Origin of the sequence: Bradyrhizobium sp. WD16 (genome assembly GCF_024181725.1) — a bacterium.
Classification (GTDB): domain Bacteria; phylum Pseudomonadota; class Alphaproteobacteria; order Rhizobiales; family Xanthobacteraceae; genus Bradyrhizobium_A.
On record NZ_CP028908.1, the window covers coordinates 230,037 to 284,181 of the forward strand.

Annotated in this window: 63 protein-coding genes and 1 pseudogene (2 of these 64 only partly in view); 25 read left to right on the top strand and 39 right to left on the bottom strand. The window is 64.9% G+C overall.

The genetic code is table 11. The features are described from left to right. On the bottom strand, positions 1 to 290 hold the beginning of the coding sequence (locus tag DB459_RS01045; RefSeq protein WP_253710997.1) for a fumarylacetoacetate hydrolase family protein. It extends 538 nt beyond the left edge of the window; the window shows 290 of its 828 coding nt (coding positions 1-290); its start codon is at positions 288 to 290; its stop codon lies beyond the left edge, outside the window. Between the two features lie 96 nt (positions 291 to 386). On the opposite strand from DB459_RS01045, the gene DB459_RS01050 reads away from it, so the two are divergent. The 6 genes and pseudogenes from DB459_RS01050 to DB459_RS01075 all read left to right on the top strand — a co-directional run bounded on the left by DB459_RS01050 (position 387) and on the right by DB459_RS01075 (position 5,036). Continuing rightward, positions 387 to 1,070 (top strand): GntR family transcriptional regulator, encoded by a 684-nt coding sequence (locus tag DB459_RS01050; protein ID WP_253710999.1) that lies wholly within the window; start codon positions 387 to 389, stop codon positions 1,068 to 1,070. Positions 1,071 to 1,163: 93 nt separating this feature from the next. After that, on the top strand, positions 1,164 to 2,132 hold the full coding sequence (locus DB459_RS01055) for a tripartite tricarboxylate transporter substrate binding protein (protein ID WP_253711002.1): 969 nt from the start codon (positions 1,164 to 1,166) through the stop codon (positions 2,130 to 2,132). A 136-nt stretch (positions 2,133 to 2,268) separates the two neighbouring features. Further along, entirely contained in the window at positions 2,269 to 2,517 is a 249-nt protein-coding gene (locus DB459_RS01060) for a hypothetical protein (protein ID WP_253711004.1), read from the top strand. A 365-nt stretch (positions 2,518 to 2,882) separates the two neighbouring features. Then, positions 2,883 to 3,152, top strand: a complete 270-nt coding sequence (locus DB459_RS01065; RefSeq protein ID WP_253711006.1) for a hypothetical protein — start codon at positions 2,883 to 2,885, stop codon at positions 3,150 to 3,152. 300 nt (positions 3,153 to 3,452) lie between these two features. Then, positions 3,453 to 3,707: pseudogene (locus DB459_RS01070) on the top strand (substrate-binding domain-containing protein); the annotation flags it as partial. 151 nt (positions 3,708 to 3,858) lie between these two features. Further along, positions 3,859 to 5,036, top strand: a protein-coding gene (locus DB459_RS01075; RefSeq protein WP_253706227.1) for an IS3 family transposase whose coding sequence is annotated in 2 segments (ribosomal slippage) — positions 3,859 to 4,173 and positions 4,176 to 5,036 — 1,176 coding nt in all. Because the reading frame shifts where the segments join, the coding sequence is not laid out codon by codon here. 111 nt (positions 5,037 to 5,147) lie between these two features. Here the strand turns inward: DB459_RS01075 and DB459_RS01080 are convergent. Then, positions 5,148 to 5,905, bottom strand: a protein-coding gene (locus DB459_RS01080; protein ID WP_253711008.1) for an IS5 family transposase whose coding sequence is annotated in 2 segments (ribosomal slippage) — positions 5,148 to 5,575 and positions 5,575 to 5,905 — 759 coding nt in all. Because the reading frame shifts where the segments join, the coding sequence is not laid out codon by codon here. 296 nt (positions 5,906 to 6,201) lie between these two features. Here DB459_RS01080 and DB459_RS01085 point away from each other — a divergent pair. The 3 genes from DB459_RS01085 to DB459_RS01095 all read left to right on the top strand — a co-directional run bounded on the left by DB459_RS01085 (position 6,202) and on the right by DB459_RS01095 (position 8,231). Then, on the top strand, positions 6,202 to 7,065 hold the full coding sequence (locus DB459_RS01085) for a xanthine dehydrogenase (protein WP_253711010.1): 864 nt from the start codon (positions 6,202 to 6,204) through the stop codon (positions 7,063 to 7,065). A gap of 135 nt (positions 7,066 to 7,200) precedes the next feature. Then, the gene (locus DB459_RS01090) at positions 7,201 to 7,806 is read left to right on the top strand and encodes a DUF2478 domain-containing protein (RefSeq protein WP_253711012.1); all 606 of its coding nucleotides are present in this window, start codon (positions 7,201 to 7,203) and stop codon (positions 7,804 to 7,806) included. Continuing rightward, positions 7,806 to 8,231, top strand: a complete 426-nt coding sequence (locus DB459_RS01095) for a winged helix-turn-helix domain-containing protein (RefSeq protein ID WP_253711014.1) — start codon at positions 7,806 to 7,808, stop codon at positions 8,229 to 8,231. Before DB459_RS01090 ends, DB459_RS01095 begins: the two co-directional genes overlap by 1 nt. Here DB459_RS01095 and DB459_RS01100 read toward each other — a convergent pair. Beyond that, positions 8,140 to 8,616, bottom strand: coding sequence for a TOBE domain-containing protein (locus DB459_RS01100; RefSeq protein ID WP_253711016.1), 477 nt, complete (start codon positions 8,614 to 8,616; stop codon positions 8,140 to 8,142). The two genes, DB459_RS01095 and DB459_RS01100, sit on opposite strands and share 92 nt — an antisense overlap. A 370-nt stretch (positions 8,617 to 8,986) precedes the next feature. Here DB459_RS01100 and DB459_RS01105 point away from each other — a divergent pair, with 370 nt between their 5' ends. Further along, positions 8,987 to 9,811, top strand: a complete 825-nt coding sequence (locus DB459_RS01105) for a group III truncated hemoglobin (RefSeq protein WP_253711018.1) — start codon at positions 8,987 to 8,989, stop codon at positions 9,809 to 9,811. A gap of 67 nt (positions 9,812 to 9,878) precedes the next feature. Here DB459_RS01105 and DB459_RS01110 read toward each other — a convergent pair whose 3' ends face one another. The 10 genes from DB459_RS01110 to gtdA all read right to left on the bottom strand — a co-directional run bounded on the left by DB459_RS01110 (position 9,879) and on the right by gtdA (position 19,515). Further along, entirely contained in the window at positions 9,879 to 10,811 is a 933-nt protein-coding gene (locus DB459_RS01110; RefSeq protein WP_253711019.1) for a hypothetical protein, read from the bottom strand. 475 nt (positions 10,812 to 11,286) lie between these two features. Continuing rightward, the gene (locus DB459_RS01115; protein WP_253711021.1) at positions 11,287 to 11,877 is read right to left on the bottom strand and encodes an NADPH-dependent FMN reductase; all 591 of its coding nucleotides are present in this window, start codon (positions 11,875 to 11,877) and stop codon (positions 11,287 to 11,289) included. Positions 11,878 to 11,982: 105 nt separating this feature from the next. After that, positions 11,983 to 13,050 carry a cupin domain-containing protein gene (locus DB459_RS01120; protein ID WP_253711023.1) on the bottom strand — a complete coding sequence of 356 codons (1,068 nt, stop codon included), beginning with the start codon at positions 13,048 to 13,050 and terminating at the stop codon, positions 11,983 to 11,985. Between the two features lie 47 nt (positions 13,051 to 13,097). Beyond that, on the bottom strand, positions 13,098 to 13,802 hold the full coding sequence (locus tag DB459_RS01125) for an ABC transporter ATP-binding protein (protein WP_253711024.1): 705 nt from the start codon (positions 13,800 to 13,802) through the stop codon (positions 13,098 to 13,100). Positions 13,803 to 13,807: 5 nt separating this feature from the next. Then, positions 13,808 to 14,551 carry an ABC transporter ATP-binding protein gene (locus DB459_RS01130; protein ID WP_253711026.1) on the bottom strand — a complete coding sequence of 248 codons (744 nt, stop codon included), beginning with the start codon at positions 14,549 to 14,551 and terminating at the stop codon, positions 13,808 to 13,810. Beyond that, a complete protein-coding gene (locus DB459_RS01135) occupies positions 14,548 to 15,573 on the bottom strand; it encodes a branched-chain amino acid ABC transporter permease (RefSeq protein WP_253711028.1) in 1,026 nt (341 codons plus the stop codon). The genes DB459_RS01130 and DB459_RS01135 overlap by 4 nt, the downstream gene beginning before the upstream one ends. Positions 15,574 to 15,592: 19 nt before the next feature. Next, on the bottom strand, positions 15,593 to 16,462 hold the full coding sequence (locus DB459_RS01140; protein WP_253711030.1) for a branched-chain amino acid ABC transporter permease: 870 nt from the start codon (positions 16,460 to 16,462) through the stop codon (positions 15,593 to 15,595). A gap of 36 nt (positions 16,463 to 16,498) precedes the next feature. Next, positions 16,499 to 17,677: an ABC transporter substrate-binding protein gene (locus tag DB459_RS01145; protein ID WP_253711032.1), complete on the bottom strand. Its 1,179-nt coding sequence runs from the start codon at positions 17,675 to 17,677 to the stop codon at positions 16,499 to 16,501. Between the two features lie 78 nt (positions 17,678 to 17,755). Then, positions 17,756 to 18,451, bottom strand: a complete 696-nt coding sequence (locus DB459_RS01150; protein ID WP_253711034.1) for a fumarylacetoacetate hydrolase family protein — start codon at positions 18,449 to 18,451, stop codon at positions 17,756 to 17,758. Positions 18,452 to 18,474: 23 nt separating this feature from the next. After that, positions 18,475 to 19,515: a gentisate 1,2-dioxygenase gene (gtdA, locus tag DB459_RS01155; RefSeq protein ID WP_253711036.1), complete on the bottom strand. Its 1,041-nt coding sequence runs from the start codon at positions 19,513 to 19,515 to the stop codon at positions 18,475 to 18,477. Between the two features lie 130 nt (positions 19,516 to 19,645). Here gtdA and maiA point away from each other — a divergent pair, with 130 nt between their 5' ends. Together maiA and DB459_RS01165 are read left to right on the top strand one after the other, a co-directional pair. Next, positions 19,646 to 20,278: a maleylacetoacetate isomerase gene (maiA, locus tag DB459_RS01160; RefSeq protein WP_253711038.1), complete on the top strand. Its 633-nt coding sequence runs from the start codon at positions 19,646 to 19,648 to the stop codon at positions 20,276 to 20,278. Then, positions 20,268 to 20,777, top strand: coding sequence for a MarR family winged helix-turn-helix transcriptional regulator (locus DB459_RS01165; RefSeq protein ID WP_253711040.1), 510 nt, complete (start codon positions 20,268 to 20,270; stop codon positions 20,775 to 20,777). Before maiA ends, DB459_RS01165 begins: the two co-directional genes overlap by 11 nt. A 303-nt stretch (positions 20,778 to 21,080) precedes the next feature. Here DB459_RS01165 and DB459_RS01170 read toward each other — a convergent pair whose 3' ends face one another. After that, complete coding sequence (locus tag DB459_RS01170) at positions 21,081 to 22,733, bottom strand: benzoate-CoA ligase family protein (RefSeq protein WP_253711041.1); 1,653 nt, start codon at positions 22,731 to 22,733, stop codon at positions 21,081 to 21,083. Then, positions 22,730 to 23,896: an FAD-dependent monooxygenase gene (locus DB459_RS01175; protein WP_253711043.1), complete on the bottom strand. Its 1,167-nt coding sequence runs from the start codon at positions 23,894 to 23,896 to the stop codon at positions 22,730 to 22,732. The genes DB459_RS01170 and DB459_RS01175 overlap by 4 nt, the downstream gene beginning before the upstream one ends. A gap of 71 nt (positions 23,897 to 23,967) precedes the next feature. Between DB459_RS01175 and DB459_RS01180 the strand changes: the two genes are divergently transcribed. Next, complete coding sequence (locus DB459_RS01180) at positions 23,968 to 24,372, top strand: thioesterase family protein (RefSeq protein ID WP_253711045.1); 405 nt, start codon at positions 23,968 to 23,970, stop codon at positions 24,370 to 24,372. Between the two features lie 75 nt (positions 24,373 to 24,447). Next, complete coding sequence (locus DB459_RS01185; protein ID WP_253711046.1) at positions 24,448 to 25,248, top strand: IclR family transcriptional regulator; 801 nt, start codon at positions 24,448 to 24,450, stop codon at positions 25,246 to 25,248. A gap of 395 nt (positions 25,249 to 25,643) precedes the next feature. On the opposite strand, the gene DB459_RS01190 is transcribed toward DB459_RS01185, so the two are convergent. After that, positions 25,644 to 26,954 (bottom strand): threonine ammonia-lyase, encoded by a 1,311-nt coding sequence (locus DB459_RS01190; protein WP_253713722.1) that lies wholly within the window; start codon positions 26,952 to 26,954, stop codon positions 25,644 to 25,646. Between the two features lie 1,096 nt (positions 26,955 to 28,050). Further along, positions 28,051 to 28,305: a hypothetical protein gene (locus DB459_RS01195; RefSeq protein ID WP_253711048.1), complete on the bottom strand. Its 255-nt coding sequence runs from the start codon at positions 28,303 to 28,305 to the stop codon at positions 28,051 to 28,053. Between the two features lie 224 nt (positions 28,306 to 28,529). On the opposite strand from DB459_RS01195, the gene DB459_RS01200 reads away from it, so the two are divergent. Next, positions 28,530 to 29,672 carry a site-2 protease family protein gene (locus DB459_RS01200; protein ID WP_253711050.1) on the top strand — a complete coding sequence of 381 codons (1,143 nt, stop codon included), beginning with the start codon at positions 28,530 to 28,532 and terminating at the stop codon, positions 29,670 to 29,672. A gap of 475 nt (positions 29,673 to 30,147) precedes the next feature. Here the strand turns inward: DB459_RS01200 and nadC are convergent, their stop codons facing one another. The 16 genes from nadC to DB459_RS01280 all read right to left on the bottom strand — a co-directional run bounded on the left by nadC (position 30,148) and on the right by DB459_RS01280 (position 43,641). Beyond that, entirely contained in the window at positions 30,148 to 30,999 is an 852-nt protein-coding gene (gene nadC / locus DB459_RS01205) for a carboxylating nicotinate-nucleotide diphosphorylase (RefSeq protein ID WP_253711052.1), read from the bottom strand. Continuing rightward, positions 30,990 to 32,576, bottom strand: a complete 1,587-nt coding sequence (locus DB459_RS01210; protein ID WP_253711054.1) for an L-aspartate oxidase — start codon at positions 32,574 to 32,576, stop codon at positions 30,990 to 30,992. The genes nadC and DB459_RS01210 overlap by 10 nt, the downstream gene beginning before the upstream one ends. Next, a complete protein-coding gene (gene nadA / locus DB459_RS01215) occupies positions 32,573 to 33,556 on the bottom strand; it encodes a quinolinate synthase NadA (RefSeq protein ID WP_253711055.1) in 984 nt (327 codons plus the stop codon). Before nadA ends, DB459_RS01210 begins: the two co-directional genes overlap by 4 nt. A 124-nt stretch (positions 33,557 to 33,680) precedes the next feature. Further along, positions 33,681 to 34,604, bottom strand: a complete 924-nt coding sequence (locus DB459_RS01220; RefSeq protein ID WP_253711057.1) for a hypothetical protein — start codon at positions 34,602 to 34,604, stop codon at positions 33,681 to 33,683. A 478-nt stretch (positions 34,605 to 35,082) separates the two neighbouring features. Next, positions 35,083 to 35,760 carry an NrsF family protein gene (locus tag DB459_RS01225; protein ID WP_253711059.1) on the bottom strand — a complete coding sequence of 226 codons (678 nt, stop codon included), beginning with the start codon at positions 35,758 to 35,760 and terminating at the stop codon, positions 35,083 to 35,085. Next, entirely contained in the window at positions 35,757 to 36,392 is a 636-nt protein-coding gene (locus DB459_RS01230) for a sigma-70 family RNA polymerase sigma factor (protein WP_253711061.1), read from the bottom strand. The genes DB459_RS01225 and DB459_RS01230 overlap by 4 nt, the downstream gene beginning before the upstream one ends. A 76-nt stretch (positions 36,393 to 36,468) precedes the next feature. Beyond that, entirely contained in the window at positions 36,469 to 36,960 is a 492-nt protein-coding gene (locus tag DB459_RS01235; RefSeq protein ID WP_371927018.1) for a DoxX family protein, read from the bottom strand. A 17-nt stretch (positions 36,961 to 36,977) separates the two neighbouring features. Beyond that, positions 36,978 to 37,784, bottom strand: coding sequence for a DUF2063 domain-containing protein (locus tag DB459_RS01240; RefSeq protein WP_253711063.1), 807 nt, complete (start codon positions 37,782 to 37,784; stop codon positions 36,978 to 36,980). Beyond that, positions 37,768 to 38,682: a DUF692 domain-containing protein gene (locus DB459_RS01245; protein ID WP_253711065.1), complete on the bottom strand. Its 915-nt coding sequence runs from the start codon at positions 38,680 to 38,682 to the stop codon at positions 37,768 to 37,770. The genes DB459_RS01240 and DB459_RS01245 overlap by 17 nt, the downstream gene beginning before the upstream one ends. A 59-nt stretch (positions 38,683 to 38,741) precedes the next feature. Next, positions 38,742 to 39,086: a DUF2282 domain-containing protein gene (locus DB459_RS01250; protein ID WP_253711067.1), complete on the bottom strand. Its 345-nt coding sequence runs from the start codon at positions 39,084 to 39,086 to the stop codon at positions 38,742 to 38,744. A gap of 128 nt (positions 39,087 to 39,214) precedes the next feature. Continuing rightward, positions 39,215 to 39,970, bottom strand: a complete 756-nt coding sequence (locus tag DB459_RS01255; RefSeq protein WP_253711069.1) for a hypothetical protein — start codon at positions 39,968 to 39,970, stop codon at positions 39,215 to 39,217. A gap of 15 nt (positions 39,971 to 39,985) precedes the next feature. Continuing rightward, a complete protein-coding gene (locus DB459_RS01260; RefSeq protein WP_253711071.1) occupies positions 39,986 to 40,480 on the bottom strand; it encodes a hypothetical protein in 495 nt (164 codons plus the stop codon). Positions 40,481 to 40,620: 140 nt separating this feature from the next. After that, positions 40,621 to 40,833, bottom strand: a complete 213-nt coding sequence (locus DB459_RS01265) for a hypothetical protein (RefSeq protein ID WP_253711073.1) — start codon at positions 40,831 to 40,833, stop codon at positions 40,621 to 40,623. Positions 40,834 to 41,389: 556 nt separating this feature from the next. Then, positions 41,390 to 42,472 carry an IS630 family transposase gene (locus tag DB459_RS01270; RefSeq protein ID WP_253706553.1) on the bottom strand — a complete coding sequence of 361 codons (1,083 nt, stop codon included), beginning with the start codon at positions 42,470 to 42,472 and terminating at the stop codon, positions 41,390 to 41,392. Between the two features lie 34 nt (positions 42,473 to 42,506). Beyond that, positions 42,507 to 42,917: a TlpA disulfide reductase family protein gene (locus DB459_RS01275; protein ID WP_253711075.1), complete on the bottom strand. Its 411-nt coding sequence runs from the start codon at positions 42,915 to 42,917 to the stop codon at positions 42,507 to 42,509. Between the two features lie 217 nt (positions 42,918 to 43,134). Then, a complete protein-coding gene (locus tag DB459_RS01280) occupies positions 43,135 to 43,641 on the bottom strand; it encodes a hypothetical protein (RefSeq protein ID WP_253711077.1) in 507 nt (168 codons plus the stop codon). Between the two features lie 106 nt (positions 43,642 to 43,747). Between DB459_RS01280 and DB459_RS01285 the strand changes: the two genes are divergently transcribed. Both DB459_RS01285 and nrtS read left to right on the top strand, forming a co-directional pair. After that, a complete protein-coding gene (locus DB459_RS01285) occupies positions 43,748 to 44,452 on the top strand; it encodes a haloacid dehalogenase type II (protein WP_253711079.1) in 705 nt (234 codons plus the stop codon). 13 nt (positions 44,453 to 44,465) lie between these two features. Then, positions 44,466 to 44,702, top strand: a complete 237-nt coding sequence (gene nrtS, locus DB459_RS01290) for a nitrate/nitrite transporter NrtS (RefSeq protein WP_253711081.1) — start codon at positions 44,466 to 44,468, stop codon at positions 44,700 to 44,702. Positions 44,703 to 44,875: 173 nt separating this feature from the next. Here the strand turns inward: nrtS and DB459_RS01295 are convergent, their stop codons facing one another. Continuing rightward, positions 44,876 to 45,133 carry a hypothetical protein gene (locus DB459_RS01295; RefSeq protein WP_253711083.1) on the bottom strand — a complete coding sequence of 86 codons (258 nt, stop codon included), beginning with the start codon at positions 45,131 to 45,133 and terminating at the stop codon, positions 44,876 to 44,878. A gap of 296 nt (positions 45,134 to 45,429) precedes the next feature. Here DB459_RS01295 and DB459_RS01300 point away from each other — a divergent pair, with 296 nt between their 5' ends. The 3 genes from DB459_RS01300 (at position 45,430) to DB459_RS01310 (ending at position 47,749) form a co-directional block, all read left to right on the top strand. Continuing rightward, positions 45,430 to 45,639, top strand: a complete 210-nt coding sequence (locus DB459_RS01300) for a hypothetical protein (RefSeq protein WP_253711085.1) — start codon at positions 45,430 to 45,432, stop codon at positions 45,637 to 45,639. A gap of 429 nt (positions 45,640 to 46,068) precedes the next feature. Beyond that, on the top strand, positions 46,069 to 46,515 hold the full coding sequence (locus DB459_RS01305) for a PAS domain-containing protein (protein ID WP_253711087.1): 447 nt from the start codon (positions 46,069 to 46,071) through the stop codon (positions 46,513 to 46,515). Between the two features lie 151 nt (positions 46,516 to 46,666). After that, complete coding sequence (locus DB459_RS01310; protein ID WP_253706553.1) at positions 46,667 to 47,749, top strand: IS630 family transposase; 1,083 nt, start codon at positions 46,667 to 46,669, stop codon at positions 47,747 to 47,749. Between the two features lie 46 nt (positions 47,750 to 47,795). Here the strand turns inward: DB459_RS01310 and DB459_RS01315 are convergent. Then, positions 47,796 to 48,742 (bottom strand): IS630 family transposase gene (locus DB459_RS01315; protein ID WP_253706644.1). Its coding sequence is split into 2 segments (ribosomal slippage): positions 47,796 to 48,403 and positions 48,403 to 48,742, totalling 948 coding nucleotides; the frame shifts between segments, so codons are not numbered across the junction. A gap of 435 nt (positions 48,743 to 49,177) precedes the next feature. Between DB459_RS01315 and DB459_RS01320 the strand changes: the two genes are divergently transcribed. Both DB459_RS01320 and DB459_RS01325 read left to right on the top strand, forming a co-directional pair. Then, a complete protein-coding gene (locus DB459_RS01320; RefSeq protein WP_253711089.1) occupies positions 49,178 to 49,411 on the top strand; it encodes a hypothetical protein in 234 nt (77 codons plus the stop codon). Positions 49,412 to 49,721: 310 nt separating this feature from the next. After that, entirely contained in the window at positions 49,722 to 50,210 is a 489-nt protein-coding gene (locus DB459_RS01325; RefSeq protein WP_253711091.1) for a DUF3775 domain-containing protein, read from the top strand. Between the two features lie 87 nt (positions 50,211 to 50,297). Here DB459_RS01325 and DB459_RS01330 read toward each other — a convergent pair whose 3' ends face one another. From DB459_RS01330 to DB459_RS01340, 3 genes are all read right to left on the bottom strand, one after another. Next, entirely contained in the window at positions 50,298 to 50,951 is a 654-nt protein-coding gene (locus tag DB459_RS01330; protein ID WP_253711092.1) for a BON domain-containing protein, read from the bottom strand. Between the two features lie 552 nt (positions 50,952 to 51,503). Next, on the bottom strand, positions 51,504 to 51,713 hold the full coding sequence (locus DB459_RS01335; protein WP_253711094.1) for a cold-shock protein: 210 nt from the start codon (positions 51,711 to 51,713) through the stop codon (positions 51,504 to 51,506). A 64-nt stretch (positions 51,714 to 51,777) separates the two neighbouring features. Beyond that, the gene (locus DB459_RS01340; protein WP_253711096.1) at positions 51,778 to 52,029 is read right to left on the bottom strand and encodes a hypothetical protein; all 252 of its coding nucleotides are present in this window, start codon (positions 52,027 to 52,029) and stop codon (positions 51,778 to 51,780) included. 42 nt (positions 52,030 to 52,071) lie between these two features. Here DB459_RS01340 and DB459_RS01345 point away from each other — a divergent pair, with 42 nt between their 5' ends. After that, the gene (locus DB459_RS01345) at positions 52,072 to 52,215 is read left to right on the top strand and encodes a hypothetical protein (RefSeq protein ID WP_253711098.1); all 144 of its coding nucleotides are present in this window, start codon (positions 52,072 to 52,074) and stop codon (positions 52,213 to 52,215) included. Between the two features lie 44 nt (positions 52,216 to 52,259). Next, positions 52,260 to 52,526, top strand: coding sequence for a hypothetical protein (locus DB459_RS01350; RefSeq protein ID WP_253711100.1), 267 nt, complete (start codon positions 52,260 to 52,262; stop codon positions 52,524 to 52,526). 236 nt (positions 52,527 to 52,762) lie between these two features. On the opposite strand, the gene DB459_RS01355 is transcribed toward DB459_RS01350, so the two are convergent. Further along, positions 52,763 to 53,158: a helix-turn-helix domain-containing protein gene (locus tag DB459_RS01355; protein ID WP_253711102.1), complete on the bottom strand. Its 396-nt coding sequence runs from the start codon at positions 53,156 to 53,158 to the stop codon at positions 52,763 to 52,765. 137 nt (positions 53,159 to 53,295) lie between these two features. Between DB459_RS01355 and DB459_RS01360 the strand changes: the two genes are divergently transcribed. Then, positions 53,296 to 54,145, top strand: the 5' portion of a protein-coding gene (locus DB459_RS01360; protein WP_253711104.1) for an SDR family oxidoreductase. 8 nt of this gene lie beyond the right edge of the window; 850 of the gene's 858 nt are visible here — the first part of the coding sequence; its start codon is at positions 53,296 to 53,298; its stop codon lies beyond the right edge, outside the window.

Consider the following 54,145-nt stretch of genomic DNA (forward strand, 5'->3'; position numbering starts at 1 on the left):
AGGGCGCGCAGGAAGATCGCCGGATAATCCGGGATCGGATTGCCGCCCTCCCTGGCGTGCTCGCGATAATTGAGCCCGATGCAGATGATCTTGCCCGGGTTCGGCACCGGCAGCCCCAGGGTCAGGCTTGCCGCCGGACGGGGCCGGCCTTCGGCGAGGCGGCCGTCGCGCATGAAGGCGGCGATCGCCTCGGCCGTCGTCCGGTGTGGCGTGTCGATGGCGACGACGCTGTCGTCCCGCAGCACCCCGGGGCGCCACTCGCCCTCCTCGAGAAACGAAACGAGCTTCACTTGGCGCCTCCACTGTCGAACCTTCTTGATTTCAGTATGAATATCGATAATTCTGCAGACATCAACAATTTTATCGACAAAAAATTTGGAGCGTCCATGGAGCTGGTGGGGTCCTCCGCCAAGACGTTGGCCACGAAGGCCGCGGATGTCCTGCGCGCCAGCATCCTGGGCGGCGCGGATGCGCCGGGTACGCGGCTCGGCATCGACGAGCTGAAGCGACGCCTCGGCATGGGAGCCTCGCCGCTCCGCGAGGCACTGAACCTGCTGGTCGCCGAAGGCCTCGTGCAGCGCATCGACCAGCGCGGCTTCCGCGTCGCCCGGGCCGATCGCGCCGAGCTCGCCGACCTGATCAGGACGCGCTGCCTGATCGAGGGCGCGGCGCTGCGGGCCGCCATCGCCGGTGGCGACCTCGCCTGGGAGGAGCGCATCGTCGTCGCGCTCCATCGCGTCAGCCGCCTGCCGCGCTCGCTCTCCAGCGCGCATTACGCGCCGAACCCCGACTGGGACGAGGCGCACCAGGCCTTCCATCTCGCGCTGATCTCGGCCTGCGGCGCCGCAACCCTGCTCGACATCTGCAAGACGCTGCACCAGCGAGCGACGCGGTTTCGCAACTTGTCGAACGCGGTCGGCTGGCGCGAGCGCGATGTCGCCAGCGAGCACGCGGCGCTGGCAAAGGCCGCGCTCGAACGCCGGCCGGACGAGGCCGTCCACCTGCTCGAGGCCCATTACCAGCGAACCGGCACCGTTCTCGACGGCGGCATCGAGGCCGGAGCCGGTTGAACGATGGACGCTGCAAAGACGTCGCGGTGAGCGAAATGCTCGCCTCATAGAACAGAGCCCGATCAGCCAAACGACGGGCCAGGGAGGACGATGATGACGAATCTCACACGTGCATTCTGCGCAGGCGTCGCGACGACCGTGCTGATGGCGGCGAGCCCCCTCGCCGCCCAGGATTTCCCCAGGCAGGCCGTCCACCTCCAGGTCGCCTTCGCGCCCGGCGGGCCGGCCGACATCATCGCGCGGATCGTCGGCCAGAAGCTCAACGAACGCTGGCGTGAACCCGTCGTGGTCGAAAATCGCGGCGGTGCAGGCGGCAACATCGCCGCGGCGGCGGTCGCCAAGGCCGAACCCAACGGATACACCATGCTGGTGAGCACCTCGGCCTATGCGGTCAACGAGACCCTGTCGAAGACGCCGGGCTATGCACCGAACGACCTGCGCGCCGCCGTCATCGTCGCCACCACCCCGAACCTCATCATCGGCGCGCCGACGCTCAAGGCGAAGACGCTCAAGGAGGTCATCGCGGCGGCGAGGAAGGAGCCGATGATCTACGGCACCGCGGGTGTCGGCACGACGCCGCATCTGTCCGCGGAACGGATCTTCCGCCTGGAAGCCAAGGTCGACATTCCCCATGCGCCCTTCACCGGCGCCGGTCCCGCGATGCAGGCGGTTGCCGGCTCGCATATCGCACTCGCCAGCATCGCCATGTCGGCCGGCGTCGGCAATGTCAAAGCCGGCCAGGTCAAGGGCCTCGCCGTCACCAGCCGAGAACGCGTGCCGGCCCTGCCGGACGTGCCGACCACGCGCGAACTCGGCCTCGGCGATACCGAGGATTCGACCTGGGTCGCCTTCTTCGTCCCGGCGAAAACGCCCGAGGCAGTGATCGACAGGATCAATGCCGACGTCAACGCCGTGCTGACCGACAAGGCCACGGTCGACCAGCTCGACAAGATCGGGTTCATGCCCGTCGGAGGCTCGAGGACGGAGGCCGAGAGCTATGTCGCCTCCGAGGTCGAGAAATGGGGCACCATCATCAAGACGATCGGGCTGGAGCCGAACTGAGGTAGGCGGAGGTGCAAACCAGGATCAATATTTTCCGGCCTCATTGATTCAACCGCTGCGAAATATTGCAGATCTTCCTTGCCGGCCGTTTCGTATCCTTGCCGTCCGTTTTTCTCAGACGGCTGGGCCGCGACCGATGACAGCGACCGATCCGAAGCGCCTCGACTTCCTCGACGCGCTGCGCGGAGTTGCGATCCTGCTGGTGATCGCCGTTCGCGCCTCTCAGAGTATCGACAACCTTCCCCGGCAGATAAACGCCATGGCCGAACAGGGCAGCCGCGGCGTCCAGCTGTTCATAGCGCCTATTTCATTGCGCATGAGGGGCCCGACGCAAGCCAGCCATGCGTATTATGCCGAGCATTGCCGGCGACGCCGCAGAGGTTAACGGTGCGTTGATTCTGACGGCGCCGTGAACGTCAGGGCTGGCCTGCGCCTGGCGCATCGTGCATGCGTTCGCGCAACAAAGCACAACGCAGCGCGCTTCTCCAGCAACAAAACGCATTCGATCACGCGTTCGACAGACGCTCCGTTACTTCGCCCCGCAAGTCTTAACGCCTCCAGCAATCTGCGCGGAATGATTCAGCGAGCAGGTCTGCGTGCGATCAACGCGACGAGCGACTCGCGTTGTTAAACGATGAGCATTCGAAGCGCGCATTATGTGCAGAACCTGATCTCGCACTTGCGAGACAAATGACTACATCACGCGTACACACATCACGTCTTCGAAGAACCACTCAGGAGAAAAAAAACATGACGATTCGTTTGTCGGTCGCAGTCACCGCAATACTGATCGCCGGCAGCGTGGGCGCATTTGCCGCCGAGCTGCCTACCTACGAAGCGACCGGCTTTCCGGTGTCGCAGGTCCAGGTCCAGGTGCTCAGCCCTGCCCAGGCTCAGGAAGCGCCGCCGGTCGCAACGCTCACGCGCGACGGCATGCCGGCCTCGCCCCATCAGGTGAGCGTGCTGGCGCAGCATAAGGTGAAGGTCGGCGCCCTCGCACCGAACTACGCTTCGCGCTGAAGCGCTGATCAACGCCTTCGCGATCCGGATTCGAGATCAGGCGATCGAAATACCCGATCCCGGACTGCGATGCAGTCCGGGAATAGGCCGCAAGACCCGCAGGCGTCAGCCGCAGCTTCGGCACCAGCAGCCCCCCCCTGAAATCTCAACCGCAGGCCACGCTGCCGATCGCAGCCGACCGCCGCCAACACAGCGATCGTCGCCGCTTGCTCAGAAGTGCCTTCGGACCGATCGGCTGATCTGCGTCCACACCGCCTTGGGCTCGGTAAAATTCTCGATCGCCTCGGTACCATGCCCGCGGCGAGCGGCATGGCCGATGCCGCTTTCGGGGTCGAGGCCGCGGCCCGCCAGTTCGGGCTCGATTTCATCCGGCTGCTGACCGAGGACCATGTCTTCGTCTGCCGCAAGAGCGTCCTCGACGGCGCGCCGATGCAGCGCCTCCTCGCCATCATCCGCAGCGCCGAATTCCGCGACGCCATCGACGCCCTGCCGGGCTACGCCGCCAGCGACAGCGGCACCGTCAGCAGCGTCAAGGCATTTTTCGACCGCGCCTAGTGTGGCGTCTCGCAATTGCCTACCACCTTCGCGGCAACCCTCTCGTAGGCAATTGCGAGACATAAGCCACACTAGCACTTTGATTTTGCTAGTGAACCTCCTCCGAATTGATGGACACCTGTAGTAGGCTCAGAGAGCCAGGAGGTGTCGGATGGAAACACGTCAACGTCGGTCGTTTACGGACGACTACAAGCGGCAAGCGGTCGATCTGGTTGCTTCGAGCGGCCGCTCGATCGGGTCGGTGGCCAAGGAACTTGGCCTGCGCGATTCCGTGTTGCGGCGCTGGGTTGAACTTCGTGGGGCTGGGCGAGAACCGACGGCGGCGGCGCGGCGCCCCACAACGCAGGCGACGCTGCCGTCGGCGGATCACGCGGCAGAGATCGCCCGTTTGCAGCGAGAGAACGAGCGGCTGCGCATGGAGCGTGACATTTTAAAAAAGTCGATCGCGATCTTTGCTGGAGTTCCGAAATGAGATTTCGCTTCATCGAAGATCGCCGCGCCGACTATCCGGTAAGACTCATGTGCGACGTGCTCGAGGTATCGCCGGCCGGCTATTATGCTTGGCGCTCGCGCCCGCCGAGCCGGCGGACCGCTGCCAATCGTGAGCTCCTGGACGACATCCAACAGGTCCATCGCGACAACCACGGACGCTACGGCAGCCCGCGCATCCATGAAGAACTGAAGGCTCAGGGCCATGGGGCGAGCCGTGGCCGTATCGAGCGATTGATGCGCCATCACGGGATCAGGGCCATTATGGCGCGGCCGCGCCGGGTGCGGACCACCGACAGCCGGCACGATCTCCCGATCGCTCCAAATCTGCTCGACCGCAACTTCATCGCCGCCGCGCCGAACCGGATTTGGCTGGCCGACATCACCTATGTAGAGACCGATCAGGGCTGGCTCTATCTGGCCACCGTTATGGATCTCTACAGCCGCAAAATCGTCGGCTGGGCGATGGAGGATCATCTACGCACCGACCTGCCGTTGGCCGCATTGAAGATGGCCATCGCGGTGCAGCGGCCTGGTCCAGGCCTGATCCACCATTCCGATCGCGGCGTTCAATATGCCTCGGCCGATTACCGAAAGATGATCCAGTCCGCCGGACTCAGAGCCTCGATGAGCCGCAAGGGCAACTGCTACGACAACGCTCCGATGGAGAGCTTCTTCCACACGCTCAAAACCGAGCTCGTCCATCACCGCCACTATGCGACACGCGAGGAAGCCAGACGGGATATCTTTGCCTATATCGAGGGCTTCTATAATCGTATCCGTCGCCATTCGGCCATCGGCTACATCAGCCCGATCGCGATGGAACTAAAAGCTGCTTAACCCTGTCCATTTTTTCGGGGGAAGATCATAGTGTCCCTATGTCTCCGAATGACCGTGCGAGCGCGAGGCAAACGTAGCGGTAATTCGGAGACGGGACACTAAGGCCTGTCCTCAATTGAGCCAGATGATAACCGCCGCGAGGTGGATTGCGGCGAGGAAATTTCTGGCGGTTTTGTCGTAGCGGGTAGCGATGGCGCGGTATTGCTTGAGCTTGCAGAAGAAATTCTCGATGAGATGGCGTGCCTTATAGGCGTGCTTGTCGAAATCGCGCTGGAGCTGCCGGTGGCGCCTGGGCGGGATCACGACCGACTTTCCCCGTGCCAGCAACGGGGCAATCACCCGTTCGTCGGCGTCGAAGGCCTTGTCTGCCAATAAGGCGTCGGCCGCCATGTCGGGCAGCAGTGCATCGGCGCCCTCCAGATCATGGGCTTGGCCGGGCGTCAGGATGAAGTCCAGCGGATTGCCCAGGGCATCGACAAGCGCATGGATCTTGGTGCTCAGCCCGCCTTTGCTGCGCCCGATAGCTTGGTTTTCGCCGTCTTTTTTTGTGCGCCGGCACTGTGCTGATGCGCCCGCACGATCGTGCTGTCGATCATCGCGTACTCATTGTCGGCATCGCTCGCCAGCATCTTAAACAGCTTCTTCCACACCCCGCTCTTCGTCCAGCGCGAAAAACGCGTATGTATCTTGATCGGATCGCCGAAGCGTTCGGGCAAATCTCGCCAAGGGATCCCGGCTCGATAGCGGTAGATCACCGCTTCTACAAACAGCCGATTGTCTTTGGCCGTGACCCCTACATGCCCTTCACGTCCGGGCAAAATATCCTTGATCCTATCCCATTGATCGTCCCGAAGGGCGTAGCGGCGCATTTGGTCAGCTCCGAATCAGCTGACCGCCTATGAATCATGCGATAATCTGCTTGGGAATCCTCTAATTGAGGACAGGCTCTAGTCCGGCGCGGCGTGAGGCGGCGTCGGACCGGCGGCTTGTTATATCCGCGACAATACAGCATGTCGGGATCTGTTATATCCGTGACAATACAGCTACCCAGACCTTACGTCCCGCCGCAGAAACTTTAATTCAACCGATAAATCAGCGCTTTATACTCAAGCGCCGGATCTGGCACGGCACCTGCTAGGGAGACCTCGTCCCAAGAGGAGCCTTCATGAGATCCGCTTCCGTCCGCTGGCCGATCCGCCCGCCTCGGCCATTCGCCCTGGTGCTCGGCACCAGCGAGATCGCCTCGGCGGTCGCCGTCACCCTCACCGGCGCCGGCTGCGCCGTGGTCATGAGCCATGATCCTTATCCGCCGGTGATCCGCCGCGGCATGGCCTTCCACGACGTCCTGTTCGGCGAGGCCCGCGAGGTGGAAGGCGTCGGGGGCGAACGCGCCGACACCATGGCCGAGATCGCGCGCATCCATGCCGATGCCGGCAAGGTGGTGGTGACCGAGCTGCACCTGACCGACGTCATCGCACTGCGCACGCCGGCGGTGATCGTCGACGCGCGGATGCAGAAACATCGCGTGACGCCGGACCTGCGCGGCATCGCCCGCGTCACCGTCGGCCTCGGCCCGCATTTCGACGTCGGCGTCAATTGCGACATCGCCATCGAGACCCATCCCTGCGAGACCGGCGCCCTCGTCACCGCCGGCGCCACGCGGCCGGCGGACGGCGAGGCACGCGACCTCGGCGGCGCCGGGCGCGAGCGCTTCGTCTATGCCGGGCACGACGCGGTCTGGCACACGCCGGTCGACATCGGCGCCCGCATCTACAAGGGCTTCCAGCTCGGCTCGCTCGGTGGCCAGCCGGTGCTGGCGCCGCTCGACGGCACGCTGCGCGGCATCGTCCGCGACGGTGCGCGGGTGCCCGCCGGGGTCAAGCTGCTGGAGATCGATCCACGCGGTCGCGGCGCCAGCTGGACCGGCATGGATGCGCGCGGCCGCGCCATCGCCGCGGGCGTCGCCGTCGCGGTGGCCCGCATGCTGAACGAAAAACGCACATTGTCGCTGGTGCCGGCGACGACCTGACGCAGCTGTTGCCGCCCCGCAATTTCGCATAACCTGATCGAAGTGGTCCAGTTCCGGCATCCGCATCCCGCTCCGGCACAGGAGCCGCCTTCAGGCAGGCAGCGAATGTCAAGTTCACTCCACCAGGAGACCGCCATGAGGATCGCAGAGAAGGACATGCGCCCGGTCATCGCCCTGCAGGGCTCCGGCGCGACGTCGATGCAGCCGCTGCTGGCGGCCATCGCCGAGCGGCTTTCGCGGCGCGGCCTGCGCGTCGTCGGCGTGGTCGAGAACCCGCCCGTCGGGGAGATCCCGTGCAAGTCGATGGAATTGCGCAGTCTCGAGAACGGGCAGCGCTTTTCCATCTCCCAGGATCTCGGTCCGGGTTCGACGGCCTGCAACCTGTCGCCGGAAGGCCTCGCCCTCGCCTGCGCGGCGGTGCAGAGCGCGATCGCGCAGGGCGCCGACATCGTCGTGCTCAGCAAGTTCGGCAAGCTGGAAGCGGCAGGCGAAGGTCTCGTCGACGCCTTCGGCACGGCCATCGAACGCGGCCTTGTCGTGTTCACCTCGGTGTCGCCGACGATCATGGCCGAGTGGCAGGCTTTCGCCGGCGATCTCGCCGCGTGCGTGACGGTCGATCCGGCGCAGGCGAGCGATCAGGCCTGGCTCGAGCGCAGTCTCGACGGCTGGCTCGACGCCTGGGGACTAGAAGCCGCGGCGCGAGCGGCGAAGCGCGAACCGAAAGCGCGGATCACCGCCTGATGACCGAGCCCGCCGCGCGCATCGAACTCACGGTGTGTTTTGCCAACGGCGGCCGGCTGTCGCCGGAAGACCTGATGCTGATCGAGGCGATCCGCAAGGAGCGCTCCATCCTCGGCGCCGGCCGGGTCACCGGCATCTCCTATCGCAAATGCTGGCTGATGGTGGACGCGCTCAACCGCACCTTCGAAGTGCCGGTCTTCGAGACCCATCCGGGACGGCGCGGCGGCGGCGCCGAGATCACGGCATTCGGCGAACGGCTGGTCGCGCTGTACCGATCGATGGAGCGGCGCATGCGTGGCGCCGCGGCCGCGGCGCTCGACGAGCTCCAACAGGCTACCGATCCGGACTTCCAGCGGCGGGCCAGCGCCGCGGCCGAGGCAACTCCGAAGCCCGAACCGCGCCGGGCCCGATCGCGACGGTCTTGATCATCGCCCAGGCGTTCAGCCCGGTCTCCAGCGCCAGCCGCTCCACCGACTCGGTGGTGACCAGCGCATGCAGCGCGACCTTGCCGAGATCGAGGGTCACGCGCACATAGGGCGCCGCGAGCGGCAGGATCTCGACGATGCGCCCGGGCAGGCGGTTGGTGATCGAGACATCCATCGGCCGCGACAGCGCGATCGAGACGTCGCGCGCCTCGATCGTCACCGCGACGCCGCCATCGACCGGCGCATCGACCATCGGAACGCGCAATTCGCCGTCGGCGAAGAACAGCGTGGACAGGCCGTAATGCGGATCGTGACGCAGCACGCGCGCCGGCAGCGATGTCGTGAGCGAGACCGCGCCGGATTGCGGCCGCGAAAGGCTCGTCACGATGCATCTCCGGCGCGGATGAGGGTCATGGCGGGATTGTGCCGCATGGCGGGCGCGTAGGCAATTCAACGCGGCTGTCGAGAATCCGACAGGCCCGCCGCACCGTCATGCTATTCCCGCGGAAATATAGCTGGCACGCCGCTTGCTCGTCACCTCCCCGCAGGTGGCCACGGCGCGGGGCCGCCGCCCGGCGGGCCTGCAACATCGTGCAGGCTCTCCGAAGCTCCCGTGCGGTGGATCTGACGCTCGTATCAGCATTGCAGCGAATTCGCCGTACGCGCGTCAGATCCACCGCACTGGCAGGCCTGCTCATCCGGCCCCGAAGAGCTCCTCCGGACTCGAGGGCTCGTTCAGACTCGAAAGGACGCTCATGACGATCGAGACCAGCCCCGCAGCCAAAGGGCCGTTGCTGCCGCGCGCCGCGGATCCGCAACCCGGGCTGGGCGGCTTCCGCTTCACGCCCGGAGAGCCGCCGCACGCCGCCGGCCTTTATGTGTTGACGCGCCGCATCGGCGATTTCCTCCACCCCGTCGTCATCGCCTCGGCACAGGATATGGCCGAGGATGCAGCGGGCTTTGCGCGGCGCGAGGGCGCTGCTGCGAAGCTCATCGATGGCGCGTTGTGGATGGAGCGGCCGCAGGCACGGCAGCGCATCGAAATTCTTCGAGACCTCGTGCGCAGCTACAATCCGCCTCTCAACATCGAGCATCGCACCCGCCGTGCCGCCCCGGAGATCGCGGCGCTGGTGCCCGATCGCGCCGACGATGACCCCGCCCTGGCGCAGCCGACCGACCTTCTGGCGGCGCTCACCGACACCGAGGCCGATCTCGACCGCCTGGTCAGGCGCTTCTATGCAACCGCCATGGAGGACGAGCTGATCGGACCGGTATTCCGCCGCGCCATCGGCGACTGGGAGCATCATTTCCGCATCGTCCGCGACTTCTGGTCCAAGAGCTTGCTCGGCACCACGCGCTACAATGGCATGCCGTTCGCGGCGCATCTCGGCCTCGATCTGAAGCCCGCCTTCTTCGATCGCTGGCTGGAGATCTTCCGCGCCACGGCCCGCCGGGAATTGTCCGGCCCGGCGGCGGATCGCGCCATCGCCAAGGTCGAACACATGAGCGCCTGCTTCCAGGCCGGGCTGTTTCCTTCCGCAGCGGGGCGTCAGCCCCCTTCCCTCGCCGCACATCGCTGACGCCAGCGCGGACGCGCGAGAACGCGCCTCTCGCGCCTCGCCTCGCTCAGCGCGGCACCCGGCCTTGTCACCCTGCCGTCGCCTCGCGGTCGATCTGCCGCAGCTCGACGAACAGCGCCCACGCCCTGGGAAAGTCCGGCCCGTTCGGATCGGTCGCGAGCAGAGCGCGCAGCGCCTCCTCGATCTCCGCCGCCGTGGGCCGCGCGCCAGCTTCTCCGGTTCTGCCCTGTCCCGCCTTGGCCTTCGTCCAGCGCGCCTCGACATCGGCCGCGAAGGCAATCGCATCGGCGGCGCTCCGCTTGGCCGCCGGCTTCGCCAGGGGATGGTCCAGCGGAAAGCGCGGCCAGGCCGCGGGCGGCTGATCGCTGCGCCAGGCCTGCTCGTCGTCCCCGGTCTCGACGCCCGATCCGGCGCGCGGCGCGGCGGCTGCTTCCGACGGCGGGGTCGGCCGCCCGCCCGATGACGGCGCCGGCGAGGCAGCGCCCGGTCCGCCGGGCAGCAGCGTCTGCTGCAAGGTCGTGAGATCCTGCGGGTCGGCCTTCGGCAGGCTCGCGACGACACCCTTCGCCAGCGCGATCGTCTGCGGCGAGACCGCCGGCTTGGGCGCCGGGCTGCCGTCCTGCGGCACCGGACAGGGCTGGTAGGCGACGTGGGGCATGGCGATCCGGCCATCGTCATCGATCCGCGCGAAGTCGTTCGCGACCGTGTAGACGAAGGCGCGATCGCCGGCATAGGCACCCTGCCGGTCGCGGCCCTTGACCCTGCCGCAGACATAGCCCTCGACACCGATATCGACCGAGCGCAGTTCGCTGAACTCCGCCGAGGCGGGATTGAACATCAGCCTCATCACCGCCTCCCTAGCCTTGGCTTGACGCGGCGCCAGCAACGATGTCAGCGCGAGGTCGGCGAACGGCAGCGCAGGCCTGTAGGGAATGGCGAGCTCGACAGCGAAGAAGGCTCCGCCCGCTCCAAGCGCAATCAGCGCGGCAATCTTGTTCATCGGCTGGACTCGCTGCGACGCGCCAAACGCGGCGGCGCGGCACACCCTGATTTCCATTTTTGATTGTTCGTTTCCGGATGCGCATTTGATCGGCGAGTCCGAAACAAACGATTAAAACGGGTGGCTTTGATCGTTTACATCCCCTGGTTATGTTTTCCTTGAGATCAAGGGATGAACAGGCAGGAATTTTCCCGCGACAATTCGCCTCTTTACAACCAAATGAAGCGGCAGAGCGAAACCGCCGTCAGACGGACCTCAGCGCGGCGGCGGCGGCGCGGCCGGCAGGATCAGGACCAGACCGGCATTGACGACACGTGAGCTCAGGGGATCGCTCGAGGGATCGCGCAGGATCCGGGGCCACTGCGGCGCCGACCGCCGGTTCCGGCAACGACGGTGGCGATGGCGAGATCGGCCATGGGACCGGCGAGCGCCAGCAGGAACGTCGCGTCAGCGGACGTCAGCCGGATCAACGGCCTCAATAGGGCGGATTCTTCTTCGCGCGCTGCGTCTTCGCCGCTTCGACCCACCACATCAAGTCGTCGGCGAACCGCGGAAACGCCCGCTCCAGCGCCGCGCCTCCATCGCCGATCGGCCTGCCTTCCGCCGACAGGGTTTGCGCGATCGGCCCGACCGCGATGGTGCTCGAAACCACGACCATGCCCATTTCGGAGAGCGTGCCGTGCCAGGCGGTCGCGGCGCGCGCTCCGGCGAAACGGCCACCTGAATAACTCGCGATCGCAGCAGGGCGCCAGAACCATTCCTCGAGGAAATGGTCGGTGAGATTCTTCAGTCCCGGCTGAATTCCCCAATTGTATTCGCCGGCGATGAAGACGAAGCCGTCGGCGTCACGGATCTGGCCGGCGAGCTTTTCCATCGCCGCCGGCGCCGAGCCCTTCGGATATTCCTTGTACATGCGGTCCAGCATCGGCAGACCGACCGCCTTGGCGTCAATCAACTCGACATCCTCGCCGCGGCCGCGCAGACCATCGACGACGAATTGTGCGAGCCGGATGCCCATGCGGTCGGCGCGATAGGAGCCGTAGAACACCAGGATGCGATCGCTCATGGCATGCCGATGCTATCACCCCGCGGCCGATCAAGGTACCCCCGCGAAGCATGCGCGATCGCGGCGGCGTTTCGCACGCCCGGATTGCGTCCGATCAGCAACCGGTCAACGCATCGACCCCGATCGCCGATCGGCGAACTCCTCGTAGAAGCCGAGCTTGCGCTGCATCGGCGCGTCGTCGACCTGGAACAGATAGGCCGTCTTCGTCGCCGATCGATTGACGATCTCGACGCTCGCGTGGGTCGGGATCGCCAGCGTGTCCTGATCGCTCCAGTCGAGCTTTGCGCCGTCGATTGCAGCCTGGCCGTCGCCCTCGACGACATGGAGGACCGCCGAAGCCGACCGGCGCGGCGGCCGGATGGTTTCACCGGGGCGCAGCATGATGGCGGAGAAGCCGAGGATCGGCAGACATTCGTGGCCGGTTTCCGGATTGACATAGGCCAGTTGCACGATCTCGTTGGCGTCGGTGACACCGGCGAGATCATGGAGCGCGGCCTGGGTCTCGCGCCACGGAAACCGCCGCAGCGGATAGTCGGCGCGCGGCCGGTTCAGGGCGCTGTAAGGCAACAACCCGGCCCGGCGGTAGCGGGTCTGGGAAGCGTCGGGCTGATTGCGGACCGCCTGGGGGTCGCCCTCCAGGCAATACGACGCTTCGAGCGAATAGACGACCGGCAGATCGAGGGCGTCGAGCCAGACCACCGGCCCCTCGCCTTCGTGGCCGTGCTCGTGCCACAGGCCCGACGGCGTCAGGATCAGGTCGCCCCTCTCCATCGGCAGCTTCTCGCCGTCGACCACGGTGAAGCCGCCCTCGCCCTCGACGACAAAGCGGACGGCGCTCGGACTGTGACGATGATTGGGCGCGGTCTCGCGCGGCAGGATCAGCTGCATGCCGATGTAGATCGACGGCGTCGCCTGCATATTCTCGAGGCCAAGCCCCGGATTGGCGAGCACCAGAACCCGGCGCTCCGCCTTCTCGATCGGCGTCAGCTCACCGGCTTCGAGCAGGCGCGGCCGGATATCGGCGTAGCGCCACACCATCGGCCGGGTCCGGCGCGAGGGAATTTCGTAAGGCAAGGCGGCGCGCAGGCTCGGCCACAGCGGAACCAGGTTCTGCGCGGTCAGGCCGTTACGGAACTCGATCGGCAACTCGTCGAGACGCCCGAGCTCAGCCATGTAACCCTCCCTTGATGTTCAGGCGAAACCTGCCGCGTGTTCGCGTGTTAAAGTCCGAGATACTTCGACCTGATGTCCTCGTTCGCCAGCAGGTCGGCACTGCCGCCGCTCCAGGCAACCTCGCCTTTCTCGATGGCGTAGTGCCGGTCGGCGAATTCGACCAGCACGTCGATCTCCTTGTCGACGATCAGCATCGCCAGGCCCTGGGCCTTCAGCGCCTTCAGCCGCGCCCAGATTTCGTCGCGGATCACCGGCGCCAGCCCCTCGGTCGCCTCATCCAGCACCAGCAGGCGCGGATTGGTCATCAGCGCGCGGCCGATCGCCAGCATCTGCTGCTCACCGCCGGAGAGCTGGGCGCCGCCATTGGTCAACCGCGCCCCGAGCCTGGGGAAGAAGTCGAGAACGCGCTCCAGGCTCCAGGGATCGCGCGCGGCCCGCGGATTGGCCTGCGCCATCAGGAGATTTTCCCGCACCGTGAGGTTGGGAAAGATGTGACGTCCTTCCGGCACCAGACCAAGCCCGAGCCGTGCGATCCGATGCGAACGCTGGTTGTCGATGCGTTCGCCGGCAAAGGTGATGGTGCCGGACTGCGCCGGCAGCAATCCGGACAGGCAGCGCACGGTCGACGTCTTGCCCATGCCGTTGCGGCCGAGCAGCGTCACCACCTCGCCTTCGCCGATCGCCAGCGACACCCCGAACAACACCTGGCTGGTGCCGTAGCCCGCCGCGAGCTTCTGGACTTCGAGCAGCATCATCGTCACCTGTGACCGAGATAGGCGGCGCGCACGTCAGGGTCGCGGCGGACCTCGTCCGGCGCGCCGCTGGCGATCGCTCGCCCGGCCACCAGCACCGCGACGCGGTCGGCCAGGGCGAACACGGCGTTCATGTCGTGCTCGACCAGCAGGATGGCGTAGCGACGCTTGAGCTGCTCGAGCAGCTGCGTCATGCGAGCGCTGTCCTCCCGCCCCATGCCGGCCATCGGTTCGTCGAGCAGCAGCAGCTTGGGCTGCATCGCCAGCGCCATGGCGAGTTCGAGCTGGCGCCGCTCGCCGTGGGAGACGTCGGCCGCGCGCCGCTCCGGCTCACCCAGGCCGACGGCGTCGAGCGCCTCGCGAGCGGGCATGGTCAGTTCCGGATCGCGGCGCGCATCGCGCCAGAAGCGGAAGCTGTGGCCGCGGCAGGCCTGCACCGCGACGGCGACGTTGCCGAGCAGGTTGAACTCCGGAAACACCGAGGTGATCTGGAATGAGCGCGCAAGGCCGAGGTGCGCCCGCCGGTGCGCCGCTTCGCGCGTGATGTCGCGCCCGGCGAAGCGGATGGTGCCGGCGTCGGGCGTGAGATCGCCCTGCAGCTGGGCGATCAGCGAGGTCTTGCCGGCGCCGTTGGGGCCGATCAGCGCCAGGGTCTCGCCGGGGCGGACATCGAGATCGAGCTGGTTGGTGGCGATCAGGCCGCCGAACCGCTTGACGAGACCTCGTACCTGCAGCAGCGCCTCGGTCATGGCACGCTCCTGCGCGGCACCAGATGGCCGAACAGTTCGATCAGCCCGCCGCGCAGCGCCACCACGACGATGATGATGAAGCCGCCGAATGCGAGCTGCCAATGGCTCGACCAGCCGGACAAGACGATCTCCAGCACCAGGAAGGTGGCGGCGCCGATCACCGGCCCGAGCATCGTGCCGAGGCCGCCGAGCACGCACATCACGACGAGATCGCCCGACCGCACCCAGGACATGTCGGAGGGGCTGATGAACTGCTGGCTTGCCGCCATCAACGCACCGGCGAGCCCGGCGATGGCGCCCGAGACGGCGAACGCGGCGAGCTTGTAGCGCAGCGGCGGAATGCCCAGCGCGGTGAGACGGCGCTCGTTCTGGGCCGAGGCGCGCAGCACGACGCCGAAGCGGCTGTCGATCAGCCGGCGCAGGCCCAGCAAGGTCAGCGCCAGGGCGGCGACGCAGCCGTAATAGAACGGCACCCGCGCCGTGGCGCCATGACCGAACAGCGTCAGCTCGGTCGTGATCTGCAGGCCGTCCTCGCCGCCATATTGCTGCAGGGCGATGAAGAAGTAGTAGATCATCTGGTTGAAGGCGAGCGTGATCATGATGAAATAGGCGCCGCCGGTGCGCAGCGCGATCACGCCCATCAGCGCCGATGCCAGCCCGGTGACGACCATCGCCAGCGGCAGCACCAGGGCGAGTTCGCCGGTGCCCGGCAACACGCCGAGAAAGGCCCCTTCGTCGACATGGAACGCGGCAATTCCGACCACGTAGCCGCCGATCCCGAACAGGCCGGCATGCAGCAGACTGACGAGACCGCCGAAACCGAGCACCAGATTGAGCGCCAGCGCGGCGATCGAAAACACCACGACGCGCGTCGCGATCTTGATCAGGAAGGGATTGCCGGTCGCCGCGGCCAGCGTCGGCACCAGCATGAGCAGCAGCGTCGCCGCGGCGATGCCGGCAACGCCGTGATGCCAATGGCCGGCTTTGGGCGCGGCGGCGAGACCGATGTCGGAAGTGGACATTGCGCTCATCCTGTCGACCTCAACCGTGAACCGGGAACAGACCGCGCGGCCTGAAGGCGAGGATCGCCGCCATCATCATGAAGATGATCATGCTACCGAGCGCCGGCGGCAGCAGGACGCGGCCGAAAGTGTCGACCACGCCGATCAGGAGCGAGGCGATGAAGGCGCCCTTGATCGAGCCGATGCCGCCGATCACCGTGACCACCAGCGCCAGGATCAGGATGGGCTCGCCCATGCCGACCTGCACCGCGCTGATCGGCCCGGCCATGATGCCGGCGAGGCCCGCCAATGCGGCACCTGCCGCGAACACCAGCAGGAAGATCAGTTCGACGTTGACGCCCATGGCCGAGGCCATGGCGCGATTGCTGGCGCCGGCGCGCACCCACATCCCGATCCGGGTATGGGCGACGACAAAATAGAGCGCCAGCGCGACGATGACGCCGACGACGAGAATGGCAAGGCGGAAGCTCGGGTAGGAAACGCCAAGCACATTCACCGCACCGGACAGCAGCGGAGGCAACGCCATCGGCACGGGGACCGCGCCCCAGACCATGCGCACCAGCTCGTTGATCACCAGGATCAGGCCGAAGGTGACCAGAACCTGGTCGAGGTGGCCGCGATGATAGAAGCGGCGCAGCACCACCGCCTCGAGCAGCGCCCCGGCGAGCGCGGTGGCGGGCACCGCGACCACCAGCGCGAGGACGAAGCTGCCGCTGCGCGCCAGCACCGCCGCGGCGACGAACGCGCCGATCATGAACAGCGAGCCGTGGGTCAGGTTGATGAGGTTCATGATGCCGAATACCAGCGTCAAGCCGGCGGCCATCAGGAACAGCTGGACACCGAGCTGCAGGCCGTTGAGCGACTGCTCGATGAGCAATAGCGAATTCATCGCACTCCCCTTTTCGCGACAGGGCGCCCCGCCGGCCTATTTCGCCGGCTTCATGACGCAGTCGGACGCGTAGGAATCCGCCTGGTCCGCCTTGATGAGCTCGAGGCGCTTCATCGCCGGCCGGCCCTTGGCGTCCTTCACGATCTGGGCGAGATAGGAATCCTGGATCGGATGGTGGTTGGCGTTGAACTTGAAATTGCCGCGCACCGATTCGAACTTCACGCTCTCCAGCGCCTTCTGGAAGGCGGCCTTGTCCTCGATCTTGCCGCCGGAGGCCTTGAGCGCGGCGTCGAGCATCCTTGCGCCGTCATAGGCGTTGGCCGCATAGGGCGAGGGAATGCGCCCGTAGGCCGCCTCGAAATCGGCGGTGAACTTCCTGCTGGCGGCGTTCTCGAAGTCCTCGCTCCAGAAGGTCGAGACGAAGCCGCCGACCGCCGCATCGCCCATGCCCGGCAGCACCGTCTGATCCATCGAGAAGGATGGCCCGTAGAGCCGGATCTGGTCCTTCAGCCCGGCCTGGGCATATTGCTTGACGAAGTTGATGCCCATGCCGCCCGGATAGAAGAAGAACACGGCGTCGGGCTTGGCTGCGCGCAGCTGCGCGATCTCGGCGGCGTAGTCGAGCTGGCCGAAGGCGGTATAGACCTCCCCGGCGATATCGCCCTTGAAGGTGCGCTTGAAGCCGGCGAGGAAATCCTTGCCGGCGGGGTAGTTGGGCGCCATCAGATAGACGCGCTTCACCCCGTTCTCACGCAGATAGATTCCCATCGCCTCCGGCAACGTGTCGTTCTGGAACGACTCGTTGAAGTAGTGCGGATGGCAGAGCTTGCCGGCATATTGCGACGGACCGGCGTTGATGCTGACGATGAAGGCCCCGGAATCGAGCACCGGCTTGGCGATCGCGAGCATGACATTGGAGAAGTTGACGCCGGTGATGATCTGGACGTGATCGCTCTCGATCATCTTGTCCGCGAGCTGCCGCCCGACATCGGGCTTGGCCTGGTCGTCGGCCTGGATCACCTGCACGGGACGGCCGCCGAGCGTGCCGCCGACACTCTTGAGGCCGAGATTGAAGCCGTCGAGCAGTTCCTGGCCGAGCTGGCCCGTGGGTCCGGAAAAGGTCGAGATGAAGCCGATCTTCACCGGCTCCTCCGCATGGGCAATGCCGAAGGCGGCGAACAGGCAGCTGGCAGCGAGAATTGTCCTGGTCTTCATGTTTCCCTCCAGTGATGCGGCCTTCTGCGAGGCCTTTTCGGTTGAGATGCTGTGGTCTCGGAGAAGGCGCCGCGCGTCTTAGCGCGGCGCGATCGCGATCGCGATTTCACCGAGGCCCTCGATGCCGCCGGTGACCTTGTCTCCGGGCACGATGGCGCCGACGCCGGCCGGCGTGCCGGTCATGATCAGGTCGCCCGGCCTGATCGTCATCGAACGCGACAGGATGGAGATGATGTCCGGTACCGGCCAGATCAGCTCGGCAAGATCGGCGTCTTGCTTCACCGCCCCGTTCACGGCAAGCCAGATCCGCCCCTTGGCCGGATGACCGACGTTGGCGACGCGATGCAGCGGCGCGATCGGCGCCGACCGGTCGAAGGCCTTGCCCCAGTCCCACGGCCGGCCCTTGTCGCGGGCCTCGAACTGCAGGTCGCGGCGGGTGAGATCGATGCCGACACCGTAGGCGAAGACGTGATCGAGCGCGGCTTCGGGGCGAATATCGGCGCCGCCGCCTCCGATCGCCACGATCAGCTCGATCTCGTAGTGAAAGTTGGCTGTCTCGGGCGGATAAGGAATGGTCGCGCCGGAATCCACCACCGCGTCCGCCGGCTTGGTGAAGAAGAACGGCGGCTCGCGATCCGGATCCTTGCCCATCTCGCGGGCGTGGGCCGCATAGTTGCGACCGACGCAGAAGATCCGGCGGACCGGAAAGCGCGCGGCCTCCCCGGCCATGGCGACCGAAGCCTGCGGCGGCGGCGTGAATACGAAATCCGTCATCACTCTACTCTCTGCTTTCCTGATCAGGCGTTGCCGCGGTCTTCGCGGAAAAGATCGAGCTTCTGCTGCACCGGCCGGTCCGAGAAGCTGAACACCACCGCTTCCTCGTCGGCCTCATGGGTCACCCAGTGCCAGCTCGGCACCACGAAGATGTCGCGCGGCCCCCATTCCACCACACGGTCGCCGATCCGCGACCGGCCGCGCCCCTCGACCGCCGTGAAGACGGTCGCGTCGGTGGAGCGATAGCGCGCCGTACGGAAGCCGTTCGGCAACAGCTGCATGAAGGCGCCAATGGTGGGCATCGGGGATTCACCGCTGACCGGATTGACGTAACGCAGCTTCAGGCCGTGGCACGGATCCCATTCACTGGTTCTTCTGGCGGTCTCGAGCGCCTCGCGGGTGTGCTCATAGGGATAGTTGAACACCGGCGAGGCCTTGGACTTCGGCTGAAAGTCGACCGGCAGCAGGTTATGGCCGTAGCGCGCGAAGCTGTCGCCGTCCGGGCGCGTCAGCGGCTGCGCGTCTTCGGCATGCCCCTCGATGAAGGAGGCGTCGAAGAACTGCACCATGGGAATGTCGAGACCGTCGAGCCAGAGCATCGGCTCGGAGGTCTCGTTGCCGTGATCATGCCAGGCGCGGGCGGGCGTGATGACGAAGTCGCCCGGCGCCATGATTGTCCTTTCGCCGTCGACCGCGGTGTGGGCACCGCGGCCTTCGAGAATGAACCGTAGCGCCGACTGGCTGTGGCGATGAGCCGGCGCCACCTCGCCAGGCATCACCATCTGCACGCCGGCATAGAGCGACGTGGTGATCTTCGATTGTCCCCGCAGCCCCGGATTCTCCAGGATCAGCACCCGCCGCTCCGCCTCCCTGGCGGTGATCAGCTTGCCCGCTTCCATCATGTAGCGGCGGATCGCCTCATAGCGCCACAGATGCGCCCGACACGGGCTCTTCGGCTCACGGGTGATCAGATCGCCGAGCACGGTCCACAGCGCCGACATGTTCTCGCTGTCGATCTGGCCATAGAACGCCTCGCGCTCCGGCGTCTTCGCAACGTGATCCATCAGGCCTCCCGCCTCGTGCGCCGGCCGCGCCGATCTTATCTCGCCGGCCGGCAGCCTTGTTTGACAGCATACTGATCAACCGTATACTGTCAATCGACATTGTGCATTATCGTGCGGAGGGGCCGCGAACGTGAAACTCCATGGCTATTTCCGCAGCAGCGCCAGCTATCGGGTCCGCATCGCGCTCAATCTCAAGGGACTGGCCGTCGAGCACCTGCCCCATCATCTACGCAAGGGCGAGCAGCGCGCCGCCGACTATCTCGCGATCAATCCACAGGGTCTGGTGCCCGCTCTGGTCGACGACGCCGGCGACATCCTGACCCAGTCGCTCGCCATCATCGAGTGGCTCGACGAGGTCTGGCCGCAGCCGCCGCTGCTGCCGGACGATCCGCTGGCGCGTGCCCGCGTCCGCGCCTTCGCCCAGGCGATCGCCTGCGACATTCATCCGGTGCAGAATCTCAAGGTGCTGGCGCGCCTTCGCCAGCTCCACGTCGAAGAAGCCGACGTCACCGCCTGGGCGGCCGCCACCAACCGGGAGGGCCTCGCCGCCTGCGAGGCGCTGATCCGCGGCATGCCGGGGCCGTTCTGCTTCGGTGCAAGGCCATCGCTCGCCGATCTATGCCTCGTGCCGCAGCTTGCCAATGCGAGGCGGTTCGGCGTCGAGGTCGAGGCCTTTCCGCGGCTGCTGGCCTGCGAAACCGCGGCCCGCGCCCTGCCCGCCTTCGCCAACGCCGCGCCGGAGCGCCAGACCGATGCCGAGTAAGCGACGTCCCGCCACCATGGACGATGTCTACACCAAGCCCGGCTACCTCTTTCGGCGCATGCAGCAGATCGCGGTGTCGATTTTCGTGGAAGAGTGCAAGGACTTCGACCTGACACCGGTGCAGTACGCCGCCCTGGTCGCGATCCGCACCCATCCCGGCATCGATGCGACGCGGCTATCGGCGGTGATCGCCTTCGACCGCTCGACGCTCGGCAGCGTCCTCGAGCGCCTCGAAGCCAAGGGCCTGATCGAGCGCAGCGCCGGCGCCGAGGACAAGCGCGTGAAGTTGCTGTTCCTCACCGCGGGCGGCGCGGCGCTGTTGCAGCGGATCATGGCGGCCGTCGACCGCGCCCAGGACCGGATTCTCGCCCCCCTCAAGCCGGCCGACCGCAAGACGCTGATGGCGCTGCTCGGCCAGCTGGTCGATCTCAACAACGAAGTCTCCCGCGTGCCGCTGCGCGCCGAGGATGCAATCGAGCATTTCAAGAAGTCGGGATAGGGCGACGCCTTCGATCATCTTGGCGTCGGCGAGGCGGCGCGCAGATCGATCTCGGCGAGGCCTTCCGCGCCCGCTTCCGCGATCCCTACGAGCGTCAGATCCACCACACTAGTGTGGCGTCTCGCAATTGCCTATGCCCTTTGCGGCAAGCCCCTGTAGGCAATTGCGAGACATAAGCCACACTAGCTTTTTGATTTTGCTAGTGTCCCGATGTCTCCGAATGACCGTGCGAGGGTGAGGCAAACGAAGCGGTAATTCGGAGACGGGACACTAGCGGCGGCGTGAGCCGCCGCGCCGCATCGCTCATTCCGCCGCCTGCGGCGTCGCGTGTGCCCTGAGCAGCGCCTGCCGGTCGATCTTGCCGGTGCCTGTCTTGGGCAACTCCGCGAGGAACTGGATCTCGCGCGGATATTTGTAGGGCAAGAGCTTCGCCTTGACGAAGTCCTGCAGCGCGCGGCGGGCCTGTGCCTGATCGAAGACCGCCTGCTTCATCACCACGGAGGCCTTCAAGGTCATGCGCCGGTCCGGCAGTTCGGTGGCGAACACCGCGCATTCGAGCACGTCCGGGTGTTCGGCGAGGCAGAGCTCGACCTCGAGCGGATAGACCCACTGGCCGGAGATCTTGACGAGGTCGTCGGCGCGGCCACGGAAGAAATAGAAGCCGTCGGCATCCTTCTGGAATCGATCGCCTGTGAAGATCCAGCCGTCACCGCGCATCGTCTCCGCCGTCTTGTCGGGCCGGTTCCAGTACAGCGGCGCATTGGAATCGCCGCGCACCCACAGGATGCCCTCCTCGCCCTCGCCGACCGGCCGCCCCTCCTTGTCCTTGAGCGCGAGTTCGTAGCCCGGCACGCGCAATCCGGCGGCGCCGAGCTTCTTGCCGTCGGCACGGTTGGACAGATAGATGTGCAGAACCTCGGTCGAGCCGAGCCCCTCGACGATCTCGAGCCCGGTCAGCGCCTGCCAGGCGTTGAACACTTCGGCCGACAGCACCTCGGCCGCCGAGAGCGCAAGCCGCAGCGACGAGAAGCTGCATGACCTGGCCTCGGGCGCCTTGGCCATCGCGGTGTAGAGCGTCGGCAGCCCGAAGAACACCGTCGGCCGAAACCTGTCGATCGCCGCAAAGACGGCGGCGGGCTTCGGCTGTCCGGGCATCAGCAGCGTGGTCGCCCCGGCACAGAACGGGAAGGTGACGGAATTGCCGAAGCCGTAGGCGAAGAACATCTTCGGCACGGAAAAGCAGATGTCGTCGGCTTTCAGCTCGAGCACGCTCTCGGCGAAGGCGGCGTTGGTGTAGAGCATGTCGTGCTGCAGATGGACGATCCCCTTCGGCCGTCCGGTCGAGCCCGACGAATACATCCAGAACGCCATGTCGTTGCGGCGGGTATCGGCCTCGGCGAGGTCTTCCGGAAATTGCGGCAACCAGATCTCGGCGTACAAGGTTTCCCTCACCGCATGGGCTTGCGGTGCGCCGTTGGCCACGATCAGCGTCCGCAGCGCCGTTTGCGCGCAGGCGATCGCATCGAAACGCCCGGAGAAGCCCGCGTCGGTCACCGCGACCTTGGCACCGGAATCGGCGAGATAGAATTGCAGCAGATCCGGCGGCGTCAGGGTGTTGATCAGCAGCGGCACAAAGCCAGCCCGCACCGCGCCGAAAAAGGCCGCCGGATAGGCCGGGGTGTCGTCCATGAACATCAGAATGCGGTCGCCGCGCGACAGCCCGAGCTCTCGGAAGCCATGCCCCCATTGCGCCGCCTCGGCGCAGAGTTCGGCATAGGTCCGCTCGCCGGCGGGCCCGATCACCGCCGACTTGCCCGGCCGCGTCGCGAGATTGTCGAACAGAATCCGGCTGGCATTGTAGCGCTCGGGGATGACGAAGCCGATTTCGCGCGCGCCGGCGCTGTCCGCCGGCACCTGATCGACCAGCGGCGCAGCCAATGACTTGCTCCCCGTCATGGCCGGGCCCCCAGGAGGCTGGCGGCAGATTCGGCAGCGCCACGCGTGCTTTCGTAGCGCGTGATGAAACGCGGCGCCATGGCGGCGAGGCGCTGGCGATCGATGCGGCCGGAGCGGGTGATGTAGCTGTAGGCGAAGTCCATCAGGTCGCGATCCATGTGACGCGGAAACTGCTCGTACCAGTCGGCGCTGCGCCGCGCCGCCGCCACCAGCTTCTCGACCACGGGCTTGCGGGCGGCCTCGTAAGCTTCGAGCCCCGCCTCGAGATCGTCGGGAGCGGCATCCAGCGCCTTCGCCAGCGCAATGGCATCTTCCATCGCAAGGCGCGTGCCCGATCCGATGGAGAAATGCGCGGTGTGCAGCGCGTCGCCGATCAGCACCATGTTGCGATGATGCCAGTGCTCGTTCCACAGCCAGGGAAAATTGCGCCACACCGACTTGTTCGAAATCAGTGGATGACCGTCGAGCGTCGCGGCGAAGATGCGCTCGCAGATCGCCTTGGACTCCTCGATTGATTTGTCGGCGAAGCCATAGCGCGCCCAGGTCTCGCGATCGCATTCGACCAGGAAGGTGCTCATGGCCTGCGAGTAGCGATAGTGGTGGGCGTTGAAGCTGCCGAGCTCGGTCGAGACGAAGGTCTGCGACAACGTCTCGAACCGCCTGGTCGTGCCGTACCATGCGAACTTGTTGCCCAGATAGGACAGCGAGGTGCCGAAGTCGCCTTCGAAGCTGCGCCGGACGAGAGAGTTGAGACCGTCCGCGGCGACGATGAGGTCATAGCCCTGCAGCTGGTCGAGGCTGTCGATCGCGGTCTGATAGTGGCATTCGACGCCCACCGCCTCGGCGCGCGCCTGCAGCAGGCGCAGCAACGCCAACCGGCCGATCGCGGAGAATCCGACACCGTCGATCTCGACGCTTTCGCCGCGCAGATTGAGGGTGATGTTGCTCCAGCTCTCCATCTGCGGCGCGACGGCGGCCACCGTCTCGGGGTCGTCCTCACGGAGAAATTCGAGCGCCTGCTCGGAGAACACCACGCCGAAGCCCCAGGTCGCATCGGCAGCATTCTGCTCGAACAGTTCGACGTGGGATTGGGGATGCCGCCGCTTCCAAAGGTAAGCGAAATAGAGACCGCCCGGTCCGCCGCCGAGCACCGCGATGCGCATGTTGCCCTCCCTATGTATTTGCACATTGTGCAATCTATTTTATGATGTGAAAAATAGCACCGGAGAAGGAAATGTTCAAGACATCGCTGACGATCGAGTGGGGGGACTGCGACGAAGCCGGAATCGTATTCTATCCCAACTACTTCTATTGGTTTGATTGCGCCTTTCAGCGGCTGCTGAGGTCGCGGGGGCTGAGCCAGCGCGAGCTGCGCCGCCGCTTTCACGCGGTGACGCCGATCGTGAAAGCCGATGCCGAATTCAAGGCACCGGCGCGCTACGACGACGAACTGGAGATCGAGGTCGCGATCAGCGCGGAGGGCGAGCGGCGCTTTCGGGCCGGCTACCATCTGCGCAGCAACGATACGACGATTGCTGTGGGTTACGAGCTGCGTGCCTTCGCGCGCATTGCCGCGGATGGCACTCTCCGCGGCGGTCCGGTCGATCCGCAATTCCTGGCGCTGCTTGCGTCAGGCTGACACCGGCAATGGCTGACGGTTGTTGAAATGGCGCGAAAGCACACCCCACCGCCTCCCCCGCCGGATGAGCCCGTGATGATGCTCGACGACATCGGTGCGGATGCGGACCTGCAGGAGACGGCCGGCTCTGCGCGACGCGGCATTCAGTCGGTCGGCATCGGTTTTCGCGTGCTGTCGGCGCTCGCCGCCGAAGCCGAGCCCTCGGCCCTCGGCACGGTGGCAAGACGGTCCGGGCTGTCGCCCTCGCAGGCGCACCGCTATCTCGCCAGCCTCATCGACGCCGGCATGGCGCACCAGCACGCCGCGTCCGGGCGCTACGAGCTTGGTCCCCAGGCCATCCAGATCGGCCTTGCCGCGCTGGCGCGCGTCGATGTCTTCGCCGCGGCGGATCCCGCCATTGCCGCCTTCACCCGCGAGACCGGCCGGACCACCTTGATCGCGGCGCGCGGTCCGCTCGGCCCGACCATCGTGCGCTGGCATGCCGGACGACGGCCGATCGTCACGTCGCTCGCCATCGGATCCGTGCTGCCGTACTTCAATTCGGCGACCGGCCATGCCTTCCTCGGCCTGATGACCGACGAGGAGGTCGAGGGCCTGCTGGCCGAGGAGCCTTCGCCGCCGCAGCCGGCGGCGGTCGCGGCGTTACGACGGAAGGTGCGCAGCCGGATGTGCGCGAGCGTCGACGAACTGCTGATCCCGGGGCTGCGGGCGACCGCAGTGCCGATCCTCGACATTCAGGGGCGCCCGGTCCTGGTCGCGACGATGATGGCGACGCCGGCGTTTCCGCGCAGCGAAGACGACGGCATCCTGCACAAGCTGCAGGATGCCTGCCGTTCGCTCACCGAGCGGCAGGGCGGCACCTGGGCTCCGAGCTAGTGCCGTGGATCTGACGCTCGTTTCAGCGTTGCAGCGAGTTCTTCATACGCGCGTCAGATCCAAAACCGCACTAGTGTCCTGTCTCCGAATTACCGCTTCATTTGCCTCGCGCTCGCACGGTCATTCGGAGACATCAGGACACTAGCAAAATCAAAAAGCTAGTGCGGCTTATGTCTCGCAATTGCCTACAGGGGCTTGCCGCGAAGGGCATAGGCAATTGCGAGACGCCACACTAGTGTGGTGGATCTGACGCTCGTTTCAGTATTGCAGCGAGTTCTTCGAACGAGCGTCAGATCCAAAACCACACTAGAATCATAATGATGCTAGTGTCCCCTTGTTTCCAACGTTCGTATGAGCGCCTGCTACAATGGCATACGAACGTTGGAAACAGGACACTAGCGCGCTCCGTCCGGCTGACCGTGAGATGGCATTGCAGGATCCGCCCCGCAGCGCACTCTCAGGCCGGCGGCGCCGAGCCGCGCCAGGACTTCGTCGCGATGCGCCCGATCGCGCGTCTCGACCACCAGCTGCAGCAGGGTCGCCTTCACCGGCAGGTCGGAAAACGTCCTCTGATGCGAGACTTCGATGATGTTGGCGCCTGCTTCCGCCAGCAGGTTCGAGACGACGGCCAGCTGGCCGGGGCGGTCCACGATGTCGATCGCAAGCTGTGTCAGCCGCCCCTCGCGGGCGAGTTCGCGGGTCAGAACCGATGCGATCAGCCTCGTATCGATATTCCCTCCGGTCAGAACCAGTCCGACATGGCGGCCGCGAAAGGCGTCAGGATCGGCCAGCACGGCCGCGAGGCCTACAGCGCCTGCGCCTTCGACGACCGTCTTTTCGATCGCGATCAAGGTGGCGACGGCGCGCTCGATCTCGTCCTCCGTCACGAGAACGATGTCATCGACCAGCTGGCGGATGATCTGCGTGGTGATCCGGCCCGGCTCCTTGACGGCGATGCCCTCGGCCAGCGTGTCGCCGCGCATCGGCAGCTGCTCGCCCTTGATGACATTGTACATCGAGGGATAGAGCCGGGCCTGGGCGCCGACGATGCGCAGGTCCGGCTTCATCGACCTTGCCGCGATCGCCATGCCGGAGATCAGTCCGCCGCCGCCGATCGGAATCATCAAGGTATCCAGCGACGGCACGGCCTCGAGCATTTCGAGCGCGATGGTGCCCTGACCCGCGATGACCAGCGGATCGTCGTAGGGATGGATCAAGGTCATGCCGTGAGTCTTGCCGTGGTCGCGGGCAAACGCACCGGCCTCCTCCAGCGTCCCCCCCGAAATGATGACTTCGGCGCCGAGCCGCTTCGTGTTCTCGATCTTCACCATCGGCGTGCCGATCGGCATCACGATGCAGGCGGGAATGCCCAATCGCCTCGCGTGATGGGCGACGCCCTGGGCGTGATTGCCGGCGGACATGGCGATGACACCATGCCGCCGCTGATCGGCCGTCAGCGCCTGGAGGCGGTTCAGCGCGCCGCGCTCCTTGAAAGAGGAGGTGAACTGGTGGTTCTCGAACTTGAGCCAGATATCGCAGCCGCACATCTCGCTCAGGGTGATGCTGCGATTGAAGTCCGTGACATTCACCGACCCGCTGATGGTCGCGGCGGCGCCCCTGATGTCGGCCAGAGTGACGGGAACACGGTTCGAATCGAAGGCGCCGGCCTGCCGGCCCGGCTGGGCATTTTCACGAGCATTGGTCATTGTCATTCATACCTCTCCCGGCGCGGTTCCGGTAGCCACAATCCCCGCCGTAACGCACTTATCAGCATTGCAGCGAGTTCTTCGTACGAGCGTCAGATCCAAAACCGCACTAAAATCAGATGTTGGAGTCCCGGCCTTAAAGACAGCACCGGCCGATTTGACGCAAGTCGCCAGACGGAACAGAGGCGCTTTTCCTGAAGCCTCCGTTAACGAGGAAATCATCGCCTTGCCTGGCACGCAGATGAAACCTTTGATGAAGCTCAATGCTTTGAACGATAGCGACGCCTAGTGTCCTGTCTCCGAATTACCGCTCCGTTTGCCTCATGCTCGCACGGTCATTCGGAGACATAAGGACACTAGTGTCCTGTTTCCAACGTTCGTATCCCATTGCAGCAGGCTGCTCATACGAACGTTGGAAACAAGGGGACACTAGCATTTATGATTCTAGTGTGGTTTTGGATCTGATGCTCGTTCGAAGAACTCGCTGCAATACTGAAACGAGCGTCAGATCCACCACACTAGCAAAATCAAAGTGCTAGTGTGGCTTATGTCTCGCAATTGCCTACGAGAGACTGGCTGCAAGGGCGGTAGGCGATTGCGAGACGCCACACTAGTTGGATCTGACGCTCGTATGAAAAACTCGTGGCGTCGCAACAGGCGGAGAGGCTCCATGCGACCACGTGCATCTCATGATCAAGAATACGCGGTGCCACGACCGGGAACGACGGAAGCGATCGAGCTCGGTTGCACGTGCCGGCTCATCGGTCACGTGTCGAATACGGAGGAACTGGAGCCCGCCGGGATGCTGGACGCGCCCGACCCCAATTGCCCCATTCACGGCATGGCTGCCGAACCTGAGGAACATGATTGACGCAGGCCAAGCCGTCGGGCTCAGCGCACGATAGCGACGCCGCTGCGGGAGCGGCGTTCACCTGCCGCACCGTTCGCCGCGTGCGGAGCGCAGCGCCGCCGTCTCGCCCCGCTTGCCCGGGGCGAGACGGCGCGCCCTTTCCAGCAAGTTGCCGCCTCGTACGGACTTGCCCGGACATCCCGACAATCGAACGTCTTCAGTGTCAACGCGACGGCCGCGAGGCCTTCAGCGATGGCCAGCATCCCTCATGGGGCGCATCCCGTTCTCGACGCTCTTGATGAATCCGCGAGCCACATGGCCGGTCACGTCGATCCGCTGCTCGCGGCTCGCGAGCGAAGCGCCAAATCCGCCTCGCTCCCGGTCGGTGCAGTTGGTCGCCCGCTGAGCCCGCACGAGAAACCGCAGCGCCGTGCGGTCGCCGAGCGTCCCGGCGATTTTCTCGTCACGAACTCGCGCGTGCGGATCCCGATCGTCGGTCATGTCGGCCCTTGCCGTTGTGAACCTCTTTGAACCATCCTATCGTTTACGTCGTTCCCAGATTTCGCGGATTGCCCGACTCGACCGGAATTTCTCAGCTCCGAACTCCACGGACATATTGATACTGATCAATTCCAGACACTGATCAATTCCAGACAATCACCTCGACCAGGAGCGGACGCTGCGGCCAGTATTGGCTTGCCGACCACGAGCGAGGAACGCCTCTCATGCCGCAACATAGCATCCCGTTAGGCAGGCTCTTCGGCATCCAGATCGGTTTGGACTATTCCTGGTTCGTGATCTTCGCCCTGCTCACCTGGATGCTGGCGACGAGCTACTATCCCGGGGAATACAAGCACTGGTCTCCGCAGACCTACTGGCTGACGGGGGCGGCAACCGCGATCCTGTTCTTTGCAAGCGTGCTCCTCCACGAGCTTGGGCATTCGCTCGTCGCGCTGCGCTGCAAGATTCCGGTGCGCAGCATTACCCTTTTCATCTTCGGAGGGCTGGCCGAGATCGAGGACGAGCCGCCCAGCGCCATCGCCGAGTTCTTGATTGCAGTTGCGGGACCGCTCGTCAGCGTCGCCCTGGCAGTCCTTTTCTACGCGGTGGAGCCATTGCTGTCCGGCACGGAGCCTCTCGTGGGTCTGGTCAGATATCTCGCCTACATCAACATGGCCTTGGTCGTGTTCAATCTGATCCCCGGGTATCCGCTCGACGGAGGCCGGGTCTTCCGAGCCATCGTTTGGGCGATGACGGGAAACCTGGGCCGGTCGACCTTCATCGCAGCCAATGTCGGCCGGCTGTTTGCCTTCCTGCTCATCTTCGCCGGCACCTGGCAGATGTTCCACGGCGATCTCGGCGGAGGGCTTTGGATCGTGCTCATCGGCTGGTTCCTCGACAGCGCCGCAACCGTCCAGGTCCAGCAGGTCCGGCTTCGTGGCCTATTGTCGGGCCATCGCGTCTCGCAAGCCATGAACAGGCACTACGCGATCATCCCGGAGGAGCTGACGCTTCAGCAACTTGTCGACGAGCAGATTCTCGGCAGCGGGCAACGTAGTTTTCTCGTCAAGCGGGGCGATCTGACCATCGGCATGGTCACCTTGCATCGGATCAAGGAGGTGCCGCAGGCCAATTGGGTGACGACAACCGCCGCAGCGGTGATGATTCCCTTCGAACAGCTGACCTGCGTCGATGCCGATACCGAACTGTGGCCGGCCCTCGAGAAGATGGACCGCAATGGCGTGAACCAGATGCCGGTTGTTCGGGCTCAACAGGTCGTCGGCATGTTGAGCCGGGACGACGTCATCACCTTCCTGCTTGCGCTCCAGGAATTCGGACGCTCGCGGGGGCCAAAAACCGATGCTTAAGAGCTTCCACAATCCACTCTAGTGTCCCGTTTCCAACGTTCGTATTCCTTTGCAGCAGGCGCTTCTACGAACGTTGGAAACAAAGAGACACTAGCATCATTATGATTCTAGTGTCCTGTCTCCGAATTACCGCTTCATTTGCCTCACCCTCGCACGGTAATTCGGAGACATCGGGACACTAGCAAAATCAAAAAGCTAGTGTGGCTTATGTCTCGCAATTGCCTACAGGGGCTTGCCGCAAAGGGCATAGGCAATTGCGAGACGCCACACTAGTGTGGCTTATGTCTCGCAATTGCCTACGAGAGGGTTGCCGCGAAGGCGGTAGGCAATTGCGAGACGCCACACTAGGGGCCGTCGGCGCCACATTCCGAATGTCGCCCCCCGATCTCGATCGGACGCTGTGGTCGTTCAACGGCGCGCCCGCGAGAGGTCGCGGAGGGCGGATTGCCGAACAGCATGGCCGATGCCGGAGGCGTCAGGCCTGCCAGTCGAGGCCAATATCAAGCGCCGGAGCGCTGTGGGTCAGCCAGCCGATGGAGATGAGATCGACACCGGTCGCCGCGATCTCGGGAGCGCTCGCCGCCGTCACCCGGCCGGACGCTTCCGTCACCGCCCTGCCCGCGACCATCGACACCGCCTGGCGCAGCGTCTCGACGCTCATGTTGTCGAGCAGCACCGCATCGATACCGATCCCGAGCGCCTCCTCGAGCTGATCGAGCCTGTCGACCTCGACCTCGATCTTGACCAGATGCCCCACCGCGGCGCGCGCCCGCTCGATCGCCGCCTTGACGCTCCCGGCGATGGCGATGTGGTTGTCCTTGATCAGCACCGCGTCATCGAGGCCGAAACGGTGATTGGCGCCGCCGCCGGCGCGGACCGCATATTTCTCGACCGCCCGCAGCCCCGGCGTCGTCTTGCGGGTGCAGACGATGCGCGCCTTCTGGTCACCGACGGCGGCAACGATGGCGGCCGTCGCCGACGCAATTCCGCTGAGGTGGCAGAGGAAATTGAGCGCCGTGCGCTCGGCCGTCAGCAGCCCCCGCCCCGGTCCCGTGACCGAGGCGATGATCGCTCCCGGCGCGACGGCGCCGCCGTCCTCCCGCGCCACGCGCATCTCGGTTGCCGGATCGACGAGGCGAAAGGCGAGCGCGGCGAGGTCGAGCCCGGCGACGACGCCCGGCTGCCGCGCCGCCAGCACGCATGTCGCACGCAGCCCGGCCGGCACGATCGCATCGGTGGTGATGTCGCCGGCGCGGCCGAGATCTTCGAGCAGCGCGGCGCGAACCAGCGGCTCGAGCAGCAGGGGCGACAATGGCGTCAGCGACATGGTCGGGCGCTCCTGGCTGTGGTGTTGACGTGGGCGGCGCTTCGCATCGCCGCCGGCGAAACCAGTTCGGCCGCGGCGGCAAGAGCCTCGTCGAGGCGGATCCGCGCCCTTCGCGCGAGCGCATCGCGTTGCGGGAAGTCGGTGCGATGATGGCCGCCGCGACTTTCGGTGCGGCGCATCGCCATGACCGCGATCATCAGTCCCACCGCAGCCGGATCGGACGCCGCGCCGGAATCGGCGGCCAGCGGCCGCAGCATGCCGATCGCGGCGCGCAATCCCGCGTCATCCCGCTCGACGCCGAGGCCGCGCGACAGGATCGACCTGATCGCGGACGGGTCCGCCGCCGGCGGCAATGCACTGCTCGCCACAGCCCGCCCTGCCCGGCCGGCAGAGGTGCCGCCGACACTATCGGCCACGCAGCCCGCGCAGACGACCGCTTCGGTCAGCGAGTTGCTGGCGAGGCGGTTGGCACCGTGCAGGCCGGTGGACGCCACCTCGCCGCAGGCCCATAGCCCCGCGACTGAGCTGCGGCCATCCGCGTCCACCGCAACGCCGCCCATGTGGTAGTGGGCCGCCGGCCGCACCGGAATCGGCTGCCGCGCCGGATCGATGCCGGCCTCGCGACACCAGGCCGCGATGGCGGGAAAGCGCCGCGCGAATCCTGCGCCGGGACGCTGCCGCGCGTCGAGAAAGACGCGGTGGCCCCGTCCGACGTGGCGCCAGATGGCGCGGGCGACGACATCGCGCGGCGCCAGGTCTTCGCCCGGGACGCCGGCGAGGAAGCGCCGGCCGGTCTCGTCGACCAGGACCGCGCCCTCGCCGCGCACGGCTTCACTGATCAATTTCATCGGACGCGCGGCCGTATCGAACGCCGTCGGGTGAAACTGGATGAATTCGAGATCGGCGAGCTCGGCGCCGGCGCGCGCGGCAAGGGCCAGCCCCTGCCCGAAGCAGCCGAGCGGATTGGTGGTGTCGAGGAACAGTCCGCCAAGCCCGCCGGTTGCGACGACGACGCGGCTCGTCGGCACCATCAGCGGCCCGGCGGGACCAGCGGCAACGAGCCCGGCGACAGCGCCGTCGTCGAGCAGGAGCCGTCGTGCCTCGACACCCTGGACCACCGTGATCGACGGCGTCCGCAGCACCATTGCGCCGAGGGCGCGCATCAACTCGCGACCGGTCCCGTCGCCATCGGCGTGGACGATGCGCCGCCGGCTGTGGGCGGCCTCGAGACCGAGACCGAGACGGCCGTCGCCCGTTCGGTCGAAGGCGCAGCCGAGCCGCATCAGCGTCTCGATGGCCGCGGGCGCGGCGCGCAGGATCCGCTCGACCACCGCGGCATCGCACAGCCCATCGCCGGCCGCGAGCGTGTCGGCGAGGTGCAGCGCGGGATCGTCGTCGTCGCCGAGGCTGGCGGCGAGACCACCCTGGGCCCATGCGCTCGAGGCTTCCGTACCGATCGGCCCCTTGGACAGGAGCACGACCGGCATCGGCGCAAGACGCAGCGCCGTCATCAGTCCGGCGAGACCGCCGCCGATGATGACCGGCAGGCCGGCGAGACGGTGCAGATCCGCGCTCATACCGCGAGCATCCGCTCGACGGCCTGCCGCGCGCGCGGCGTCACCGCCGGATCGATCGTCACGACGTGGCGGTTGTCGGCGAGCGCCTGCCGGATGTTGCCGAGCGTGATCCGCTTCATGTGCGGACAGAGATTGCAGGGACGGATGAAGTCGACGTCGGGATGGGCGACGGCGACGTTGTCGCTCATCGAGCATTCGGTCAGGAGAACCACGCGCGGCGGCTTATGGGCGCCGACATAGTCCGTCATGCCGGCGGTCGAGCCGGAATAATCCGCCTCGGCGACGACCTCGGGCGGACATTCCGGATGGGCCAGCACCACGATTCCCGGATGATCCTCGCGCAACTGCCGGATCTCGGCCGGCGTGAAGCGCTCATGAACCTCGCAGTGGCCGCTCCAGGCGATGATCTCGACATCGGTCTCGGCGGCGACGTTGCGGGCGAGATAGGCGTCGGGCAGCATGATCACGCGCTCGGCCCCGAGCGACTCGACGACCGCGCGGGCATTGCCCGACGTGCAGCAGATGTCGGATTCAGCCTTCACCGCCGCCGACGTATTCACGTAGGTGACGATCGGCACGCCGGGATAGCGCTGCCGCATCAGGCGGACGTCGGCGGCCGTGATCGACTCGGCGAGCGAGCAGCCGGCTTCGAGATCCGGGATCAGCACGGTCTTGTCGGGGTTGAGCAGCTTGGCCGTCTCGGCCATGAAATGGACGCCGGCCAGCACGATCACCTCGGCATCGGTCCGCGCGGCCATCCGCGCCAGCGCCAGGCTGTCGCCGACGAGATCGGCGACGCAGTGGAAGATCTCGGGCGTCTGGTAGTTGTGGGCGAGGACGACGGCATTGCGCCGGCGCTTCAGCGCGATGATGGCATCGACATCCTCGGCGAAGACCGGCCATTCGATCGGTGGAATGACCCGCCGGACGCGGTCGTAGAGCGGAGCAGTGCGCTGGAGGACTTCGGCTGTGGCCGCCATGGTTTGCACTCCCATTATATGCTCTTATTGAGTATATGTATGATATGCTTATTACGAGTATAAATCAAGCGGACCTCACATCACGAAGGCGGGAAGCGGATGGGGCGAACGTTTTGGGTCGTGATCAGCTGCGCGACAGCGGCAGTTTCGTCCCCGCGATCGCCCGCTCGGCGAACACGACATGGCGGAAACGGAACAGTTTCGCCGGCCGCCCGCCGGTCTCGAAGCTTGTGGTTCCAGTCTCCTCGACCAGTTCCTGCTGCTCGATCAGGCGGCGGAAATTCTGCTTGTGCAATGGGCGGCCGGCAAGGGCCTCAACCGTGCGCTGCAATTGCAGCAGCGTGAAGCTCGGCGGCATCAGCTCGAACACCACCGGCCGGTATTTGATCTTGGCGCGCAGCCGCGCCATGCCCGTCGCCAGAATGCGGCGGTGATCCGCTTCCATCGGCCGGCCCGGAATGGTCGATGCCTTGGCGCAGCCGTGATCCCGCAAGGCTTCGGGCACCAGGCGCGCCTCGTAGAGCAGTTCGTAGCGCTGCAGCACCAATTCTTCGTTCCAGGGCGCGCCGTCGAAGCCGAAGGCGATGGCCGCCCGCTGCAGCCGCTGATCGCGGCCGGCGCTGGCGCGCTCCACCCAGGCGCGCAGGCTCGGCAGCACGATCTCCTCGATGAAGGGCGGCGGCCCGCTGCGATGGTCCTCCCAGGGGAAATAGTCGTACCAGCCCCGCCATCCGGTGGCGCGGCCCTTGGGCGCGGGCTCCTCGCGCGTCAGGCCGAGATAGCTGATCGAAATCACCCGCTGACCGCCAACCCCTGCCCGGTCGCGGTCGGCAAAGGTGTAGAGCTGTTCGAGATAGCCGAGAGGATGGCCGGTCTGCTGTTCGACCCAGGCGCGCAGGCCGGACTGGAGCGAGCGATGCGCGAGTTCGAACGGACCGGAGGGCAGCGCGCCGGCGTCGCGGATCGTCATCACCCGTGGCTGCGCGTCGGTCACGGCGACCAGCACCGCGATCAGGTCCGCCGTCACGGCATTGCCGGTGCTCGCCACGATCTTCGCTTTCCCTGCCCGCACCGTCCCTGCTCCGCCAATTCGCCCGCGGCCGCCGTCCTCTGCTCGCCGTCCGCGACGTCCCTGTTCCCCCTTATGTCGATCCCCGTTGCGACGCAATGATCGAGGCTCGTGTCCGGTTTCCAACGTTCGTATCCCATTGCAGCAGGCGCCGATACGAACGTTGGAAACAAGGGGACACCAGTATCATTATGATTCTAGTGTGGTTTTGGATCTGACGCGCGTTTGAAGAACTCGCTCCAATGCTGAAACGAGCGTCAGATCCACCACACTAGTGTGGCGTCTCGCAATTGCCTTTGCCCTTTGCGGCAAGCCCCTGTAGGCAATTGCGAGACATAAGCCACACTAGCTTTTTGATTTTGCTAGTGTCCCGATGTCTCCGAATGACCGTGCGAGGGTGAGGCAAACGAAGCGGTAATTCGGAGACGGGACACTAGCGAATGTTGGAATCGGCCCACTACACCGGAGACGCCCCGTTCTCCCAGCTCGGCCCGACCCAACAAAACAGCCGGCCGCCGAACAGGCGGCCGAGGCCGATGAACAGCAGCGGAACGCCGACATTCCACATCAGGATCATCGCGGTGGCATCTGTCTTGTGGAACAGAGAGAGCGCCACCGCGGTGATCGCCGCGACCGCGAGGCTGCCGACGAGCGTCACCGCGGTGGGGCGCAGCGGCGCGGCATAACGCAACATCACCAGCATGGTGAGCGACAGCGGCAGTCCGGTCAGCACCAGTGTCGCGAAACAGCGCGCCGACTCGCCTAGGCTCATGCCCTCCGGACCGATGGCGATCCATCGGACCAGGCACTGGTAGCCGGTATTGGAGAGCCAGACGACGAGCGCCGGCAACGGCAGCAACAGCCAGAGCCGCGAGCGGTCCGGTAGGCTGATCAGGAATGCGGAAACCGCCGCGAGGATTGCGGTGACGACCGCCGCCGCAATGCCGAGCGCAAAGCCGGGATCATGCAGCCGCTGGGCGAAGTCGGGCCGCAGTCCCTGGCTGACGGCCAGCAGCACCAAAACGACCGCGGCGAGCAGCAGCCAGCAGGCGGCGCGGACGGCAGGTGGTCGCAGCCGACGCACCGGCTTCGCACTGGCCGCAAGCGATGCGATAAGATCGGGTGTCTTGATCACGGCTCGCTCCGATCGTTTAACATTTTCCGAAGGTTCTTCAGGGCACGGTGCGTGTTGGTCTTGAGGGACGCGACCGACAGCCCGCTCGCCGCGGCGGCCTCCTTCAACGACATCTCCTCGAGCTTGAGCAGGCGAACAGCCTGCCGTTGCACGGGAGGGAGATTGTCGACGGCCCTCTCCAGTTCGTGGCGGTCCGCGCCTTCTTCGAGATTCGCCGACAGCCCGGCGATGGCTTCATGGTCCGCCGTCAGTTCCGTCTCGCGCGCGCTCGTCCGGCCCTGGCGGCGCAGCCGATCCACGAGACGGCGATTGGCGATGGCGACCAGCCATGGTCCGAACGGTCTCGAAGGATCATAAGTCTGCCGGATGGAATGGATGGTCAGCAGGATGTCCTGCACCGCGTCCTCGATGTCGTTCGGATCACGGTGCCGCCGCGCCGCGAGCGACCGCAGATAAGGCGTGACCTCCTCCAGCAGCCGGCGATAGGCCGCTGTGTCGCCATCCTGCGCGCGGGCCATGAGGATGGTCCAGTCAACGTCCCGGACGACCGGCTCCACCTGGCGTGCTCCGCTGCTGCCGGTTTTGGCGACGAGCCTCAGCGACCGCACGCGGTTGAGTGGCGCCTGGCTCATCGGCGACGCGCTCCGCATGCCGGACCGACCGGGATGCCCACGTCACCTTCCGGATACCTCCAACCGGGACCGAACATCAAGCGCCTCCTTGCCCTGTCCGGGAGTGCTGCGCGCATCGGAGCAGGTCATCGAGCGACAACGTCCCCGGACCGAGCGCGATGATGGCCACCGCGAGCGCCGCCCAGGGCAAGTGGAAATTGGCCCACCCTTCCGGCACCACGAGCTGAATGACGGCGGTCATGACCAGAAGCCCGAGCGCGCTGAGGCGAGTTGCAAGACCGATCACCAGCAACACGGGAAGAGCGATTTCGGCGACGGCGTCGAGCGCGGCGACGAGCGCAGGAATCGGGATGTCATAGACCTGTCCGAAGACGTGCAGCTTGAACTCCTCCTCGAACAGGAACACGGCTGCCGGCGACAGCGACAAGCCGTCCCACTTGGTCAGCCCCGACCTGAAGAACGGCACCGCCAGCGCGATACGCAGCAGCGGCGGCGCCGCGACGCGCGCAGCGTCGCCGAGCCGGTCGATACTGTCGCGCACTGTATTGCGGATGCTGGCCATGCTCATGGCCGAGTTGCGCCTGGTCATTGCGCTCCCCTGCCGTCAGGAAGGTTATCGTCCGGCGCCGTGCGATAGCCGATCACGGCACGCGACTGCATGAGGCCGGCAAGGCTGGCCGCGAGGTCGAAGCTGCTGTCGGCCTGCAATGCCGCCGCCAATGCGGCCACAACCGGGGCGCCGGCGCCCAGCGCCCGGATGAATTCCGCGCTGCCCGCCACGATGACGCAAGCCTCGACCTCGGCGGACGATCGGACCACCAGCACGTCCTCGCCGCCGGCGGTCCAATCGATCGGTCCAGCGACGCCGTCGCCGACATTCATCTGCCAGATCGTCAGTGCCGGAAATCGCGACCGGACAACGCGGAGCGAGGGGTGAAGCACAAGGCTCATGGCGGGAAGCGCGTCCGGCGCGATCGACATGATCGTGGCCGGATCGAGCGGCATGGCCTCCGGCGCGTGATAGGCCTCGCTCCAGGCACGCTCGATCCGCGCAACATCCGCCAGATAAGGCAGCACCGCCGCCGGCGCGAAGTCTGCGATGAAGCCCGGAAAGCCCTCCCCGTAATCGAGCAGGATCGGTGTTCGCGGCGGCTCCATCACGACATAGGGGTGCGCCATCGCCCGGAAGAAGTCCGCGCCGACGATGCGGTGCACCGCCGGGAAAGCGTCCCGCAGCGCTTGCGTCAGACCGGCGACCACGTTGTTTCTGTAGACGGCGAACCGCCTGGGACTTGGTTGTCCATCCGGCCCAACCAGACCGGATGGGACCGGCTGCGCCGGATCGAGCAGCGCCTCGGCAAAACCCCGCTGCCTTTCAGCCAATCGCGGCATGACGCTCGGCCTCCGACGGCACAGTGAACATGATCGCTTCGGCGCGCCGGGCCTGCTGCTGCAGCGTCGCCCAGTCCGGCACCTCGGCGTCCCACTCGATCAGCGTCGGCACCGGGCCGATCCGTTCGACGGCGTGGACGAAGAGATCCCAGACGACATCGTCGACCAGGCAATCGTGGGTGTCGATCAACAGCGGGCGCCCGTTGTCATCGGACTCCCTGCCATGGCCCGCCAGATGGATCTGCTGGACGCTGGAGAGCGGATAGGCGTCGATATAGGCGATCGGATCCCATTGCTGATTGGTCGATGCGACGTAGACATTGTTGACGTCGAGGAGGAGGCCGCACCCGGTCCGTCTCGCCACTTCGGCGACGAAGTCGGTCTCCATATAGCTGCTTTCGGCAAAGGCGATGTAGGTCGACGGATTCTCCAGCAGCATCTGCCGTCCGAGGATATCCTGGACCTGATCGACGTGATCGGCGACGCGGGCCAGCGTCTCGGCGGTATAGGGCACCGGCAGCAGGTCGTTGAGAAAGCCGCGCTCGTGCGACGACCAGGCGAGATGTTCCGAAAAAAGCCCAGGTGCATAACGCTCGATGAGCCGCTCCAGCCGCCCAAGATGGTCCTTGTCGAGCGGACGAGCGGCACCAATCGACAATCCGACGCCGTGGAGCGACAGCGGATAGTGCTCGCGGATATGCGACAGGTAGCGATGCGGCGGACCGCCGGCACCCATGTAATTCTCCGCATGGACCTCGAAGAAGCCGACATCGGGCCACGTCTCGATGATCGTCCGGCAATGCTGCGCCTTGAGGCCGACGCCGCCACGCGGCGGAATGCGGTCGAGACGAACCTCTGGGCGGCACGACTCTGGCGTGCAAGACGATGGCAGCGGCACGGCGATCTCCCCGAGAACTGCGGGCGGACAATTTCACTGCCCGCCCGATCCAACTCTTGTCAGGCCTTGGGCGTCAGGCTCCCGGTTCCCGAAGGAGTCTTCATCGTCGTGCAGGTGCCCTTCGGCTCCAGCTTGAACGCATTGCCCTGGTAATCGACCGTGCTCGTGCCGGCGCAGGTGGTCCCCGCCCCCGCATAACAGTCGTTCTGCCCCTTGAGGGCGAGACCGAAGCACTTCTCCATCTTGCCGGACTTCAGCGCCTGCATCGTCTGCGCCTGCTTCTCCTTCACCATCTTTTCCATGTCGGCCTTGCTCATCTGGGCCATGGCCGAGGTGGCGGCAAGCGATCCGATGGCGGTGGCGACGGCGCCCACAACAAGAGCGGACAACATGCAATTGGACATACTCTGTTCCTCCGATGACGGGTTGGCTCTGCGATCAGTGCAGTTGCCGTTCAGGCGGGGCGGTTGCGCTCGCCTCGACAGGAGGTTCGTTCCGATCGGCCGGGAGGTTACGTCACCAGGGAACATGGCTATCCCCTGCTCTCGAGTTCGCTGTTGACCCACTCGATCTGCCGGCTGAGGGAGATGTCGATCGACGACGTGATCTGAAGGCCGCGATCCTCGAAAACGTCGCCGTCGAAATGCCGCAGACGCCAATCCTCGACGACGCGGTCGCGCGCGATCAGGAGCCGTTCGATCTGCGGCCTGAACAGGACGAACGTCGCGCTCAGCCATCGATTGAGCAGGCGGGAGGGCTGATCGACGTCGATGACAAAGCCATCGAGCATGGCGACGACGTCCGCCGCGCTGTACCAGGTCTCCGCAGTGACCCAGCGGTTGGTCGTGAACAGCCGTTCCGGCATTCCCGACGGCGTCATCGAAACGGCGACGAGATGCGACAGCGCGCCCTCTTCGGCCGGCGCAGGCGGCGGACCGCCAGCGAGACCGGCTGGACGAACCCCGGCCGGCATCCCCATCGGCCTCATGAAGGTGTGGAAGTGACCGTAATCCGGACGCTCCCGGTCGTCCGGCGCATGGGCGTGGAAATAGTACTGCGCATGCGATATCGGATCGATCACGTCGTCAGGAGGATAGTGCTCCCACTCGGCGAACTCCGCGCCACGCAGCGCCTCGAGCACGAGATTGCTTCCTGCCTGGTGAAGAGCCTGAATGCAGTCGACCGCCTCGACCGCAGCGTCCGCCATCCGCGACAGCGCCAGCCGCGAAAGGGCGGGTGACGGTGTCAGGCGCGCCGGCTCTCGGGGCGCTCGCGAACGCTGCGGCATCACCTCGTCCCGCTATTACACCAACTCGCCTTCGAGAACAAAACGGCGCTCGGTCGGGCCGGTCGCGACCAGATGAAACGTCCCCGCCCCCTTGAGCTTGTCGAGCGCGCCGGTGCCGCTGACGACCTGCCACACGCCGTTGTCGAGCAGCTTCGGCTTGCCGCCGGATCCCGGGACGAAGATCGCCTGGATCGTCCAATTGATGTAGGCCTTGTCGCCATTGGCCTTGGTGAACTGGAGATAGCCGCGCGGCTCGCCGCCGATACCCGGGACGATGTCGTGCGCGCCATATTCGTCGACCGCGGCATCGGCCAGAGGCCCCTGGCCTGCGGATTTGCCTTCACGATGCACGAGCAGGAAGAAATGCTTGCTGCCGTCGGCGAAATCGAGGCGCAGCGCTTCCTTTTGAGCGACCAGCGCGTCGAACTTGACCGGGTCCGCGTGGGCCAGCGACATCCCGCCAGCGACGAGGCCGATGACGAGCGCGGATTGGGCGGCGAACTGCTTCATGGATTCATATTCCTCTGTTCTGTCGACGGTTCGGCGAAGCCAACCATGGATGCGGAGGCGACGACACGCGTCAGCCTCCACAAGTGGTTCATGAGACCGATCGCATGCCGGTCAGACGGCGGACGACTGCGAATGCGGCCTTACTTCCTGGGAGCGCAGGGATTGGCAGCCTTCGGCGCGCAGGGATTGGCCATCTTCTTGTCCTTCGGCGCGCAGGGATTGGCGACCTTGCCGGCTTTCGGGGCGCAAGGATTGGCGCCCTGGGCGAGCGCCGGCACCGGCGTCGCGGCAATGGCTCCGCCGACGGCGGCAATCGTTCCGAGGGTCAACAGGGACTTCTTGAGGTTCGTCACGTCAGCTTCTCCTTTGGCGTTAGACATCGACGGGACTTGTCGCCACGTCGTCACGTTCGCCAGCCGGTCCGGCGTGGCGCGTGTCTGGGCGGGCTCGACGAGCTTGCGACCCTCGAGATCCTCTCCACTGCAGTTCGATCGGGTGACAGAGAAGGTTACAGCTGCCGCGAAAGATTTTGCTGCTGCCAAGGCGACCGGAAACGGCTGTTATGCTGCGCGGAGATAGTTGATGAGGCCGACAGCTGCCGGTGAGGTCCAGTCCGCGGCACCTAGTGCGGCGTCTCGCAATTGCCTCCCCCCTTTGCAGCAGGCCCCTGTCGGCAATTGCGAGACATAAGCCGCACTAGCTCTTTGGTTTTGCTAGTGTCCCGTTTCCAACGTTCGTATCCCATTGCAGCAGGCGCTCATACGAACGTTGAAACAAGGGGACACTAGCATCATTTTGATTCTAGTGTGGTTTTGGATCTGACGCGCGTTTGAAGAACTCGCTCCAATGCTGAAACGAGCATCAGATCCACCACACTAGTGTCCTGACTCTCAATTGCCTTGCAATAACTCACGCTGCCTCGATTTTGTCGAGGGCGGCGCGGGCGCGGTTGATTTTTTCGAGGATGGCCGCGCCCTCGGCCCTCCACGTGTAGGGCTTCGGGGCGGCATTGCGATCGGAGAGATAGGCTTCGATGTCGCGGACGAGTTCGCCGATGGAAGCGAAGCTGCCCGAGCGTATCACGTCGGCGGTTAAATCAGCGAAGAAGCGTTCGACGAGGTTCATCCAGGACGAAGATGTCGGCGTGAAGTGCGACTTGAAGCGCGGGTGACGGGCGAGCCAAGCCTTGACCTTTGGATGCTTATGCGTGGCATAGTTGTCCTGGATCAGATGGATGTCGAGTTCCTCGGGCGTTTCGCGATTGATCTGTTTCAGGAACCTGAGCCATTCGATGTGAGTGTGACGCGCCTCGGTGCGCGCGATCAACTTGCCTTTCATCGCATCGAGGGCAGCAAACAACGTAATCGTGCCATGCCGGGTGTAATCGTGAGTCATTGTCCGGGGACGCTTCGGGGCAAGCGGCAAGCCAAGTTGAGTGCGTTCCAGAGCCTGGCATTGGCTCTTCTCGTCGCAGCATAACACCAGCGCCTTCGCTGGCGGATCGAGGTAGAGCCCGATCACGTCCCAGAACTTTTTCTCAAACTCCGGATCATTCGAGAGCTTGAACGTCTTTACAATGTGGGGCTTCAAGTCATTCTTTGACCAGATCCGCTGCACAGTACTGTGCGATACTCCGGCATGGCGGCCCATGCTGCGCACGCTCCAACGCTTGCGGTTCTTCGGCGGACGCGTGGCATCGGTGATGACACGCTCGATTTTCTTCTCTGTAATCGAGGGCTTGCGTCCGCGTCCGCCCTTGTCGTCGAGGCCGTCGAGCCCGTGTGCCTCGAACCGGCTGGACCATGTCGACACCGTTGGCATCGATGTATCCATCTGCTCGGCGACGAGCTCGATTTTCACCCCCTCCAGACGCAGCAGAATAATTTTTGCTCGAAAACGATCGCGATGCGCACTGGTCGGAGCATTGGCCCTCCGTTGGAGTTCAGCCCGTGTCTCCGCATCGGCGGTAAGTACCTTGACGGGACGCGCCATCCTCTCAGCTCCTGCTTGCCCGAAGCAACCAAGATTATTTAAACTGATTTGCGAGACGGAACACTAGAATGTAGCCGATCACCCGGCCGGAGCCCGCGACGAGGTTGGTGATCGGCATCCCGTACAGCGCAAACGGTGCGCTTCTGCTGTTGACGCCATCCGAATAGCCGACGTAGCCGTTGGGATCCCAATAGACCGGCAGCGTTGCGATCTTCAGGTCCCTGACGAAGCGCTCGACACTCGCCCGGCTGCCGCGATCCTCGGAAACGGCCAGCACGTGAAGGCTGCCGCGCCGGTCATCATCATGAAGACGTTCGAGGGCGGGCAGTTCGGTGCGGCACGCCGCGCACCAGGAGGTCCAGAAGTTCAGCAGGACCAGCTTGCCGCAGAGGGACTGGAGATCGATCGTCCCTCCATCGAGGCCGAACAGCCTGACCGACGGCAACTCCGGCTACGGCCGAATGATCGTGAATTGATAATGTCCCGATTCGAAGGTCGGTAGTGAGCCGGCTGGCGCCGCCACGGCGCGATTGACGGCCACTGCGGCGGCCCCGATCAATCCCGACAGGATGAGACGCCGTCGCGACGGCGGATTGCCGCCGGCACGGTCCGCCCTGGCATCCGGCAGGTCGATGGGCATACAACGGCGGCGCCAGCCCGGCTCAGCCGACAATGTCGTCCACCTGCAACATCGGCGAGACGCGCGGAACAGCCGGCCGGAACGCGATGAACGGCAGCAACGGGTTTGGCAGCCAGTACATCCAGCCGAGGGACGGTTCACGCGATCCGTCGGGGAGCCGCAAATCGAGCCACACATAGAGGAATTTGTAGATGCACAGGCCCGGCACCCAGTTCGGCCGCAGGGATTTCGTCCGCAGGCAATTGCGACTGATATAGAGATTGCCTTCGAACGGCGTGATGCCGCCGAACCCGAGCGGTCCCTCGGCAATGACGAGCCCGCTCTGCCGGTGAGTAATTCGGATCGAATGCACCGCCTTTGGCATGTCGCCCTCCACAGCCAGGAAATTCGCTGCGACGGCAAAAAAGTTACGCGTCGTCGGCCGGGACAGCTGGCATTCGCAACAAGGTCCAAATAGAATTTTGGCAACCAAGGCATCACCTTCGGCCAGGAACGGTCGAACTGACAGCCGGACGCCGTTTGCCGGCATTCAATCCAGGCGGACAGCAATGCCGTGTCAGCCAAAAACTGCTTCATGACTCCAGAAGCTTGCATCAGGCCATGGGTTCATTCGGCCGATCGCGGAGAGGGCGACCATGTCAACTGGCCCGTTCATTGGCGTCCGCGCCTGTGTTTTCGACGCCTATGGCACGCTGTTCGATTTCGCGTCGGCCACCCGCGGCTGCCGTGATGTGCTCGGGGATGCCCTCGAGAAGCTGACGGCCCTCTGGCGGGACAAACAGCTGCAATATACCTGGCTCCGCGCGGCACAGGGTCGTCATGCCGATTTCTGGCAGGTCACCGGCGATGCGCTCGATTTCTCGCTGGATGCGCTTGGGCTCGATCGGCCGGGGCTGCGCGATCGACTGATGCGGCTCTATCTGACCCTCGATACCTTTGCCGAGGTGCCGAATGTTCTCCGACAATTGAATGCCGCGGGACTGAAGATCGCGATCCTCTCCAATGGATCGCCCGAGATGCTCGCGTCTGCCGTCGGCAATGCGCGAATTGACGGCCTGATCCACCATGTCCTGTCGGTCGAGGAGGTCGGCGTCTTCAAGCCGGACCCCCGTGTCTATCAGCTCGCGGTCGATCGGCTCGGGGTGCCGGCGGCCGGGATCTCGTTTCAATCATCCAACGGCTGGGACGCCTATGCAGCGTCGTCGTTCGGAATGAAGGTCGTCTGGTGCAATCGTTACCGGCAGCCCAAAGAGCGATTGCCGGGCCACCCCGATCGCGAGATCAGGTCGCTCGCCGAACTGCCACCCCTCGTCTGTCCCGCCGGGACGCCGTCGACCTGACTGAAGGACGTCGATGCCGACCTTAAGTCTCGCCTGCCGCTACGCGTTGTCCGACGGCGTTCCGCGCCGATCATTCATTGTCGCCGTTCTCGTCGGGACGGTCCTGAACCTGATCAATCAGGGTGACGCCCTCGTCGGCCCGCTGCCGCTCAACTGGTTGAAGATCGGTCTGACCTACGTCGTGCCTTATCTCGTCGCCACCTACGGCGCGGTGTCGTACCGGATGGGACAAGTCAGAGCAGGTGCATGACTTTTCATGCTCCGCAGCGCAGGGCGGCCTGCGCGCCGGGGCGCGACGACAAGTCGCCCGAGCGCTTCTCCTAACAGGATCCGTGATGACAGTGCCGGTGACGCGAAGCCGGCGAACGAGCGCCCAGGACGACCCCGACCGGGCGGCCACGGCTCCGGTCCTGACCGGCGTGGTCAGCGACGGCCGACGCGGTTGACGGGACCGCCGCGATTCATCGGCCTTCCGGGCCGCACGACGGCGCGCGCGACCGGGCGCGGCCTCAGCACGACGCCGGGCCGTGCGACGCAGCTCGGGGGATAATCAACATATTGGCAGTAGACCACGGCCCCTGCCGAACCGCTGCCGGTCGCAAGCCCTGCAAGCGCCAACGACGCGCTCAATGCCAATCCGGTCAGCGTCAATGAGGCGATCGAATGTCGCGGCAATGGCATGACGTCCTCCCTGATCCCGCGGGTTCGCCCCTCACTCCGCATGTGAACGGTCGGCGAGATGACGGAAGCTGTACCGGAGCTGCACCGCTGCAGACTTGACGGAGATCAAGACAGAGCACGGAGCGAAGGCTTTCCGGTTCCATCGCCGGCTGCCGATGTCTTGCCGACAATCTCGACAGGATGGGGAATCATGTTCGCAACCACCGTCAAATGAGGAATGACATCCCATTCGCCCAAAACGCTGAACCTCGCCGCGGCCTCTCAGACCAATCGACAGCTGGGAAAAGGAGGCTCACATGAAAAATCTCGTGAAGTCCGTCCTGGCGGCGCTTGCCGTCCTCGCGGCGGTCATCGCCATGCCACGGCATCCGTCGACGAGCCCCGCGAACGGAGGCGACATGACGCTGTCGCTGCAGGAGCTCGAAGCCGCAGCCGGCGCCGACAGGCTTCCCGTCCAAACGCTGGACGATCGATCCCTGGTGTTTTCGGCCATGGGGACGCCCTAATGCCCCGGCCCCGGATGACCGCTCGCTGCAATACTGAAACGAGCGTCAGATCCACCACACTAGTGTGGCTTATGTCTCGCAATTGCCTACGAGAGGCTTGCCGCAAAGGCGGTAGGCAATTGCGAGACGCCACACTAGGGACACCAGGACCTGTTTCCGAAGTTCGACCTGTTTCCGCCCGCTCGCCGCCGGCGGCTTCAAGGCCAATCGCGCCACAACCAGAAGCTTCACTGAAGCGGAATGACTGAAGCACGGCGCCGGCCGACTTGATCGAGATCAACAGGTCGGGGACGCGCGCTCATATCCTTTTGTGTGCTTCCCAGCGGAGATGTTGCGATCTCGATATTGGTCGTGCCACCCCACCGCGACGGAGTGTGATGACGGCCCGCGTAGAGACGACGACGTCATGCACCGGCGAGGATGAACCTGATGACCTCAAATCCCTATTGCCTTCCGCCAAAACTCGAAGCGGACTTGTCGCTGCTGCTCGGCTATTGGGACGGCCTCAAGCGCGGCGATGCCGAGATGCCTTTCGCCGACGACGTGGATCCGACGGCGCTGCCGAACCCGGACGGCATGATACTCATCGAGGTCAGCGAAACTCCGATGCGCTTTCGGGTCGCGATGGCCGGCGCAGAGATCAGGAAGATCTGTGGCGACGTCCTCGCCGGTGCGTTTCTTGACGAAATCGCCGGTCGATATCCGCTGGATTATCTGCATTCGCAGTCGAGCGCGACGGTCGAAGGCCGCACTCCGACCTATTACCGGCACCGCCCGGACTCCGGCCGCGATGATGGTCCTTATGCGCGGCTCATGATGCCGACCTGGGGCGATGGCCGCATCAACATGCTGCTCGGCGCCTTCACCCGGAGCTAGTGCCCCGTCTCCGAATTACCGCATCGTTTGCCTCGCACTCGCACGGTCATTCGGAGACATCGGGACACTAGCAAAATCAAAAAGCTAGTGTTCCGTCTCGCAAATCAGTTTAAATAATCTTGGTTGCTTCGGGCAAGCAGGAGCTGAGAGGATGGCGCGTCCCGTCAAGGTACTTACCGCCGATGCGGAGACACGGGCTGAACTCCAACGGAGGGCCAATGCTCCGACCAGTGCGCATCGCGATCGTTTTCGAGCAAAAATTATTCTGCTGCGTCTGGAGGGGGTGAAAATCGAGCTCGTCGCCGAGCAGATGGATACATCGATGCCAACGGTGTCGACATGGTCCAGCCGGTTCGAGGCACACGGGCTCGACGGCCTCGACGACAAGGGCGGACGCGGACGCAAGCCCTCGATTACAGAGAAGAAAATCGAGCGTGTCATCACCGATGCCACGCGTCCGCCGAAGAACCGCAAGCGTTGGAGCGTGCGCAGCATGGGCCGCCATGCCGGAGTATCGCACAGTACTGTGCAGCGGATCTGGTCAAAGAATGACTTGAAGCCCCACATTGTAAAGACGTTCAAGCTCTCGAATGATCCGGAGTTTGAGAAAAAGTTCTGGGACGTGATCGGGCTCTACCTCGATCCGCCAGCGAAGGCGCTGGTGTTATGCTGCGACGAGAAGAGCCAATGCCAGGCTCTGGAACGCACTCAACTTGGCTTGCCGCTTGCCCCGAAGCGTCCCCGGACAATGACTCACGATTACACCCGGCATGGCACGATTACGTTGTTTGCTGCCCTCGATGCGATGAAAGGCAAGTTGATCGCGCGCACCGAGGCGCGTCACACTCACATCGAATGGCTCAGGTTCCTGAAACAGATCAATCGCGAAACGCCCGAGGAACTCGACATCCATCTGATCCAGGACAACTATGCCACGCATAAGCATCCAAAGGTCAAGGCTTGGCTCGCCCGTCACCCGCGCTTCAAGTCGCACTTCACGCCGACATCTTCGTCCTGGATGAACCTCGTCGAACGCTTCTTCGCTGATTTAACCGCCGACGTGATACGCTCGGGCAGCTTCGCTTCCATCGGCGAACTCGTCCGCGACATCGAAGCCTATCTCTCCGATCGCAATGCCGCCCCGAAGCCCTACACGTGGAGGGCCGAGGGCGCGGCCATCCTCGAAAAAATCAACCGCGCCCGCGCCGCCCTCGACAAAATCGAGGCAGCGTGAGTTATTGCAAGGCAATTGAGAGTCAGGACACTAGAGCAGACTCCGATCAAGGTGGATCATATCCGCATGCGGCGAAGTAGTTTGCGCATTGGGCGGGCTTGAAGATGTCGGCGCAGGTTTCGAGGGCGCGCATCAGGGCGGCGACAGTTCGCTCGGCGATTTTGCGCAAATGCGCTTTCAGCTTGGAAAACGCCTTCTCGATCGGGTTCATGTCGGGGCTATAGGGCGGGAGGTAGAGCAGCTCGGCGCCCGCGGCCTCGATCAACTCCTTGACCCGCGGCCCCTTGTGGGCGGACAGATTGTCCATGACGACAACGTCGCCTTTCGTGAGGGTAGGAACGAGGCAGTGTTCCACCCAGTCCTCGAACAGGGCGGCGGTGATCGGACGATCATAGGTCTTCGCCGCCACGAGCCCGCGAAGGCGGATGCCGGCGACGAGCGTGACCGTCTTGTAATGGCCGTGCGGCACGCCGACGCGCAGCCGCCGCCCACGCCGGCAACGCCCGCCTTTGCGCGCCAAATTGGTCGAGGCGCCCGTTTCGTCGATGAAGACGAGCTTCTCGGGATCGAGATCGAGCTGTCGCTCGAACCATTCGAGGCGTTGCTTCAGGACGTCCGGCCGCTGCTGCTCCGAGGCGTGTGCGGTCTTTTTTTAAACGTGACGCCATGACGGTCGAAGAAGCGCCACAGCACGGAACTCGAAAAATGCTCGCCGCAATTCCTGATCAGACGTTCCTGGATCTCCAGCAGGGTGACGTCCGGCGTGCGCCGGATCAGACCCATCAGGTAGCCGTGATGGGCTTCGATGCGGCCGGAGCGGCGATCGCCTCCAGTCGGCTTCGGCGACATTTCTCCCGTCGTCTCGAATTGCTTGACCCAGCGCACGGCGCTCGCAATGCTGACTTCGAAACGCTTCGCCGCCGCATTGCGCGACAGCCCGCCCGAGACGACAGCCTCCACCACTCGTTTGCGAAGATCGTCGGAAAGCGCCATTCCAGCCGCCTCCATTCTGCGGCAGGAATCATGAATCAGATGTCAGCCGATTCGGGAATCCTGATTCGATTCACATCGCTCGGAGCCTGCTCTAGTGTGGCTTATGTCTCGCAATTGCCTACAGGGGCTTGCCGCAAAGGGCACAGGCAATTGCGAGACGCCACACTAGCATCATTATGATTCTAGTGTGGTTATGGTTCCAGTGCGGTTTTGGATTTGACGTTCGCTGCCTTGGCTCCGAACCTTGGCTCCGAACCTTGGCTCCGAACCTTGGCTCCGAACCTTGGCTCCGAACCTTGGCTCCGAACCTTGGCTCCGGACCTTGGCTCCGGACCTTGGCTCCGGACAATTCCTTACGGTATCTATCCGGCTTTCGACGTCCGCCGACTTCCTGCTATCGCTTCATCGCTCTTCCAGTTCGGCGGGAGGTTGACGATGACCCAGGTCTATTTCCACTGTGCCAACGCCCAACGGGCGCTGCTGGACCACAACGGAACCGAGGTGGCCGACCTGGTCGAAGCCCATGAGCGCGCCACCGGCATCGCCCGCGTGCTGATCGCCACGCCCGGCCCGGAAGACTGGCGCGACTGGACCATGCACATCAACGACGAGTTCGGCGACGAGATCTTCGTCCTCGCCTTCTCGTCGCTGCTCGGCAAGCCCCATTGACAGACGCCGGCACCGCGGAACAGCGCGTGCACCCTTGGATTTGCTCGTTCGACCAGGCGGACGGGCGAATCGCCCCCCCATCCGGCATCATCGCCATCGACGGAAAGTCCCCATGATCACGACGTGGTCATCCGAGGATGGGGCAAGGCCGCGATCTCGAGCCAGACCTTTTGGGCGCAGAGCACCGGTACGATGCTGCTGCGACATTGCGGCAACGTTTGCTTGTCGCGGCCGGTCGTCTCATATCAAATGCGGAGCTCCGCTCGCATAGTTGTCTGCAACTGTGAAAATCGTCTATCAGCGGACGCCGATGCAGCGGGTGGACACCCTTGCCTGCACCCGATCCGATGGTCACACGATCCCTGTTCAACGGAGTCGGCAGATGCTTACGAACCTGACCACACAGCAGGTGAATTCCATCGTGACTCTCGCCAAGGCGGCGCGCACGCAGCGCGATCAATTCCTCGGCAATGTGGCCGAGGCCGATCTGGCAGATTCCAAGGCGGCGCGCGGCGAACATAATCCGACGGCAGCACTCGGTTTCGAGCCGATCCCGCCTGAGGCCCCGCAGATCATCGCGCTGCGCGAGGCGGTTGCCGCGCTGTCTTCGGCGGCGCGCGCCGAACTCTATGCCTTGATGCGCGCCGGCCAGGGCGATCTCGCGATGCAAACCTGGGACCGCGGAATTGGCGACGCGGAACGACTTGGCGACGATGCAGTGACGGGGTCGCTGATCGAGGACCCCGATCTTCACCATCATCTGACCAAGGGCCTGTACAAGAGCAGCCGCGGTCCCTGACACTGCGATGCCGGGACCATCGCGCGACCACTCTGCCGGAACGACGACCTCGGTCCGGCAAGACCGTCCGAGCTGCGACCGCCGGACCTACTGCGGCGCGATCGCGATGCGATCTTTCACCGTCGCGACGCCGGCAGCGGACCATGCCGCGGTTTCAATCGCCGCCTTCTCGCTCCAGCTGTTGACGATGCCGTCGAGCTCGACGGTGTTGCCGGTCACGGTCACGCGGACGTTCTGCGCCTCGATGTCAGCATGCCGCCGCAGCGCCGTCTCGATCATCCGTTTGATGTCCGCCACATTCGGCCGCAGCATGATCGTGATGTCGTTGCTGACGGAGCGGACGCCGGCGAGGTTGCGGACGTCCTGCTCGGCGCCGGCCCTCTGATAGTGCCACTCGACTTCACCGGTCAGCGTCACGCGACCGTCGCGCACGGTGACCTGGACCGCGCCGGCGGGAATGGCGCTGTCCCAGCTCAGAACCTCGGCCGCGCGCCGAGCGATCTCCGCGTCGCTGGTCGTCTCATCGCCTGCGCCGGCGACCTCGATCTCGTCGGCAATCGCCTGGACGCCCCTAACGCGGCGCACGGCAGCCACCGCCGCGAGCTTCTGCGCGTAACTCGTCACCCGCCCGGTCAAGGTGACGACGTTACGGTCGACCGACACGCCGACACGGGCGGCATCGACCACCGGCTCATAGGCGAGCTCGTCCAGCACGTCATCCCGCAGCTGCAGTTCATTCATGGCCTGGCCTCCTAGGGCGCGCGGTGGATCTGACGCTCGTTTCAGTATTGCTGCGAGTTCTTCGTACGAGCGTCGGACCAAACCGCACTAGTGTCCCGTCTCCGAATTACCGCTCCATTTGCCTCACGCTCGCACGGTAATTCGGAGACATAAAGGACACCAAGGTTCGTATCAGCGCCCACTGCGACGGAATACGAACGTCGGAAACGAGAGCCTTCCTGGCGGAAAGGTAGTGGTCCGGGGGCGCGGGCGCTTGACCAAGCGCAAAGGCCGTTGTTGGGCGCCCGGCTTGGCAACGCGGCTGGTCCCTCACCGGTTACCGTCGAGGAGACGTCTTCTGCCGCTCGCCAGCCTGCCGCTCATGCCCCCGCGAGGCGAGACGTGCTCGGGCACACCGCCGGATCAACTCCGCGCATGCCCGCATGTCGTCACACCGCGCAACGCGCGACGAACAGAAATGCGCACACGAAAAAGCCGCCCTCTCCTGAGAGATGGCGGCTTAGCCTTCAGCACTCGTTCCAGTACATCCGTGGAACGTTACTGTCCGATGGATCAGGCGAGCGAGAGATTCTCAGCGCTCACCTTGCCCCGCATCGGGTCCTTCTTGACTTCGTAGTTCACCCTCTGGCCTTCAGCCAGACCGGCAAGACCGGCGCGCTCGACAGCGCTGATGTGAACGAACACATCGGCCCCGCCACTTTCCGGCTGAATGAACCCGAAACCCTTCTGGCCGTTAAACCACTTCACCGTACCAATCGCCATCACACATCTCCAACAGCGCACACATGCGCATTCCGCGCGACCTCCGCGCAGATTTCATCCAATCTCAGCGATGTCTTTGGAAAGGAGCCCGCAGGCGCGCTAACAAGGCAAGGCGGTAAAATCGAATATCGGGCACCTTACTCTCTTTCTTTACAAGGCACAACGAATCAATTGCGTCTTGTTTGTGTCGGGCACGATGCTTGCCCAGTGCTGTCGTCGCGCTTGCGTTGAGCTGCGCGCCTTGCCGCGGAAGGTACGGAAGATCATCACGGCCCCGCTGGCTCAAATCATTTTCAGCAGCACGGAACAAATCCATCCGCGATCACTTGGATGATATTACCCTCGCGGTCGGCCACCGATGCCGGCGATCAAGATCGCGACCACCGGAAACGCAAACGTTGATGACGGCGAACTGCCGGCCGGCGGGCGCTTCCTGCACAACAGCTTCCTGTCCAACCGCTTCCGGTCCAACACCTGCGCGCCCCGGACGTCGGGCAGCTGAGGCAGGACCAGACAGACCAGACTTCGGGATCGGAGAACGCTGCAATGGCCATGTTCATGTTCAGTCTCACGCCGGTGACCTGCGATGCCGAGACCTCGATGATCTACGACGCGCTCCAGAGGCGATTTCCCAAGCATCGCTTCAATCCGGTCCAGACCGATGAGCCCGAACTGGAGAACAGCATCGTACCGCTGATCGATCCGGCGGACCGGGCGATCGGCGCAGGCCGTTTGAACTATCACCTCGTGAATGAGGTCGAGATCGCTTTTCAGGAGCTCTTGTCCGCGACCAAGGGATGGCGGCCGTCCTGATGACGCCGAACGGCAGCGCCGGCCGGTCGTGCAATGCGAGTGATGGATTTCGCAAAGCCGTGAACGCCAGCATCACGACGCCCTTCGCCGTCAGCCCAAGGCATCCGGGACGAAATCGTGTCTGCGGCCCGCGCCAGGGGCGCCGGCAGCGCTGCGTCGGGGCGATTTCGGATGCCGCGAACGTCGCGTGCCGATGACGGCCACGCATACGGACCGGCGTTACGCCTCGCGCCTGGTTATTCCGCCGCCGTCGTCCGACCAGCGAGAATCTGGCCGAGGTTGGTCTCGATCCATTCGACCAGACCTTCGACGCGGAGGGCCACCTCGCGCCCCAACGGCGTGAGGCTGTATTCGACATGCGGCGGCACGACCGGATAGGCGACGCGATCGACCAGCCGATCATTCTCGAGCCACTGCAGCGTCTGGGCCAGCATGCGTTCGCTGATGCCGCCGATCCGGCGCCGCAAATCGCTGAAGCGCTGGGTGCCGGGAATGAGCGCCACGAGCACCAGCACGCCCCAGCGGCTGGTGACGTGCTTGAGGACCTCGCGCGAGGGACAATCTGGCGAAAACACCTGTCCCCGGCGCATCATCTCCGAGAACGACGTCCGGGGCGGCGTTCGGGATGTCATTGGTCATCTCCTCCGGGGCCGCGCCGGCCTCGTCCATTGAGAATATCACACTTACATTTTTGTGCGTACTTACGAAAAGTTCGTTTATGGACTAGATCGCCCGGTGTCAACGATCCAATCCATAGGAGGATTACCCCGTGATTGCTGTCACCGGCGCCACCGGCCAACTCGGCCAGCTCGTCATCGACGCTCTCTTGAAGACCACACCCGCGGCGCAAATCGTCGCCCTCGTCCGCGATCCCGGCAAAGCCGGTGGCCTTGCGGCCAAGGGCGTCGTCACCCGTCAGGCCGACTACGACGATGCAGCAGGTCTGGAGCGGGCCCTCGCCGGCATCGACAAGCTGCTTCTCATTTCGTCCAGCGCCGTCGGCCAGCGCGTCCACCAGCACCAGAACGTCATCGGGGCAGCCAAGAAGGCCGGCGTCGGCCTGATCGCCTATACCAGCCTGCTTCACGCCGAGACCTCGCCCATGGGGCTCGCCGCCGAGCATCGGGCCACAGAGGCTCTGCTAAAGGCGAGCGGCGTGCCTTACGTCCTGCTGCGCAACAGCTGGTACACCGAGAATTATCTCGCTTCGATTCCGGCGGCGCTCCAGCATGGCGCCTTCATCGGCAGCGCCGGCGAAGGACGGATCGCCTCGGCCCCCCGCCGCGACTATGCCGAGGCAGCGGCCGCGGTCCTGACATCGGCGGCGGATCAGTCCGGCAAGGTCTACGAGCTGTCGGGCGACGACTCCTACACGCTCGCCGATCTCGCCGCCGAAGTGGCGCTCCAGACCGGCAAGCCGATCATCTACCAGAACCTTCCGGAAGCGGCGTTTCGCGGCGCGCTGATCGGCGCCGGCCTGCCCGAGCCGGTCGCCACCATGCTCGCGGAGTCGGACGTCGGCGCCTCAAGGGGCGGCCTGTTCGACGACAGCCATACCCTGAGCCGCCTGATCGGGCGCCCGACGACGTCGCTCAAGACCGCCGTGGCCGAAGCGCTGA

Coding starts and splice junctions, on each gene's coding strand:
- DB459_RS01050 (WP_253710999.1), top strand. CDS start 387: ATGGAGCTGGTGGGGTCCTCCGCCAAGACGTTGGCCACGAAGGCCGCG.
- DB459_RS01055 (WP_253711002.1), top strand. CDS start 1,164: ATGACGAATCTCACACGTGCATTCTGCGCAGGCGTCGCGACGACCGTG.
- DB459_RS01060 (WP_253711004.1), top strand. CDS start 2,269: ATGACAGCGACCGATCCGAAGCGCCTCGACTTCCTCGACGCGCTGCGC.
- DB459_RS01065 (WP_253711006.1), top strand. CDS start 2,883: ATGACGATTCGTTTGTCGGTCGCAGTCACCGCAATACTGATCGCCGGC.
- DB459_RS01085 (WP_253711010.1), top strand. CDS start 6,202: ATGAGATCCGCTTCCGTCCGCTGGCCGATCCGCCCGCCTCGGCCATTC.
- DB459_RS01090 (WP_253711012.1), top strand. CDS start 7,201: ATGAGGATCGCAGAGAAGGACATGCGCCCGGTCATCGCCCTGCAGGGC.
- DB459_RS01095 (WP_253711014.1), top strand. CDS start 7,806: ATGACCGAGCCCGCCGCGCGCATCGAACTCACGGTGTGTTTTGCCAAC.
- DB459_RS01105 (WP_253711018.1), top strand. CDS start 8,987: ATGACGATCGAGACCAGCCCCGCAGCCAAAGGGCCGTTGCTGCCGCGC.
- DB459_RS01110 (WP_253711019.1), bottom strand. CDS start 10,811: ATGAACAAGATTGCCGCGCTGATTGCGCTTGGAGCGGGCGGAGCCTTC.
- DB459_RS01115 (WP_253711021.1), bottom strand. CDS start 11,877: ATGAGCGATCGCATCCTGGTGTTCTACGGCTCCTATCGCGCCGACCGC.
- DB459_RS01120 (WP_253711023.1), bottom strand. CDS start 13,050: ATGGCTGAGCTCGGGCGTCTCGACGAGTTGCCGATCGAGTTCCGTAAC.
- DB459_RS01125 (WP_253711024.1), bottom strand. CDS start 13,802: ATGCTGCTCGAAGTCCAGAAGCTCGCGGCGGGCTACGGCACCAGCCAG.
- DB459_RS01130 (WP_253711026.1), bottom strand. CDS start 14,551: ATGACCGAGGCGCTGCTGCAGGTACGAGGTCTCGTCAAGCGGTTCGGC.
- DB459_RS01135 (WP_253711028.1), bottom strand. CDS start 15,573: ATGTCCACTTCCGACATCGGTCTCGCCGCCGCGCCCAAAGCCGGCCAT.
- DB459_RS01140 (WP_253711030.1), bottom strand. CDS start 16,462: ATGAATTCGCTATTGCTCATCGAGCAGTCGCTCAACGGCCTGCAGCTC.
- DB459_RS01145 (WP_253711032.1), bottom strand. CDS start 17,677: ATGAAGACCAGGACAATTCTCGCTGCCAGCTGCCTGTTCGCCGCCTTC.
- DB459_RS01150 (WP_253711034.1), bottom strand. CDS start 18,451: ATGACGGATTTCGTATTCACGCCGCCGCCGCAGGCTTCGGTCGCCATG.
- gtdA (WP_253711036.1), bottom strand. CDS start 19,515: ATGGATCACGTTGCGAAGACGCCGGAGCGCGAGGCGTTCTATGGCCAG.
- DB459_RS01165 (WP_253711040.1), top strand. CDS start 20,268: ATGCCGAGTAAGCGACGTCCCGCCACCATGGACGATGTCTACACCAAG.
- DB459_RS01170 (WP_253711041.1), bottom strand. CDS start 22,733: ATGACGGGGAGCAAGTCATTGGCTGCGCCGCTGGTCGATCAGGTGCCG.
- DB459_RS01175 (WP_253711043.1), bottom strand. CDS start 23,896: ATGCGCATCGCGGTGCTCGGCGGCGGACCGGGCGGTCTCTATTTCGCT.
- DB459_RS01180 (WP_253711045.1), top strand. CDS start 23,968: ATGTTCAAGACATCGCTGACGATCGAGTGGGGGGACTGCGACGAAGCC.
- DB459_RS01185 (WP_253711046.1), top strand. CDS start 24,448: ATGATGCTCGACGACATCGGTGCGGATGCGGACCTGCAGGAGACGGCC.
- DB459_RS01190 (WP_253713722.1), bottom strand. CDS start 26,954: ATGACCAATGCTCGTGAAAATGCCCAGCCGGGCCGGCAGGCCGGCGCC.
- DB459_RS01195 (WP_253711048.1), bottom strand. CDS start 28,305: ATGACCGACGATCGGGATCCGCACGCGCGAGTTCGTGACGAGAAAATC.
- DB459_RS01200 (WP_253711050.1), top strand. CDS start 28,530: ATGCCGCAACATAGCATCCCGTTAGGCAGGCTCTTCGGCATCCAGATC.
- nadC (WP_253711052.1), bottom strand. CDS start 30,999: ATGTCGCTGACGCCATTGTCGCCCCTGCTGCTCGAGCCGCTGGTTCGC.
- DB459_RS01210 (WP_253711054.1), bottom strand. CDS start 32,576: ATGAGCGCGGATCTGCACCGTCTCGCCGGCCTGCCGGTCATCATCGGC.
- nadA (WP_253711055.1), bottom strand. CDS start 33,556: ATGGCGGCCACAGCCGAAGTCCTCCAGCGCACTGCTCCGCTCTACGAC.
- DB459_RS01230 (WP_253711061.1), bottom strand. CDS start 36,392: ATGAGCCAGGCGCCACTCAACCGCGTGCGGTCGCTGAGGCTCGTCGCC.
- DB459_RS01235 (WP_371927018.1), bottom strand. CDS start 36,960: ATGAGCATGGCCAGCATCCGCAATACAGTGCGCGACAGTATCGACCGG.
- DB459_RS01240 (WP_253711063.1), bottom strand. CDS start 37,784: ATGCCGCGATTGGCTGAAAGGCAGCGGGGTTTTGCCGAGGCGCTGCTC.
- DB459_RS01250 (WP_253711067.1), bottom strand. CDS start 39,086: ATGTCCAATTGCATGTTGTCCGCTCTTGTTGTGGGCGCCGTCGCCACC.
- DB459_RS01255 (WP_253711069.1), bottom strand. CDS start 39,970: ATGCCGCAGCGTTCGCGAGCGCCCCGAGAGCCGGCGCGCCTGACACCG.
- DB459_RS01260 (WP_253711071.1), bottom strand. CDS start 40,480: ATGAAGCAGTTCGCCGCCCAATCCGCGCTCGTCATCGGCCTCGTCGCT.
- DB459_RS01270 (WP_253706553.1), bottom strand. CDS start 42,472: ATGGCGCGTCCCGTCAAGGTACTTACCGCCGATGCGGAGACACGGGCT.
- DB459_RS01280 (WP_253711077.1), bottom strand. CDS start 43,641: ATGCCGGCAAACGGCGTCCGGCTGTCAGTTCGACCGTTCCTGGCCGAA.
- DB459_RS01285 (WP_253711079.1), top strand. CDS start 43,748: ATGTCAACTGGCCCGTTCATTGGCGTCCGCGCCTGTGTTTTCGACGCC.
- nrtS (WP_253711081.1), top strand. CDS start 44,466: ATGCCGACCTTAAGTCTCGCCTGCCGCTACGCGTTGTCCGACGGCGTT.
- DB459_RS01295 (WP_253711083.1), bottom strand. CDS start 45,133: ATGCCATTGCCGCGACATTCGATCGCCTCATTGACGCTGACCGGATTG.
- DB459_RS01300 (WP_253711085.1), top strand. CDS start 45,430: ATGAAAAATCTCGTGAAGTCCGTCCTGGCGGCGCTTGCCGTCCTCGCG.
- DB459_RS01305 (WP_253711087.1), top strand. CDS start 46,069: ATGACCTCAAATCCCTATTGCCTTCCGCCAAAACTCGAAGCGGACTTG.
- DB459_RS01310 (WP_253706553.1), top strand. CDS start 46,667: ATGGCGCGTCCCGTCAAGGTACTTACCGCCGATGCGGAGACACGGGCT.
- DB459_RS01320 (WP_253711089.1), top strand. CDS start 49,178: ATGACCCAGGTCTATTTCCACTGTGCCAACGCCCAACGGGCGCTGCTG.
- DB459_RS01325 (WP_253711091.1), top strand. CDS start 49,722: ATGCAGCGGGTGGACACCCTTGCCTGCACCCGATCCGATGGTCACACG.
- DB459_RS01330 (WP_253711092.1), bottom strand. CDS start 50,951: ATGAATGAACTGCAGCTGCGGGATGACGTGCTGGACGAGCTCGCCTAT.
- DB459_RS01335 (WP_253711094.1), bottom strand. CDS start 51,713: ATGGCGATTGGTACGGTGAAGTGGTTTAACGGCCAGAAGGGTTTCGGG.
- DB459_RS01340 (WP_253711096.1), bottom strand. CDS start 52,029: ATGGATTTGTTCCGTGCTGCTGAAAATGATTTGAGCCAGCGGGGCCGT.
- DB459_RS01345 (WP_253711098.1), top strand. CDS start 52,072: ATGCCGGCGATCAAGATCGCGACCACCGGAAACGCAAACGTTGATGAC.
- DB459_RS01350 (WP_253711100.1), top strand. CDS start 52,260: ATGGCCATGTTCATGTTCAGTCTCACGCCGGTGACCTGCGATGCCGAG.
- DB459_RS01355 (WP_253711102.1), bottom strand. CDS start 53,158: ATGACATCCCGAACGCCGCCCCGGACGTCGTTCTCGGAGATGATGCGC.